Origin of the sequence: Veillonella sp., from assembly GCF_018364065.1 — a bacterium.
Classification (GTDB): domain Bacteria; phylum Bacillota; class Negativicutes; order Veillonellales; family Veillonellaceae; genus Veillonella_A.
Map to the genome: position 1 here is coordinate 346,030 of NZ_JAGZMO010000001.1, position 57,671 is coordinate 403,700.

At 43.8% G+C, this 57,671-nt stretch carries 41 protein-coding genes and 1 pseudogene (1 of these 42 running past the window's edge); 4 read left to right on the plus strand and 38 right to left on the minus strand.

The genetic code is table 11. The features are described 5' to 3' along the window. From KHZ77_RS01605 to KHZ77_RS01625, 5 genes are all read right to left on the minus strand, one after another. Positions 1–2,894: the 5' portion of a PolC-type DNA polymerase III gene (locus tag KHZ77_RS01605; RefSeq protein WP_295194993.1), read on the minus strand. Its footprint begins 937 nt before the window's first position; only the first 2,894 of its 3,831 coding nucleotides appear in the window; it begins with the start codon at positions 2,892–2,894; its stop codon lies beyond the left edge, outside the window. A gap of 65 nt (positions 2,895–2,959) precedes the next feature. Then, a complete protein-coding gene (locus KHZ77_RS01610; protein ID WP_295194995.1) occupies positions 2,960–4,354 on the minus strand; it encodes a VanW family protein in 1,395 nt (464 codons plus the stop codon). Positions 4,355–4,368: 14 nt separating this feature from the next. Beyond that, entirely contained in the window at positions 4,369–5,340 is a 972-nt protein-coding gene (gene holA, locus KHZ77_RS01615; protein WP_295194997.1) for a DNA polymerase III subunit delta, read from the minus strand. A gap of 9 nt (positions 5,341–5,349) precedes the next feature. Continuing rightward, positions 5,350–7,932 carry a ComEC/Rec2 family competence protein gene (locus KHZ77_RS01620; RefSeq protein WP_295194998.1) on the minus strand — a complete coding sequence of 861 codons (2,583 nt, stop codon included), beginning with the start codon at positions 7,930–7,932 and terminating at the stop codon, positions 5,350–5,352. An 18-nt stretch (positions 7,933–7,950) separates the two neighbouring features. Then, positions 7,951–8,634 (minus strand): helix-hairpin-helix domain-containing protein, encoded by a 684-nt coding sequence (locus tag KHZ77_RS01625; protein WP_295195000.1) that lies wholly within the window; start codon positions 8,632–8,634, stop codon positions 7,951–7,953. Between the two features lie 316 nt (positions 8,635–8,950). Between KHZ77_RS01625 and KHZ77_RS01630 the strand changes: the two genes are divergently transcribed. Continuing rightward, the gene (locus KHZ77_RS01630) at positions 8,951–10,180 is read left to right on the plus strand and encodes an aminopeptidase (protein ID WP_295195002.1); all 1,230 of its coding nucleotides are present in this window, start codon (positions 8,951–8,953) and stop codon (positions 10,178–10,180) included. A gap of 183 nt (positions 10,181–10,363) precedes the next feature. Here the strand turns inward: KHZ77_RS01630 and KHZ77_RS01635 are convergent, their stop codons facing one another. The 9 genes from KHZ77_RS01635 to pheA all read right to left on the minus strand — a co-directional run bounded on the left by KHZ77_RS01635 (position 10,364) and on the right by pheA (position 25,594). After that, entirely contained in the window at positions 10,364–10,843 is a 480-nt protein-coding gene (locus tag KHZ77_RS01635; protein ID WP_295195004.1) for a dCMP deaminase family protein, read from the minus strand. 95 nt (positions 10,844–10,938) lie between these two features. Further along, a complete protein-coding gene (locus tag KHZ77_RS01640; RefSeq protein ID WP_295195005.1) occupies positions 10,939–11,607 on the minus strand; it encodes a hypothetical protein in 669 nt (222 codons plus the stop codon). A 14-nt stretch (positions 11,608–11,621) separates the two neighbouring features. Then, a complete protein-coding gene (locus KHZ77_RS01645) occupies positions 11,622–13,406 on the minus strand; it encodes a dynamin family protein (RefSeq protein WP_295195007.1) in 1,785 nt (594 codons plus the stop codon). Positions 13,407–13,439: 33 nt separating this feature from the next. Then, complete coding sequence (locus KHZ77_RS01650; RefSeq protein WP_295195009.1) at positions 13,440–15,350, minus strand: dynamin family protein; 1,911 nt, start codon at positions 15,348–15,350, stop codon at positions 13,440–13,442. Between the two features lie 100 nt (positions 15,351–15,450). Next, positions 15,451–17,862 (minus strand): dynamin family protein, encoded by a 2,412-nt coding sequence (locus tag KHZ77_RS01655; RefSeq protein WP_295195010.1) that lies wholly within the window; start codon positions 17,860–17,862, stop codon positions 15,451–15,453. Between the two features lie 99 nt (positions 17,863–17,961). Beyond that, positions 17,962–19,533, minus strand: coding sequence for a tetratricopeptide repeat protein (locus tag KHZ77_RS01660; protein ID WP_295195012.1), 1,572 nt, complete (start codon positions 19,531–19,533; stop codon positions 17,962–17,964). 399 nt (positions 19,534–19,932) lie between these two features. Beyond that, positions 19,933–22,401 (minus strand): leucine--tRNA ligase, encoded by a 2,469-nt coding sequence (gene leuS / locus KHZ77_RS01665; RefSeq protein WP_295195014.1) that lies wholly within the window; start codon positions 22,399–22,401, stop codon positions 19,933–19,935. 192 nt (positions 22,402–22,593) lie between these two features. Then, a complete protein-coding gene (locus tag KHZ77_RS01670; RefSeq protein WP_295195015.1) occupies positions 22,594–24,711 on the minus strand; it encodes a glycosyl hydrolase family 18 protein in 2,118 nt (705 codons plus the stop codon). A gap of 19 nt (positions 24,712–24,730) precedes the next feature. Beyond that, complete coding sequence (gene pheA / locus KHZ77_RS01675; RefSeq protein WP_295195017.1) at positions 24,731–25,594, minus strand: prephenate dehydratase; 864 nt, start codon at positions 25,592–25,594, stop codon at positions 24,731–24,733. Positions 25,595–25,728: 134 nt separating this feature from the next. Here pheA and lgt point away from each other — a divergent pair. After that, positions 25,729–26,478: pseudogene (gene lgt / locus KHZ77_RS01680) on the plus strand (prolipoprotein diacylglyceryl transferase); the annotation flags it as partial. 558 nt (positions 26,479–27,036) lie between these two features. Then, entirely contained in the window at positions 27,037–27,669 is a 633-nt protein-coding gene (locus KHZ77_RS01685) for a flavodoxin family protein (RefSeq protein WP_295195019.1), read from the plus strand. Between the two features lie 190 nt (positions 27,670–27,859). On the opposite strand, the gene KHZ77_RS01690 is transcribed toward KHZ77_RS01685, so the two are convergent. From KHZ77_RS01690 to KHZ77_RS01700, 3 genes are all read right to left on the minus strand, one after another. After that, positions 27,860–28,417: a hypothetical protein gene (locus tag KHZ77_RS01690; protein ID WP_295195021.1), complete on the minus strand. Its 558-nt coding sequence runs from the start codon at positions 28,415–28,417 to the stop codon at positions 27,860–27,862. A gap of 165 nt (positions 28,418–28,582) precedes the next feature. Then, positions 28,583–29,272 carry a flavodoxin gene (locus KHZ77_RS01695; RefSeq protein ID WP_295195023.1) on the minus strand — a complete coding sequence of 230 codons (690 nt, stop codon included), beginning with the start codon at positions 29,270–29,272 and terminating at the stop codon, positions 28,583–28,585. 1 nt (position 29,273) lies between these two features. Then, on the minus strand, positions 29,274–30,605 hold the full coding sequence (locus KHZ77_RS01700; protein WP_295195024.1) for an MFS transporter: 1,332 nt from the start codon (positions 30,603–30,605) through the stop codon (positions 29,274–29,276). 320 nt (positions 30,606–30,925) lie between these two features. Between KHZ77_RS01700 and KHZ77_RS01705 the strand changes: the two genes are divergently transcribed. After that, the gene (locus tag KHZ77_RS01705) at positions 30,926–31,867 is read left to right on the plus strand and encodes a LysR family transcriptional regulator (RefSeq protein WP_295195027.1); all 942 of its coding nucleotides are present in this window, start codon (positions 30,926–30,928) and stop codon (positions 31,865–31,867) included. A 290-nt stretch (positions 31,868–32,157) separates the two neighbouring features. On the opposite strand, the gene hslU is transcribed toward KHZ77_RS01705, so the two are convergent. From hslU to KHZ77_RS01810, 21 genes are all read right to left on the minus strand, one after another. Continuing rightward, positions 32,158–33,573: an ATP-dependent protease ATPase subunit HslU gene (hslU, locus tag KHZ77_RS01710; RefSeq protein ID WP_295195029.1), complete on the minus strand. Its 1,416-nt coding sequence runs from the start codon at positions 33,571–33,573 to the stop codon at positions 32,158–32,160. 3 nt (positions 33,574–33,576) lie between these two features. Beyond that, positions 33,577–34,116 carry an ATP-dependent protease subunit HslV gene (hslV, locus tag KHZ77_RS01715; RefSeq protein WP_295195031.1) on the minus strand — a complete coding sequence of 180 codons (540 nt, stop codon included), beginning with the start codon at positions 34,114–34,116 and terminating at the stop codon, positions 33,577–33,579. Beyond that, positions 34,113–35,429, minus strand: a complete 1,317-nt coding sequence (gene trmFO / locus KHZ77_RS01720; protein ID WP_295195033.1) for a methylenetetrahydrofolate--tRNA-(uracil(54)-C(5))-methyltransferase (FADH(2)-oxidizing) TrmFO — start codon at positions 35,427–35,429, stop codon at positions 34,113–34,115. The genes hslV and trmFO overlap by 4 nt, the downstream gene beginning before the upstream one ends. 32 nt (positions 35,430–35,461) lie before the next feature. After that, positions 35,462–37,909, minus strand: a complete 2,448-nt coding sequence (gene topA / locus KHZ77_RS01725) for a type I DNA topoisomerase (protein ID WP_295195035.1) — start codon at positions 37,907–37,909, stop codon at positions 35,462–35,464. Continuing rightward, positions 37,899–39,125, minus strand: coding sequence for a DNA-processing protein DprA (dprA, locus tag KHZ77_RS01730; protein WP_295195037.1), 1,227 nt, complete (start codon positions 39,123–39,125; stop codon positions 37,899–37,901). Before dprA ends, topA begins: the two co-directional genes overlap by 11 nt. Positions 39,126–39,289: 164 nt before the next feature. Further along, the gene (locus tag KHZ77_RS01735) at positions 39,290–40,828 is read right to left on the minus strand and encodes a YifB family Mg chelatase-like AAA ATPase (RefSeq protein ID WP_295195039.1); all 1,539 of its coding nucleotides are present in this window, start codon (positions 40,826–40,828) and stop codon (positions 39,290–39,292) included. An 18-nt stretch (positions 40,829–40,846) separates the two neighbouring features. Then, the gene (locus KHZ77_RS01740; protein WP_295195040.1) at positions 40,847–41,248 is read right to left on the minus strand and encodes a YraN family protein; all 402 of its coding nucleotides are present in this window, start codon (positions 41,246–41,248) and stop codon (positions 40,847–40,849) included. A gap of 182 nt (positions 41,249–41,430) precedes the next feature. Next, positions 41,431–41,568 carry a hypothetical protein gene (locus tag KHZ77_RS01745; RefSeq protein ID WP_295195044.1) on the minus strand — a complete coding sequence of 46 codons (138 nt, stop codon included), beginning with the start codon at positions 41,566–41,568 and terminating at the stop codon, positions 41,431–41,433. Positions 41,569–41,736: 168 nt separating this feature from the next. Further along, complete coding sequence (locus KHZ77_RS01750; protein ID WP_295195046.1) at positions 41,737–42,525, minus strand: ribonuclease HII; 789 nt, start codon at positions 42,523–42,525, stop codon at positions 41,737–41,739. A gap of 2 nt (positions 42,526–42,527) precedes the next feature. After that, positions 42,528–43,508: a ribosome biogenesis GTPase YlqF gene (ylqF, locus tag KHZ77_RS01755; RefSeq protein WP_295195047.1), complete on the minus strand. Its 981-nt coding sequence runs from the start codon at positions 43,506–43,508 to the stop codon at positions 42,528–42,530. A 300-nt stretch (positions 43,509–43,808) separates the two neighbouring features. Beyond that, the gene (rplS, locus tag KHZ77_RS01760; protein ID WP_295195049.1) at positions 43,809–44,150 is read right to left on the minus strand and encodes a 50S ribosomal protein L19; all 342 of its coding nucleotides are present in this window, start codon (positions 44,148–44,150) and stop codon (positions 43,809–43,811) included. A 269-nt stretch (positions 44,151–44,419) separates the two neighbouring features. Continuing rightward, the gene (gene glyS / locus KHZ77_RS01765) at positions 44,420–46,471 is read right to left on the minus strand and encodes a glycine--tRNA ligase subunit beta (protein WP_295195051.1); all 2,052 of its coding nucleotides are present in this window, start codon (positions 46,469–46,471) and stop codon (positions 44,420–44,422) included. A 1-nt stretch (position 46,472) separates the two neighbouring features. Further along, a complete protein-coding gene (glyQ, locus tag KHZ77_RS01770; RefSeq protein ID WP_295195053.1) occupies positions 46,473–47,348 on the minus strand; it encodes a glycine--tRNA ligase subunit alpha in 876 nt (291 codons plus the stop codon). Positions 47,349–47,548: 200 nt separating this feature from the next. Continuing rightward, positions 47,549–48,265, minus strand: coding sequence for a DNA repair protein RecO C-terminal domain-containing protein (locus tag KHZ77_RS01775; RefSeq protein WP_295195054.1), 717 nt, complete (start codon positions 48,263–48,265; stop codon positions 47,549–47,551). Between the two features lie 30 nt (positions 48,266–48,295). Then, positions 48,296–49,642, minus strand: a complete 1,347-nt coding sequence (locus KHZ77_RS01780; protein ID WP_295195056.1) for a hemolysin family protein — start codon at positions 49,640–49,642, stop codon at positions 48,296–48,298. Positions 49,643–49,716: 74 nt separating this feature from the next. After that, positions 49,717–50,613, minus strand: a complete 897-nt coding sequence (era, locus tag KHZ77_RS01785) for a GTPase Era (RefSeq protein WP_295195059.1) — start codon at positions 50,611–50,613, stop codon at positions 49,717–49,719. Next, positions 50,606–51,079, minus strand: coding sequence for an rRNA maturation RNase YbeY (gene ybeY, locus KHZ77_RS01790; RefSeq protein ID WP_295195060.1), 474 nt, complete (start codon positions 51,077–51,079; stop codon positions 50,606–50,608). Before ybeY ends, era begins: the two co-directional genes overlap by 8 nt. Before the next feature lie 99 nt (positions 51,080–51,178). Further along, on the minus strand, positions 51,179–52,288 hold the full coding sequence (locus KHZ77_RS01795; protein ID WP_295195062.1) for a PhoH family protein: 1,110 nt from the start codon (positions 52,286–52,288) through the stop codon (positions 51,179–51,181). 78 nt (positions 52,289–52,366) lie between these two features. Further along, positions 52,367–53,329 (minus strand): TIGR01212 family radical SAM protein, encoded by a 963-nt coding sequence (locus tag KHZ77_RS01800; protein WP_295195064.1) that lies wholly within the window; start codon positions 53,327–53,329, stop codon positions 52,367–52,369. 35 nt (positions 53,330–53,364) lie between these two features. Next, the gene (locus KHZ77_RS01805) at positions 53,365–55,134 is read right to left on the minus strand and encodes a B12-binding domain-containing radical SAM protein (protein ID WP_295195066.1); all 1,770 of its coding nucleotides are present in this window, start codon (positions 55,132–55,134) and stop codon (positions 53,365–53,367) included. A gap of 252 nt (positions 55,135–55,386) precedes the next feature. Next, positions 55,387–57,594: a hypothetical protein gene (locus KHZ77_RS01810; RefSeq protein WP_295195068.1), complete on the minus strand. Its 2,208-nt coding sequence runs from the start codon at positions 57,592–57,594 to the stop codon at positions 55,387–55,389. Positions 57,595–57,671: the final 77 nt, after the last annotated feature.

A 57,671-nucleotide genomic window follows, 5' to 3' on the forward strand; every position in this document is an offset into this window, starting at 1 on the left:
TTATCCCCCATGAGCTGTTCCGGCGTAAGCCCAATGGCTTTCGTGGATGAGAACAGACTTAATGTATCAGGATCGTCAAACGGTATAGTTTGAATATCTACGCCCGTAATATCTTCGAGCATACGAATAATCGTCGGATCATCGTGCCCCAGAATATCTAGCTTTGTAATACGCCCTTCGAAGGAGTGATAATCGAAATGGGTCGTAATAATGCCGCTGTCCTTTTTATTGGCCGGATGTTGTACCGGCGTAAAGTGATGAATATCAATATTACGCGGACAAACCATGATACCGCCCGGATGCTGACCGGTGGTATTTTTTACTTTCGTAAAACCTTGTGCCAATTTCATGATGAAGGAGCGACGATATTGTTTGCCGTTAATTTCCGCATACTTGCGCACATAGCCCATGGCTGTTTTTTCCGCAATCGTACCGATTGTACCGGCGCGGAATACGTTGTCGCGGCCGAATAGTTCTTCCGTGTACTTATGGGCCTTCGGCTGGTAATCACCGGAGAAGTTCAAGTCAATATCCGGCACCTTATCCCCTTGGAAGCCCATGAAGATAGCGAACGGAATATCATGGCCGTTAGTCTTGAGAGGCGTACCGCATTCAGGACAGTTGGCTCGCGGTAAGTCGAAACCACCGGCGTACTCGCCTTTTTCAAAGAACTGACTATGCTTACATTTTGGACAAATGTAATGCGGCGGCAACGGATTTACTTCTGTAATATCCGCCATGGTCGCTACGAAGGAGGAACCTACAGACCCACGGGAACCTACGAGGTAACCGTCATCGAGGGATTTTTTTACCAGCTTATGGGCAATGTAGTACAACACGCCGTAGCCGTTCCCTATAATACGTTCCAGTTCGTATTCCAAACGATCCTTTACCACCTTAGGCAGCGGATCGCCATAAATTTCCTTCGCCTTTTTGTAGCACATATCAGACAGTGCTTCGTCCGCACCGTCAATCTGTGGCGAATACGTAATTTTATCGTCCGGCACCGGATACAAAGTATCGATGCTGTCATTAATCATGCGAGAGTTTGTAACTACAACTTCGTAGGCTTTTTCTTCACCTAAGTATGCAAACTCTTCCAGCATTTCATCCGTAGTTCGCAAATGAAGGTCCGGCTGATCTTTAGCATCCGTAAAGCCTGTAGCCGTAAGCAGGATTTCACGATAAATCTTGTCTTCCGGATTGAGGTAATGCACGTCACAGGTAGCTACAACCGGCTTATTCAGATGTTCACCCAATTCAACGATGGTCTTATTCATCTGAACAAGACTTTCCCTATCAGGCACGATGCCCTTATTTACAAGGAATTGGTTATTGCCGATTGGCTGAATTTCCAAATAATCGTAGAACGACGCAATCTCCAGTAATCGTTCCTTCGATTCGCCCTGCACGATAGCCTGCATCAATTCGCCCGCTTCACAGGCGGAACCGATGATAAGACCTTCACGATGTTCCTCAATGACCTGACGCGGTAAACGAGGACGACGGCTGAAGTAATTTAAGTGAGATAAGGTTACTAATTTGTACAAATTACGCAACCCTACAATGTTTTTCGCCAATAAAATGATATGGTAGCGCTTGCTGGACTCTTCGTTGTCGATTAAATACGCTTCTACACCGTAGATAACCTTAACGCCCAAATCCTTGGCCACTTTCTGCGCTTCAGGGAACGCCTGAATAACGCCGTGGTCCGTAATCGCTACAGCCGGATGGCCAAAAGCTTTTACTGTTTTAAGTAAGTCGGACACAGTAACCAGCGCATCCTTATCACTCATTTTCGTATGTAAATGAAGTTCCACGCGAGAGTCTTCACGATTTTCTTTTCGTGTGCTTTCTTTTTTGATTTCCTTAATGCTGCGCAATTTTAAAACGAAGTCCCGTTCAAACCGTTCATCCATTTCTACATCGCCGCACATTTGCACACATTTCATCTTGCTCAGCTTTTTCGCTAAGTCCTTACCTTCATCAATGGAATCAAGGAACTTGTTGAAACGGATACCTTCCGTGTCATCCACGATGCTCCCTGTTAAAATGGCGGAACCCGATTTAAGCTCACGCACATTTACTTCCAAAGGCATCCCTTCGAAAACCAGGTTACGGCCCCCTTCAGGTTGGGATGCAATGGTCACAACAGGATGCGTAATTTCCGGACCTAATAACATGCCCGGGTCGGTTACGTCTTTTTTACGACGTCGGCCCTTGCCATTACCGCCGCCACCATTGGCACCGCCCTTCCACTGCTTAGTCTCAGCTCCCGCTGAAGGCGTCGATTTAGCCGGTACATAGTCACAAATAACCGGCGTATCGTCGAATAAATCCAAGGAGGTATTATCAAACGGTGCAAACACATCATCCGAATCATCGCCGGACTCGTCGTAATCCATGAAGCGTGGCACACTGACAACGCTCACACCGCGGCCAGCCATAGTTTCACTATAGGATACGGAGTAATTAGCTTCTTCACTATCGTCCGTTTCATCGTCTTCAATGAAACCGTAGCTGTCGAAACTGTTATCCATACCTTCCGGATACTCCGAGTAATCAGGCATGAGCCCTTGCTTCTTACGCAAATATTCTATTTCTTCAATTAATTCACCCACGCCGCAACCACCGGCATAGTAATATTCTGCCAGTGTGTGGTCGTGAATCGGTTCATTCGCCCAAACATAAGAGCACATGGTGGATTCCATGAGAGGCACCGCATCAAAATTGACGTGCTTCTCCGCATACCATGCTTCCAGCTTGCGTTGCAGAGCCTGAAAGTTCTTGAATGACGAGTCTACCTGCTTAATCTTTATATTCTTTTTAGTAGATTCAATTAGAACAGCTGCCTTTTTCTTCTTCTTAGGCACTATGTGATATCGAATTGCCATTGTCTATTTGCTCCTACTTATTTACATCTCGTATTTCTATCTCTATTTACATCTCTATATGCTACTTAATTAGTCTTGTCGTTCTTATCCGCATCAGTGTTTTGTCCATTCCTGGACGTTTGATTCGAATCGGACTTTTGAGCCGGCGCATCTTTCGGTTTTACCACGACTGAGTCAACCGGATCATAAGTGGACGAGAAACTGTCACTGCTTACCTGTCCGTTTTTATGAACTACCTGCACATAAGTCATCATAGTGGAACCGTCATGTCCCTCTACCTGCACTTCTTCCTTAGTCGCCTTAGGATCAATGCGAACTTCCGTCTTATGCGGTAACACGCGGCTGTCCCCAACAGTTACGGATACAGACTTCGGTGCGTCATCTGCATGACCTAAAATGGTAATAACCAATGTATCACCTGCAGCATGGGCCATAATATACACCGGATGACTATAAGGATTTTTGAAAACAAAATCTAAGTAGCCATACGCAACCGTAGCGTCACGACCGGCCGGAATATAGCCTACCGGCGCAAAATGCGGCGTACGCTCTTCAATCGTCATACCGGATAATAAGGCCGTGTTGAACAATGTGGAACTTACCTGGCAAATACCGCCACCGATGCCCGGAACGAGCTTGCCGTCCATAAATACAGGCGCATCATCGTAGCCCGCTTCCGCCGTACGTTCCCCTACTATATTATTAAAGGAAAATACTTCGTTCGGTTTTAAAATTACATTGTTAATCTTATCCGTAGCCAACTGAATATTGTGGGTACGGCTCTGGTCGCCTGCATTATAGTATGTTTCATAGGTACCCAGCACAGTAGTAATGCCTGCCAAGTCCTCAGAAACAACTTTCGGCTTCGCCTGTTCATCTACAACTAATTCCAGTTGAGACACAGGCCCTTTATTTAACTGTTCCTGAAAATTCTTAATCGTTTTATCTACATCAAGGCGGCGTCCCAATGTTTCTTTGTGAAGAACCACATTGCCGTTTTCCACAGTTAAATACGCATCGTGACCGTCTTTCGCAAATTCCTTGTTATACTCTTGCAGCACATGCTCCAACATAGGAACATTCACATCGTAAACAATATTTTCTTTAACCGGATTTACTAAGGCTTGCCAACGGCTGTTTACATACTCCGCCACAGACGGTTCATAGCCGTAAGCCATAATATTCTCCATAGTTTTGGCAATATTCGGCTTAATACCCAAGTCCTTCATGGAATAGTATTTTACCTTGCCCTCTTTATTTTTAATGGCGATCTGCTGAGTATCTTTCGCAGTCTCCTCTTCAATAATCGTTTTAATTTCTTCCTGGCTGGCCTGTGAAATATTGCGGTCTCCCAAATACATGCCATAAATCGCATTTCCTGTAGGATATAAGAAGGCTCCTGCGGAAACACCTACTGCACCAATGACGGCGGCAACTAACAAGCTAACTTTCTTTTTCATAACTTCCCTCAAGCTTACTGTGCACAATAAGCCAAACACAAATCTTTAAAATATGAAATATCCCCTTCGCCACGTCGTGAACGACTCACACTTTCATAGAGTCCGCGCAACAACTTGGCCAATGCCACCGTTCGAACACGGCGACTTTGCTCGTAGGCCAATTTAATCGGATAGGCTTTCGTAGTTGACCCGAGCGATTTTAAATACTCCTGTACCTGACGTTCTGTCATGCCCTGTCCGGCACATTCATTCACCATGAGCTGCAGTCTCAACTGCCCCTCAATATATGACATGGCCCGATCTACTTCTTTATACTGCAAAATATAAGGAAATAAAGCCATTAATGTCTTCGCATTTCGATTAAACAGCGCCTCTTTGAACAAGAAAATATTCTTGGCGCTGAAATCACTGCCATTTTCCAATAGAAATTCCCGGGTAATAACCCCTTTCTTAGGGAGCAGCAAAAAGTAGCGGTCAAACTCAGTTCGCATAAACGCTACGGGCACGTCCTGCCACAACTCCAGCAGATGACGCATATATTCCGCGCCGTCCGGACTTAGTGAGTAACCGTTGGATTTACAATATTTCACAATCCATTGCAGCAGTGCGTCCCCTTTAAGCCGAACGCATTCTGTATTAGGTACAGTTTTAAGAAATTGACTATTTCCTTTCAACCGTTTATCGATAGTGTCGTGATAAATGACCAGCACCGGATTGTCTCCGTCGTAGTTCAACAGTACGTCGTAAACGCGCTGCCAATCGTCACTTACCTTTTTACCCGTCTTCGCGAAGATCTGTGGGTTAATTAAACAATATACGGTAGGCTCCGCAAACAGGGAATTCGCACTGAGCACTTCCGCCATTTGACCGGGGCCTACCTCATCATTCAACACTTGTTGCGGCCAATCCTTATATTTTTTTAAAAAGGCTATTTTTTTCTCTTCTATAAGCTGCGATTCATCGCCATATAGCAGTTCTACAGTCATAGCCCCTCCTTACAATAAAAAATCCGGGATTGATCGCTCTCCCGATTTATATACCTTTTCATCTGCCGGATCGATCTCCGTTCCCTGCTTATAGCCGGGAAAATACAATACCGCTTCTATAAAAGGCTCATCTTCTATTCGTTGCAACCAACCTTCGTCGGCTGTTCCTAAAATGGTGACTTTATCCTTATTTAATTTTAAAGTCTTTTTGCCTGTTTGTCTATGTTTGAATATATATGATTTATGAATACCGGCCACTTGTAAACCATCCGTCACAGATACGGCCACATCCTCGAAACTACGCTGTTCTCCCACTGCAAATACTTTATTTGAAATTTGATTCAATTCATAATTTGAATATTGAAGGCCTTTCAAGAGCGCTTCCACTTCGTCAGATTCATGAGGAATATTAATTTCACTATTAGAATTTCTGTTAACTTTACCGGTAGTTCTCCTATTAACTTGTTTATAAACTTCTTTATGAACTTCTCTATTAAACGCTCTATTAGCAAGCACAATATACTTCGGCTTCACCACGCCATAGTAATGGCAGCTGTTAATAATACACATGCGGCTGTAAGGCGACAACTCTTTACCGTCCAATTCCACATAGACCAGTGACTCCGGTGATGATAAAAACTGTTCCTTCATGACGATAAACGCCGCCCCCCGCGATAAGGGAATTGTATGGAGACGCAATGCGCCGTCAGGTTTTAAACTCACATTGGCCACACATAATAAAGCGAACAGCAAACTATATGCGCCTACCTCCCACATATAAGTGCGTACTCTTTTGATACGCATACAGAAATATAAACCATACAACACCATATTATATAGCCCCCAAAGTATTAGAGGCAACACGGCACTCCAATACACGAGGCCCGGCATGGTGGCAATGGATTCGTTCATAAACAAAGCAAGTTGCAGCAGCTTGCCAAGTCCGTGCCATAAAAAACTGACCAAGCCGGATATGCCCATGAACTGCAAAATAGCTGTTACTACAATAAGCCCCATGAGTGCCACTATAGCCAAGTCCAATAATGGTGCCACGACGACCGCCGCCAACAGTGACCCGATGCCCAGTAAATGGAAATAATATATCTGCAGTGGCCATATGATAAGTTGTGCGCTTACGCAAAGACTGATTGGTCCCATAATATAAGGCATATGTTTCGGCAAGCTCTGATACAAGCTTCGCGCAAAGAGCATAATTCCATAAGTGGCACCAAATGACAGCTGAAAGCTAATGTCCATGAGCTGTAGCGGATCATAGATGAGCAGCAAAAAGGCGCTTATATGCAATGCCTGTAAGCCTGCATACTCCTTTCGCTGTAAAATGCCTATGCCCATAAGAATCCCCATGAGAGCGGACCTGACAACCGGCGGATTATATCCGACCAAAGCGCAATAGACAATCACGACGCCGATAGCTCCGTTAGTAGCTCGCCGCTCCGTCATTTTAAATAAACGACCTATGAAAAATACAAATCCAAATAAACGAGCAATGTGAGAGCCTGACACGGATAATATATGTATTAACCCGGTCTTTGAAAATGCCGCCACAATGGACTCGTCCAATACTCCATAGCCTCCGCCTAAGAGCAAGCTTTCACTTAAATGACTCAACTCTTCCGGCAACTCGCGGTTTAGCATACTCTTTACAGACTGCTTCACAGGCCCCAGTAGATGTCCACTCAGAGATAAGAACCGTTCCTGTAAAGAACGCGGTCCAAACAATTCTTCCATATCTTCTGCCGTGATACTTCCTTTATATTCTCCGTCATGCATGGAGCCCACACGACCGGAACTTATGTAGCGTGCCTTCATATCCATGCGTCCCGCTTCCGGCATATGCGTAGCCGGTAAAACACTGCCGTGAACAAGCATATATGAACCTGCTCTGATGTTACCTATAGATTCAGGCTCAGTATTAGCGGTAGCGCTAATGTCAGAGCTGGAGTTAGAGTTTGAATTAGAGGCAATGCCAAAAATAGAGGTTCTGTCAGAATCAAACTCGGAGTTAGGTTTTGTTTTATCCACATAGATAGTAACCATCCCTTCAGAGCGAACCATATTATTCGTAGATGCCGCATCAGACATGAAGCCTTTTACATTCCCTGTAACCTTCCAGCTTTCTTCACCCTTTCTAACGGTCACTTCCGGATCTGTTGTGAGCTGTACAATAAAATGGCCCGGCGCCCGCACATAATTCGTATCCATTTCATAATAGGTCCAGATAACAGATTCAGTCCGTACATAACCGAATACAGCTATGACACCGCCTATGAGCACTACAATCAGCACGTAAAGAATCGATTGTGGTGCTTCCCGACGTGTAAATGTGTTCGCTGTGGCGGAAACAAACGCTTTACCCTTGTTGCACCAATGCGCACGCCCTATGACTACGAGAAGGAACCACGAAGATGCGAGAAAAAGTTGCATGGGTAATGAGTATTCATAGTAATTACCATAAGATATGCAAACGCCCACGGCAAAATTCCACCACCATAAAACAGCCCATTCACTATATGTAAGTACATAGCCTGTATTTTTAAATATGCTCAAGATCTGAATACTGATTTTGCGCATAGATCCTCCTGCTACATATCAAATCGTAATATGTGGTGCCAATTTCTTAAAGGTTGCGTCCCCAATGCCCTTCACCTTCTTTAAGTCTTCGATGGATGTGAAGGGTCCATTTGTGTTGCGATAATCCATAATCTTCTTAGCCGTTCCCGGTCCTATACCGCTCAGTGCAGTAAGTCCTTTTTCATCGGCTGTATTTATATTGACCTTCTTCTTTTGCAAAAGCACCTCCGGATTGCCGGAAAAGTTAAACCCTATATGTACGTGCGTTCCTATCTCCGCAGGCTCCGCCAAATTCAATGTGTCTACGGCCGCATAAGGCAAAAAACCGCCGCTAAGTTTTATGACGTCTCCCCAGGTGGCACCGTCCTGCACCTCATAAAGACCGGGCGATTCCACCGCTCCGGTAATGTATACTAATCGGTTCGTCGTATTTTCTTTATTACTTTTATTTTCTTTATTAATTTTATTTTCTATGCTGTTTTTACTTTCTGTGCTGTTTTTACTTTCTGTGCTGTTTTTACTTTCTGTGCTGTTTTTACTTTCTGTGCTGTTTTTACTTTCTGTACCTTGCTGAACTACCACCTTCGGCGAGCTGCCGGAAGCATTTAATTGCGCATCAGAATCTGCTATAATAGGTCTCAGCACGACTATATAAATAATCAATATCAATGACGCTGAAATCCAAAGTTTCTTGCCCTTCATGGTGTGCACCTGTGATCCTTTCTCAAATTTTAGGGGAGTAATTAGTTCCAGAGGGATAATTAGTTACAGAGGAATAATTAATTACAGAGGGATAATTAATTCCAAAGGTATAATTAACCTATAAACATACGAGCTAAACACATTATAGAGAAATATACACTTTACAATGTCTCTCCATAATAGAGTCTCCCCATACATTTCGAGAAAGTTTTTTTTAATCCTTGTAATTCACACCAATAGGGCGGATTCACTCTATTAGAGTTAGTCTGCAGCGAGCTGTTATTAGTTAATATTAACAATGAAAGGAGTATTTCTCATGGAAATACAACGTTTAAAACATTATGCCAACGCCTTATTAACTACGGGCGTTAACTTACAAAAAGATCAAACTTTAGTTATCTCTTCCGATGTGGAAACTCATAAGTTTGTGGAAGTTGTCACTGAAGCTGCATATGAACTGGGTGCCAAAGAAGTTGTAGTAAACTGGCGTTCCACTCCAATCAGCAAGCTGCGTCTTTTACACGGTGCCGACTCCGTATTGGAAAATCCCGCTCCATGGATCAGTGAGTACTATAAGACCTATGTGGAAGGAAAAGCGGCTTTTCTTTCCTTAATCAGCGCTAATCCGACAGCTATGAAAGGTGTTTCTTCGGAACGCATGGCTACGCAGTCCCGCGCTTTAAATAAGGTACTATCTTTCTATCACGATGCCATCATGGACTCTACGCTGACCTGGTGTGTAGCTTCTGTCGCCACTTTGCGTTGGGCCAACCTCTTAGGCTTTACAGGTACAGATGAAGAAAAAATTGACGCCTTATGGAGCCATCTCTTCAAACTTTGCCGAATTGAGGGCGTAAGCGATGAAGAATCGTTACCTAAACACTTGGAACGTTTAAAATTGCGCACCGCCGCATTGAACAAATATCAGTTTACTGAATTGCATTACACATGTCCTAACGGTACGGATTTAGTTGTAGGTCTGCCAAAGAATCACTTGTGGCAAGGCGGCAGCGAAGCTTCCAAATCGGGCATCATTTTCGACGCCAACATTCCTACGGAAGAAGTTTTCTCTGCGCCACAGTACAACCGTGTAAACGGAGTTGTATACAGCACTAAACCGCTCATTTACCAAGGCAACCACATTGAAGACTTCCACTTCACGTTTAAAGACGGCAAAATTGTGGACTACGACGCGAAGGAAGGTAAAGAGTACTTAACAAAACTTATCGAAACTGACGAAGGCTCTTCTTACCTGGGCGAATTGGCCTTGGTGGATCACTATTCCCCAATCAGCCAGTCGAACCGCATTTATTTTGAAACCTTGTACGATGAAAATGCATCCTGCCATCTGGCTATCGGTGCCGCCTATCCGACTTGCCTGCAAAACAGCGACGGCCTGAGCAAAGACGAACTGAAAGCGGCCGGCCTCAATAACTCTCACAGCCATGTAGACTTTATGATTGGCCATGAAAAGATGAACATCGTAGGCACTACTGCAGACGGTCAACAAGTAGTCGTTATGGAAAACGGTGCTTTAAAAATTTAACGGCTAACGCTGAAACTGACACTTAATGTGAGTACTAAATCAAAACGTAATACTCACAAAAGCTAATATCTTATATACAAAAAACGCTGTAGCGTCGGGATAATTCCCATGCTACAGCGTTTTTTATTTGTCCTATACACCTATTTTCATTTATCTTGTTTTGAGTTTTTATTCGCCCAAGTTTTACAGGTTAATTTCCAATTTACGACCTGTAGGCAAGTATTCGGTTAATTGTACGCCGGCTGTGCGAAGCATGCGTTTCGATGCTTTCACTTCTCGGGTGTCTTTATAAATGTCCTGCCAGTAAATGACTTCCTTGATGCCGCTTTGAATGATGGCCTTGGCACATTCGTTACAAGGGAACAAGGTTACATAAATCTTGCTGCCGTCCAGAGAACCGCCACGGTAGTTCAAAATGGCATTCAATTCACTGTGCACAATATAGAAGTACTTATTGTCCGCCTCTACGTTGCGGTCCCAAGAAAAATCATCATCGTTACAACCGCAAGGCATGCCGTTATAACCGATGGATAAAATTTTATTATCATCGCTGACAATGCAAGCCCCTACCTGAGTATTAGGGTCTTTTGAACGTTGCGCCGCCAAAATGGCCACACCCATAAAATATTCGTCCCAGCTGATATAATCTGTACGCTTTGCCATGCTGTGAGTCCTCCTTTAGCTTATTACTAACTAGTATTATACTGTAGTCCTGAACATTTGTTAAGCTGCGGAGAGAACTGTCAGTTACTAGTGAATTATACCTTAAAATCAGGCAATACAAGCTCGTGGCTGTATCGCAGCGGATCCTGTGTGCTCAGAATGTCATTCACATTCCCCGGGTTTACAGTGAAGTCTGCACCGTGGGAATCGAAAGGAAACTCCCCATGCCCCGAAGCATCAGAAAACTCCATATGCCCGGAGTGATCGGAAAAGTCCCCGTGTCCTGAGTCACCGGAAAAGCCCCCGGGTCCTGAATTGCCGAATACATCTGTATGGTCTGTATTAATCATTGAATCTGTACTGTTCGCATCAAAAGCGGAGTCCGAATTTGTATGATTCACCATGAGGTCTTCGCCGCCGAATATATTGTCGGACGTATGACCCAAATGGTTCATTTGGTTGTCATAGTAATCCGATTGTCCGTCAATACCGGCAATGCTGAACTTTTTCACCAAAGTGCCCTCGTACATTGTATGGCCGCCCATGGCATTAGGTACGCTGTGAGATACGAGTTGACCGTCTTCATACACATCCAAACCGCCGTCCACATTAGGCATGGTAAAATCGCCCACATGAGTTCCCAAATCGGTCAAGGTGTCTACAGCCATACCGTCATGCATAATGGTATTTAAGCCGGTTCCGTCAGGAATTGACGAGTACAAACCACTCCCGTGATGGGCATCAAAATTATCGAAAAAATCCATGTGCCTGTCCCCCTTTACGCCAACATTTCCATATACGATGTAATTAATTTCTTATCTGCATCCAATAAATCCATAGACTGCTGCATAGCTGACTGCTTGCCTTTTTTCCCTTCAATCTGTTCATCGATGGCACGTTTCAGTTTAAGCAGTGCATCTGCATACACGTCTTCGGTGGAAATCTGTACCGCCTTACATTGACGGGCAATATGGTTGCCCAAATCTTCTTCCAAGGCTGCAATCATCTTGGTGATTTCCGTCTTAACGGCCGGAATTACCTTTGCTTTCGCTTCTTTCAGTTTTTCCTGCATAATTTTATCGTTCAAGAATGGAACACCGAACATGCTGAGCAACGGCAATAAGCCGCCACCGGTTAAGGTCATGAGCAGCACCGCTCCCGTAGCCGCACCGGCTCCTATCTTATATTTTAGTTTAGACAAGTCGTCCGCTTCAAGCTCAATCTGCAATCCAATTTGCTGAAATTCGCCCGTTGCGTATCGGTTAGATCGTATTTGTTCATTAAAACTTCGCGATAAACCTTCCAGGACTTTTTTCTCCAGATTATTTACCAGTACTTTTAAGTTCGGCACATAGTTCGCCACCCAAGCATCAACCTGCTTCTTCAAGTACTTAGGCAGTTTAGTTTCCACAAAAACTTTAAAATCACTGTTCGTATAATCATTAATCAGGTCTTCGCTTTGTTCCATCAATTTTGATTCAAAGAGGGACAATGATTTCCGGAGCATGTGCTTAAAGCTCTCTTCCGACTGTGCCACATAAGCGGCAATCTTTTTCTGAGATTCTTCCTTCTGATTTATGAGCTGCTGCAGCTTACTGTTAAATGCCTCCAGCTCTTCCAACGATCCTTGCGTAAGCTGTTCATCCTTTTCAATGGACCGATGAACCTGTTGAAGAGTGTTGGCCAATAAGCGCTTGTAGTAAATCTCTTTTCGCTTTTCCACCACACTGGTTTCCAACATGCTTTGCAGGGCCTCTCTTACCTGCAAAATCCCGGACTCCTGAACAAGACGATCATTATTTCCTTCTTGCCCTTTGACGGCCATTAAGGCCGATAAAGGAAGAATAGTAAATTTCTTTAGCTTTGCATTGTCTTCGTTAACGGAAAAGGCCTGTTCAATACGTCGTCTCAGATCATCTAAAAAGTCTTCATCCTCTTCTTCATCCACAAAGTCGTATTTATTGACGATAAAGAGAATATCTGAAATGCCCAATGGCAAAATATGCTGCTCAATGAAGTCTTTCTCCGTTTTAGTTAGTGGCGTATTCGCATCCAACACGAAAATCACCGCATTAGCCATCGGTAAATAGGCATATGTTATGTCTGAACGGCTGTCGTCCAAGTCGGCCACGCCCGGTGTATCAACGAGACAAATTTTAGGTTTTAATAAACCAAGCGGATAGCCCACCTTGATATAATCGATCGATTGAACATAGTCTTTATCGGCACGGGCGGAAAATTCATTCATCGCTTCCATTGATAAATCACGGTTCTCCACTGTACGGTTTTTATAAACCACTTGCAATCGCGGTTCATCAGCGTACAGCAAATTCGTAATAACTGCTGTTTCCGGCAACACGTCCGTAGGCAAAATAGATTGCCCTAACAAGGCATTAACAAAAGTGGATTTACCACGCTTAAATTCACCCAGTACAACAACACGATAAAAGTCATTGTCCATGGAGCCTGACAGTACGTCCAGATCTTCCACAAAATTAGCATGTTTGCGAACATAACCGACTTCCTGAACAGACTGTATTATTTTTTTAATATCTTTAATCACAAGGAACACCCCTTTTACAAATCCGGTTACGGGTTACCGCAAAAATGCTACAGCCTTGATGCGGTGATTAATTTCATTTAACAGTGTTGTATTGTCGGTAAGCCATTGTGACTTAGCCGCCACCTGCACTTCATCACGGGTCCGTACGACCAATGCTTCTTCCAATTGCTTTTGCACAGTACTAAGCCGGCTGTCTACATCGTTATGCAACGCCTCTATTGCATCATGGCATACATTGTCATATAGCTTTAGTACCTTTTCTACAAAGGTCCGATTATTTTCTTTCAGCTTTGTTTCCAGGTCATTCCAAACAGCGTTTCTAACTTTTTCGTCTACCGCGCTATCTCTGGATGAAAAGAATCCATATATAGAACCTGCAATAATCGGAATGAAACTTCCCACAACGGCGCCCAATACAGTGGCCGCTACAATCCAGCCAAAGGAGTTATTATCATCCTTTTCTGCCGTTTCATGGACCAAATCTTTAAAATTTCCCGGTAATTTTGTCTGAAACTGTCTTGTCATACTGCGACTGTTAAGCAAGGATTGGGGCATAAAGGAACTTTCGAAATCAGTCCAAACATTCCGCAAATCGCCAAGAACTCGGTTGTGCTCTGTATTCACTATATCTTGAATAAAATCATGTAACTCCTCAAGAAACGCTCTCTGTTTTCGTCTGATAACGGTTTCTATGTGGCGAGCAAATGCCTGTTCCCCCACATTGCCTTCGTAAGCAAATACAGCATCGCGCACAGTATTAATCAAGACATCGCCAAAGAGCAGGGCCTTGTTTTTAAGTTGATTGTCATATTGTTCCAAATTAATACGCAGACGTTCTATCAAAGTATTGGTTACCTTTTGGTATTCACTCTTTCGATAAGACAACTTCTGAACCATCTCATTCAGCTCAACCGTGGACGAACTTAAGAATTCTCGGCGCTCCTGTAAGTCTTGCAACATGGTCAGAATGGACTGTTCTAACTTTCGAATATATAACTCGATGCGGGTCTGTCCCTTATCTACCGTTAAATATGTGCGCAACGACTCTTCCAACTCGTCAAATCCAGTCGTCGAAAAAGACTCGGGCACATTCATCATCTGCTTGCCGGACAACACTTCGCCACGAGCGTTTCGCCGGTATAAAAGGGCCTGGTAACTGGATACTAAATGAGGCCTTATCTCTGTAAGCGAGTCTCCCACAATCTGTTTCAAGTTGTCTGTAACAAATTGACGAACACGCTCTTCTTCGTCCGGTCCGGCCAATGTATCTTTACGATTAATAATATAGAAAATATCGCGAATCTGTTGTTTTAGAATTCGCTCTTTTAAAAATTCCACTTCCCCCGATGACAGTGCCTGATCCGCTGCGAGCAGCAAAATAACCGCATCAGCCTGATTGAGGTAATTATAAGTAATCTCAATGCGGCTTTCATTCAAATCATCGGTCCCCGGCGTATCAACCAGCTCCACAGAGTTCTTGCAAAAGTCCAGAGGATAACCGACCTGCACATAATCAATCTTGTTAATCTGCGCCTGTTCATCCAGGATTTGTTCACGCTCATCCTGTGGTGTATCTGACGAATAAGTGCTTGGCGCTTTGATACCGAAGAAGTTTTGCTCATCAATCGTCATCACATGACCGTCTTTAAAATGAACCGTAAACTGCGGTTCCGGCGAATAGGCGATTTTACTGATTACTGCCGTCGTCGGCTTCTTGCTGGTCGGCAAAATGCGCTGTCCCAACAAGGCATTTACGAAAGTAGACTTGCCACGAGAAAATTGCCCCACCACAACAACACTGAATGCATCGTTTAACATATGCTCCTTACACTGTTGCAGGCCATTTTGAACGTCTGCCGTTTGTAAGTTTTCGCTCAGACGAATCAATTCGTCGGTAGCATTAATCAATTCAATCTTTCGCTGATTAAAACTGTCAAAACTCATGGTGAAATAAAATCTCCTCTGTAAAGTATCTATTTATCTGTCTCTTCAAAATGTATCTTCAAAGATTTATATGGGCCTTCAAGAGCCTATGGGACTTACATCATCTGACAAAGTTAATAAAATCCATTATTTTATGGGCTTCTTCAATCCCGTCATCGATTGCTTTCTGCGTATACATTTCAGCCAATTTCAAGTTCTGCGTGTAACCGCCGCCCCCTCTGGCATAACACTCGCCCAATTCATAACAGGCACGGCCAAACCCTGCATTAGCGGATTTTTCAAGCCAATAACGGGCTTTATCTAAATCAAGTTTAATCGGCTTACAGTCGCTATAAAACAATGTGGCAATAATATACTGCGTACCCGGATCATTCACTTCATCAATGCAATATCTGTAAATTCCCTCTACATATTGTGGATAGTCCATCCAATTATCTATGTTTTTATAGTACAGAAATAACGCATCTTTAGCGTCTTTATAGTTTTCTCCATAGGCCAAGGTGTTGAGTTCCTGCAAGCCCTGAGCTTCTCGCCCATTATGTAAGCAAATTTCCGCATAAAATGTACGGGCTCTTTGATTATGGTCCTTAAACCTTAGGCACAACGATTCCAGCTTACGCAGATTATAAGGAATCTTGCCGTCCATGCCGTAATTATATACATAGAGCAATTCATCTTCAACGCTGCCTACACGTAACTTAATGAGTTCCTCCGCACTTTCAAGATAATCACTTTCCGTTATAAAATCGTCATTATCCGCATCTTTAAACGCTCTTATTATATATAGGAGAATTGTCTCATTATGTATTCCATTTAGTTTGGCCCTCCATTGCACATATTCCCGTTTATTGTGATCAGAGAGAGCTATTAAGGCGAGCATCATGATGGCAAACGGACAGTTTTGAGAGGCCCCTAACCGATAATAGTCGGTTGGATTCTTTCTTTCCGCTTCCCCAAGAAGGTCTACATTGTCGAGGACGCCTAAAAATACGGACGAGCCATAGTGACCGGACTCTTTTTCTTCTATCAGTGCCTTATATAAATTGCTGTCGCTTATATGCTGCATTTTCCCCGTACGTGCATATAGTATAAATAGCCATAAACGCGCCTGTAAAAGTGTATCCTGCAGTAGCGGGGATAATGTATGAGCATGTACAGACCCCAGCGATTCCAGCCAATATAAAGCCTTTCTTACGTCCGGCAAGTAATAGATGTCATGATTGGCGGGCTGCTGATCTTCAGCGACTGTTAAAAATTCCAGTATATTCCAGAAGTTAAAGGAAATCGTTTTAAAGCAATTGAACAAAATAAGTTTGGCTATTACATTGCCTTCCGAAGCGGCAAATTCCAAATACAATTGTCCCTGATGTCTGTTTTGATGGTATCGATAGCCACACAACTGTAAAATACCGACTAAGGCAAAGGCCGAGTCACTTTCTAACAGTAAACGTTCTTCACAGTAGTCCATCACCGATGCGAGCATTTGCAAATACATGCTTCTAAATTGATATATGTCATCGCCCGCTTCCGGTTCGTAATACGTCAATCCATTGGGCCTGTATGCATCCATATCGCTTGTATGAATGGCAGGCTCCGCTAGTGAGGACATATGAAAACGATCATAAAAGTCTTCCATCATAAGCAACGTAAGTGCCATACAATCAAGAAGTGTGTCCATTCGATAGGTTATAACCTGGTCGATTACAGCAGTGCGTATGTATTCTTCAACCTGATGCAGCCCGCTCTCTTTTAACAAGTTGTCATTATTCGTCTGTTTAGCCATCAGCGCCTGTTTGGCGGATACACCGAATACAGCGGCCGCATTGGACTTTAACTTGCGTCTTACATCGTCCAACACATCATCGACACTGTCTTCTTCTTCGTCTACCATGTCGATTTTATTGACGAGCACAACCGGGTTCTCACGAGTTTTTATATCCTTAATATAGGCCATTTCCTTACTGGTTAACGGTGTGTCTGCGGAAATAACCCAAAGCACTACGTCCGCCTGTTTAAAAAACGCACTCGTAATATCCGCATGATACTCATAGACCGCCTCTAAGCCCGGACTGTCAATAATATTTATTTCTTTTAAAAATTCAAAAGGCAATGCATATTCCACATAGTCTATTTTGGCATGCATAGAGTTCCATGCAGTCTCCTGCGACGTAAGCACTCCATACTGCTCCGTCGTAAAAGATCTTACATGGCCATCCTTAAAATGCACATTAACAGCGCCATTGGAGCCGTAAACAAATTTACTGATTACCGCTGTAGTAGGCAGCGCACCTACGGCGGCCAACTCCTGCCCGAATAATGCATTGATCAATGAAGATTTGCCCGTTGAAAAGGCGCCCGCAATCATAACTTGAAGCGGAGCCATGAGTTTCTCTTCCACTGCCCGAAACGTTTCCTTTGAATGTGCCGAGCCTATGAAAGACAGATGATACTCATCAGCCTTGCGCGCCAGAGATTCTAAAAAGTAGTTCACCGACTGCAGTGTACTACTCAATATATGTTGTAAACTCTCGTTGGAAGTCATTTATACACCCTGTCCGATTCCTATATACCTGTACCTTATATTTCTTGAAACTGGTTTTTGTAACTGCCCCTATCGCAGTCCAAGTTCTTTAATCTTCTCACTTGCATTACTGTGTCCGGCTTCCTCCGCCTGCTCTAAGTACTTCAAAGCCATCTGATAATCAGGCTGAATTACGAGGTTCTCATCAGCATATACACAGCCAAGCGCATACGCTCCATCCGCATATCCTGCATTTGCACATGAAGCAAAATATTGATGCCCCAATGTCCAACATTTTTCCAACCCATAACCGCCACATGTATAAATAAACCCTAAGTAATACTGATACATGAAATCCTTATGGGCAATCGGCTTTAACAATTCCTCCGCTTTTATAAAATCCGGTTTGACACGTCCATCCAAACCGTCCACATAAATCCGAATTAATAAAGTAGTTGCGTCAGAGCTGCCCGCCTTATGAGCTGCGTGTGCCCAAAATATAGCCTTATCAATGTCGAAATATTCTGTGTACGCATAAATTTGAGCCAGTGCTGACATGGCTTCAGACTCGCCCTGATAGGCCGCCTGTAAAAGCCAATATTGAGCCTGCTCAAAATCCTGATGCGCTTCATCAAACGCATATATTTCACCGGCAGACAGACAAGATAGACTATATCCCATACGTGCAGATTCTAAAAACAAAGAGAGAGCACGCCCTGAATCTGGAGATACACCCTTTCCATTTTTCAGCACCAGTGCAAATAACCATGTGTTGAAGAGTATGTGCTCCCGAAATGAAGAATTATACAACTCTGTTATCAATGTATAGGATCTATGATATGACGCCTCCGTTTGTTCATTAAGGGAGGCCATAATAATCCCTAATTTGGCTAATGCCACCATATATTGTCCATGTAATGACTCTACATCAACATCAGAGAAGTCACGAATGGACGTAAAGTCTACAGCTCCTTCACCTGAAAATGTGCGAAAGTTTCCCTTGTCATCGCTATAAAACCGAAGAAACTCTTCGCTCAAGGTCCGTACTTCCTCAAAGTTTTCCTGCTTAAGTTGATAAACAATAAACTCGAAAAGAACATGAGGTACATTCAAGTTCTTACTCTTATTAAAATACTCATGAATATTTTTTTCTTTCGACGGTGAGTCATTTTCCCAAGTTTCAAAACATCCTTTAACAAAGGTTATTGCTTCATATATTGTATTTAGTGAACCGGTTTGAACCATGGACAGGGCAGATAATTTTTCCGTACTTTTATTAAAAATAGATTTCATCTGCACCACAATCGTACGAATGCGAATGAGCTGACGGTTAATATGCATGTAGTTGTCATATGTTAATGACTGATCAAGAATCCCATCAGTTTCAAATTGATTATATTGGCAACTATCTTCTTGCAAGCTGTCATATAATTCATTCAGTATCCCTACCAGAGAGCCTAAATATATGAGGTACTTCTGCTGCGCCTCCTGCGAATCAGTTCCTGTTTTTCCCTGTGAACCTTGTCCTTGTATCATGCTGAGAAGCGCCTCACAGTACTTCGCAGCAATTTCTTTTTCAATACGCTTTATCTCCAGTGCTTCTAAACTTTCCTGAATCCCGTCAAGACACTGTGATAAACTATTATACCTCTGTTGAATCATAAGAGCTCCCTATATGAATCAGTAACCTTATTCAATCAAATTTGTAGACTTTCAACGGGAACTGTTTATCCCTATACAGCTTTATCCCGCTACTTGCATATACAACGAAAATCTACACAGTTACTAAAAAGTATAGATGAGTATAAGATGATTTGTCAACAAAGCAGAATATGTAAAATCTCAGTAAAATAAGTATATATAAGCAAAAAATAACAGTATATAAGTAGATTATTAGCTCATCTATAAATTACACTATAATTCAAACATTAAGCTAAACTGTAAATCAAAAAGGACCCAGCATTCATGCTGAGTCCTCTTTTACATGTCATATTTAAACTATTTTACACTTTAAAAATCACTTCAAAGCCTAGTCTGTCATTTTATGATCACTATATTTTATTATTTTACAACGATATTCACAATTTTGTTTGGAATGATGATTACTTTAACAACATTCTTGCCGGCTGTGAATTCCTGTACACGTGGCAATGCCAATGCTTGTGCTTCCAATTCAGCTTTATCCATATTTACAGGGATAACGGCTTTATCGCGAAGCTTACCATTTACCTGAATGGCGATTTCCACTTCATCCACTACGAGAGCTTTTTCTTCATAGGTAGGCCAAGCTTCTGTATGGATGCTGGTGTCATGGCCTAATTCGTGCCACAATTCTTCAGTAATGTGTGGTGTGAATGGAGCCAATAAGAGAAGTAATTTTTCAATCACTTCTTCTGCCAACGCAGCTTGAATGCTGTCATGGCTGTCGCGGAACTGATACATAGCATTTACTAATTCCATGATGCTGGAAATAGCTGTGTTGAAGTTGAACTTGCCGTCCAAGTCTTCTGTTACTTTCTTGATTACGCGATGAAGTTCGCGGCGAAGTGCTGTTTCGTCTTTGGACAATTCATTGGTATGACCTTCTTTAGCCCATTCTTCGAATGCGCGAACGATACGCCATACACGGCCAAGGAAGCGATAAGAACCTTCCACGCCTTCGTCACTCCAGTCAAGATCGCGTTCTACCGGTGCAGCGAATAAAATGAACAGACGCGCTGTATCGGCACCGTAAGTAGCTACGATTTCTTCAGGAGATACTACATTGCCCTTGGATTTGGACATCTTGCTGCCTTCTTTGAGCACCATGCCCTGCGTCAACAAACCTTTGAATGGTTCATCGTAGCTGATAAGGCCTAAATCGTGAACTACTTTTACGAAGAAACGGGAATATAACAAGTGAAGAATGGCATGTTCAATACCGCCGATATATTGGTCTACATTCATCCAGTAGTCCGCAATCTGTTTATTGAACGCTTCTTTATCATTGCGTGCATCTGTGTAACGTAAGAAGTACCAGGAAGAGTCGATAAATGTATCCATTGTATCGATTTCACGACGTGCTTCACCGCCACAGCATGGACATTTTGCTTTTAAGAATTCTTCAGACGTAGCCAATGGAGAAATAGCGCCGCCATCGAATACTACATCTTCCGGTAAACGAACCGGTAATTCTTCTTCAGGAACAAGTTGTTCACCGCATTTATCGCAGTATACAACAGGGATTGGCACACCCCAGTAGCGCTGACGGGAAATGAGCCAGTCGCGAAGACGGTAGTTAACCATCTTACGGCCCATGCCGCGTTCTTCCAAGTTTTTAATAATAGCTTCGCGCGCTTCTGCAGATGTCATACCTGTGTATTCGCCGGAGTTAATTAACACGCCGTCTTCATGGGCTTCGTTATTCCATTCGTCGAAAGTCCAAGTATGTTCTTCGTTCTGCACAACCGGTAAAATCGGTAAATTGTATTTGCGGGCGAACTTGTTATCGCGTTCGTCATGAGCGGCGGAACCCATTACGGCACCTGTACCGTAATCAACTAATACATAGTTGGCAATCCAAATAGGAATGTCCTTGCCGGTCATTGGATGTTTTGCGTAAGCCCCTGTGAAAAGACCTTCTTTTTCCACGTCGGTGGACGTACGGTCAATTTCATTCAAGTTGCGTACTTTTTCAATGAACGCATCCAATTCAGCCTTATTAGGCTTGTTGGCGATTAATTCCTGTACATATGGATGTTCAGGCGCCAATACGATGTAGGAAACGCCGTAAATTGTATCAATACGTGTAGTGTACACTTCGATGTTTTTATTGATTTCAGGGATTTCAAATGCGAACTGAGCCCCTTCACTGCGGCCAATCCAGTTTTTCTGCATTGTCTTAACACGTTCAGGCCAGTGGTCAAGACTGTCAAGATCAGCCAATAAGCGATCTGCGTATTCAGTAATCTTCAAGAACCATTGTTTAAGGTCTTTCTTCACTACTTTATTGTCGCAGCGCCAGCATAAGCCGTCGATAACCTGTTCGTTAGCCAATACAGTATGACAGTGGTCACACCAGTTTACTTTGGCTTCTTTTTTGTAAGCTAAGCCTTTTTTATAGAACTGTTGGAAGAACCATTGTGTCCAGCGGTAGTAATCTTCTTTACAGGTTGCCACTTCGCGGTCCCAGTCATAAGAAAGACCAAGTGCCTGTTGCTGACGTTTCATGTTTTCAATATTTTCAAACGTCCATTTGCTTGGTGCAATGCCGTGCTTAATCGCCGCATTTTCTGCCGGCATACCGAACGCATCCCATCCCATTGGATGAAGTACGTTGAAGCCTCTCATTTTTTTGAAACGGGCAACTACGTCACCGATAGAATAGTTACGTACGTGACCCATATGTAAATTCCCGGATGGGTACGGGAACATTTCTAATACATAGTATTTTTCTTTACTTTCGTCATAGTCTGTTTTAAAAGTGTTGTGTTCACGCCAATAGGCCTGCCACTTCTTTTCGATATCCTGTGCTACATATTTCTCTTGCATACCACAGCCTCCTCATGCTCTGTTCTTCCTCAGATTTTGTCAAATCTAATTCATAAGTCTTACTCTCAATTATATTACTAATACACAAGAATCGTCAAACATCTAAACATTTACAGACAGAGTTTCAATTTACTCTGCCTGTAAGTTTATTAATTGCTATCTAATTATTATCTACTTCTTATTAGTAATTACTTACTTTTTATTCTTAGTTTTATCTTTTCCGGACTTTTCAGTCTTCTTGTCTGTATCCGCTACAGGTTCGCGGTATGTGGTGTACACAAAGTTTCTGAATGTGTCGGTTTCAAAGCCTTTGCGCCATGCGCCGAAACCGCCCAGATGTAGTTCATCAACAAGGCTCAGTTTAAGCGCCATAGACTGTTCGTCCTCAAACCAAACTTCCGATATAGTGGATGACTTGTTAGCCAGCGAATTGGCTACACCCTTAGAGCCGGACTTGCCGTCGTCTGCCTTGGCATTATCGGATTTTGCCGCATCAGCTTTCACATTTGTCGCACTTGCTGTGCCGGTAGTTCCAAACGGCGAAGCATCAGTCTTAACAGTCGCTGTTTCATCGTCGGTTTCCTTAGTGACAGGAATTATTGTACTGGTCACCTGATTCATAGCCGCTTCTTCAGCCACTGCTCTGCCGCCGGATGTTTGTGATGTCGTTCCGTTAGTGCCGGATGCGGTGGTACCCCAAGGCGTACTGCTTCCCGCCGCTGAGCTGTTCTGCAATGCAGCTGCACCCGTTGTAGCAGCATTTGCTCCTGTTGTGCCTGATGCAGAGGCCACTACGGTCGTTTTATTTTTATGGCTGTTCTTGTAAGCCAATAATTCGTCGCCCAGCTCATCATTTCCATAGGCAACATAGTGTAACTTCAAATCTTTATTCCACACCACGCTGTCTTCGTAGTCGGATTTAATCGATTCCGCCTCTTCCATCGGCAAGGTACGGCTCTTCGTATTGCTGATAGTCACATCGCCCTTACCATTCACTGCAATGCGGCTCGTCCAAATACGCATGTAATAAGGCACGCCTAAAATAATCTTCTGTGAAGGTACTTCTTTTTTCAACGCTTCCACATTGCGGCGTACCCACGGATAGGACGCAACCGGACCGGCCTGTGTACTGGAAGCCCATGTTTCATCATACGCCATGAGCACCACATAATCTACGGCTTCGCTCAACGCTTTACGATCATATACCAAAGACCAGTTCGGGCTGTCCGAATAGCCCGTCACATCAATGGACGTTTTAATATTATATGAATGTAACAAGTCACTTAAATACGTAACAAACTTCGTCAGCTGCTTCTTATCTTTTAAATGTACATTTTCAAAGTCGAAGTTATATCCTTCATAGCCATAGGCCAAGCCGTACAATACTAAATCTCGGCCAATGGCCTTCCAGGAGTTTTCATCTTCCAGGATTTTACTTGTAAAGTCCGGATTGAATGTATTGGTAATCAGCGGCCAAACCTGGTAGCCATTGTCCTTGTACTGGATGGCATAGTCAAAGTTCAAGCGATTCTTTACGACTACCCCATTCTTACTCAGGTCAAATAAAGTAGGTGCCACAACAGATGTGCCCTGTTGCGCGATTTTCTGTGCATAAGGAGTTCCTGAATTTGGCAACGGATCAAACACCAATGTTACGGAGTTTGTAATCTCTTTTTTATCCGGTTTTTCCACAGCCCCCACTTGAGACTGCAATACAATGCCGTCATTGCGCTCAGTATAGGTAACCCCGAGAATCCCTGACGTAGTCTGAATGTCCACGTATGGAATGCCGTTTCGCATGCTTACAGGCACTTTAATCTTGCTCGTTCCCTGACGTACATCGCCGCTGTAAAGCATATCGCCGCCTACACGTGGCAAAGGCAAGGTGATATACGTATCGCCTTTTTCAACGGACATAGGATTTAGGTTCAAGCTCTTGTACAAATCCAATGGAATCCACAATGAGTTCTTGTCTTTAAATGCCACTTCATCGGCCGGTTCTTCCGTGCCGTAAAGGCTCTTTATAATAATAGGGCGAATCCCGCTTGCTGTCGTCGTTGTTCCTGCTGTAGTTGTTACGCTCGCAGTCGTTGCTTTGGCCGTTGCTCTCGCTGTAGTCGTTGTGACCGCTGTAGTCGTTGCACCCGCTGTGGTCGTTGCACCCGCAGTAGTTGTTGCACCCGCAGTCACTCCTGTCGACGTAACCGCACTGTCTCCTTCTTTTGTAACAGTAATGGAAGCGCCCAATCCTGTAAGTGGTACGGAGGTCACAAGAGCCGCCAATACCAGCGATGTTAACATTCGCTTCATTTCTATAAAACTTCCTTTCCTATTCGATGATAATCGTATGATAAACGCCGAAAAGCTGAATGTCCGTGGCCACTGTTTCCAATTCGGCCAACGCATCCTTAACGGCTTCTCCATTGCTTTCAATTTGCAAATCAAAAAAGAACTTATATTCCCCCAAACGACCTTTAGTGGGCCGTGATTCAATTTTCACCAAGTTGATGCGGCATTTCGCAAAAATCCCCAAGCATTCCCACAAGGATCCCGGGCGCAAACCGTCTAATTCACATTGAAGCGACAGCTTTCTGCCTTTGCTTTGCTCCGACAGTTCAAGAACCGGCGTTTCATTATGGCGCACCAAAACAAAGCGCGTCAGATTATAGGTGTTTTCCTGCGCTTCGTCAGATAATCTGGTCAGTCCATAAGTTTGTCCCAAGGCGATGCCGCCGATTACGGCGTTAGACACATCACCCGCCTCAGACACCAGAGCGCCCCCTTCAGCGGTAGAACCGGTATAGTGAATCTCCGCCTCTTTCATATGTTCCATAATAAACGGCTTGCACTGTCTGATGGCCTGCGGATGGGAATACACATTTTTAATTTCACTCAAATCAGTGTTCCCCATGCCCCACACGTAATGACGAATGGGCATAACGATTTCGCCACAAATTTCAATATGGCGATGCTCTGTCAGGTAATCCATCGTCGTAAGAACTGTGCCGCCTAGCGAATTCTCAATCGGCACAAATGCATAATCTGTTTTATCCTGCATGGTCAACTCGATGGCTTCATCAATTGTGTGGGCCTCCAGCAGTTCTACCTGCCAGCCCTCATGCTCTATATAGCGCCCCAGCGCTTCCTCTGTAAATGTTCCCTTCGGCCCCAAAAAGGCTATGCGTTGTACCATGAGCTCTCTCCCTTATATGTTTCCTTATTCTCTCCAAAAACATTGTTTTCTTAACTTTTTTATTATAGCACACCGGACTTTTCATTGTCATAAAATGGCCGCTCTTATATAATGTTCTATATAAGGAGGTATCTATGCATCAGTATTTATTTTATATTGGGGATTTTCCCGTAAGAGCCTACGGTCTTCTATTATCCTTAGGCATCATCAGTGCCGCCATTGTGGCGTACTATTTCTTTAAACGCGACGGACGCGGTTGGCACAATCATGTAGTGGATTTTGCCATTCTAGTGGGCATTGCCGGTATTATCGGCGCCCGTCTTTGGGATGTATTCTTCTTTGACTGGGATTATTACCACAATCATATTTTAGAAATACCATTTGTTTGGCAAGGAGGCATGGCCATTCAGGGCGGTGTCGTTTTAGGTACTTTGGCAGGTATTTGGTATACGAAAAAACACCGCATCGATACTTGGGCCTTTGGCGACGTGTTCGCACCGGCCTTGATTCTCGGCCAGTCTGTCGGCCGTATGGCCAACTTAATGAACGGTGATGCGTTCGGTCATCCTACGGGCGGCAACTTCGGTATCTTGTATCCGGAAACAACCTTGGCGTATAAAACATACGGCGCTCAGCCATTATGGCCTGCTGAAATTTGGGAAGGACAAATCGATATTCTTATCTTCGTGGTTCTTCTTCTCTTCGGCTCCTTCCGCCATAAAAAAGGCCAGGTTTTCGTACTGTACGCGATTCTATACTCCGCCGCACGTTTCTTCCTGGAATTCCTTCGCGGTGACTATGTAAACCTTACATTAGGTTTAAAGTCTGCACAAATGACAAGTCTCACCGTTATGGTCGTAGGTATTCTTATCTTCATTTACTTGCAGGTAAAAGGGTCTTATGACGAGCATCTCTTCCCTGAAGAAGCGGCAGCAAGTAACGGTACTGCCAAAGGTGGCGCTAAGTCGAATAGCGGTAAAGGCCGGGCCAACAGTTCGAATGCAAAGTCCGCATCCAGCTCTGCGAACCGTTCCACATCCAATACCGGCGCTGCTTCAGCAAGCGGTTCCACTAATAGTGCCTCAACGGCTAGTTCCACAGAAACTGCTTTAAGTAATGACGCTGCAGCAAATCCATCAACAGGTAATGAGCCTGCAGGTACATCGGCGACGGCAGCCAAACCAGCCAATCAGCCGGACAAACAGATTACGATCCACTTGTCCGACACGAAAGCCACTATAACTGCCACCCGTACTAATACAAGTGCAAATACGGCGGCGCAAACAAGCGCCAAAGCGACAGCGCGTACCGGTGCTGCCAAAGGTAATGCAACAGCTAATCAACAGGGCTCTACGCCAAAGAAAAAGCGGAGACGTAAATAACACATTAGGGAGTGTTACATAGATTTAGTAAGTTTCATAGGTATGAAGGGGGATTTTATCATGAGTAAGGTTTTACTGATTAACGGTAGTCCAAATCAGCACGGTTGTACGTATACTGCGCTGGAAGAAGTGAGCCAAACACTGAATAAGAACGGTGTGGCCACTGAAATTTATTGGATTGGCAAGAAGTCCATACCGGGCTGTATTAACTGCCAACATTGCTTCAAAACGGGCAAATGTGTATTCAATACTGACGGCGTGAATGAAATTGCCGCCCGTCTTGACGAATTTGACGGTCTTATCTTAGGATCGCCTACGTATTACGCCGCTCCATCCGGACAGCTCTGCTCCTTTGCGGATAGATTGTTCTTCTCCACTATGGGCGCGGCTAAAATGGCCGGAAAGGTGGCCGCAGGCGTTGTATCCTGTCGCCGTGGTGGCGCCAGTGCCGCATTTGACCGTCTGAACAAATACTTCATGATGAACAATATGATCGTTATCGGATCCCAATATTGGAATCAGGTACACGGTTTCACGCCGGACGATGTACGTCAGGATAAAGAAGGCTTGCAAACCATGCGCACCCTCGGTCAGAACATGGCCTGGATTTTACAGAGCATCGAGGCCGGTAAAAAAGCCGGCGTGGCTGCCCCTGTATATGAAGAACCTGAACTGACCCACTTCATCCGTTAATAGATTTGATCAGTCCTTAATTTTAATCAATTTATATGTGAAAAGGTCGTAAGGAATATTTCCTTGCGACCTCTTTTTTTACTTTGTTATTTTGTTTTTTTACTTTGTTATTTTGTGTTTTTGCTTGTTTACTTATTAGCTTGATGTATTTTTTGTCTTTATAGTTGTTGTAGTTGTCAGCATATACATCTTATTTGATGAACCGATACCACAAGTATATAAGAATTGCTATACAGGTATATGCATCAAAGAGAGTGATAAACGGCGTTATGGCCGACAATCTGGTAATCATATGCACATGGAACCAGATGAGCAAAATCCCCACCACTGCCAAACGATGAAGCCAGCTGCGCATGGTCCCCGCTTTTAAAGAAACCATGGCGAGCAAGGCGATGAATACTACAATGCCACCGCCAATGCCGGTGTAAACAATACTTTCATGCATGGAAAATGACAAGCTGTAATGCAAGAGCGCAAGCAATAAGCTTACAGGCCCCAAATCCTTATGCAAAGCGAATGACGACTTAGGCGCCACTTTCCGGAGCACCATGTCCAATAAAGGCCATCGACTCATGAACAACACCGCCACAAGCCATGCTGTATAGGCTATTAAAGCCACACTGTCACTAAAGAGATTCATAGGCGAATCAACCAACTGTTGACTCAGTATTAAAATAAGTGGCGACGCCAGCACAGCGCTTAGTACCAGCGAAATACCTGCCGCTTTAATTTGTGTCCATCCTGTCATCGCTCACCCTCCAATCATTATGCGAACTGAATCACGTGACTATTTACTAAACGAGTTAATTATTTTAAACAACTCTTTCAATCGACTTTTTAAACGACTACTTTAAAGAACCGCTTTAAACGACTGCCTGAAACGACTGCCTGAAACAACTCTTTTTATCAACTTTTAAAATCCAAGCTGGTTCAACCAATTCGTTACGGCCGTTTTAGTTTCATCACTGCCGGCCTGACGTCCGCGAATGGCAATGCCGTCAAGCACACGGGCATTCGGATATTGCTTGATTAACTGTTCCTTCGTATTGCCCATACCGGAACCTTCATGGGTAGTAAACGGAATAACGGTTTTGCCGTTCAAATCAACGCCGTCAAGGAATGTGCGAACGACCATAGGATATTCGCCCCACCAGATTGGTCCGCCTACAAATACCACATCATACTGACTTACATCAGGCAATGGATTTTTAATCTTAGGCCGTACGTTGTTAGCCTGTTCTTCTTTGGCTACATCTGTAGTAGCTCTGTATTCATCAGGATAGTCTTTTTCAGGTACGATTTCATACATATCCGCCCCGGTTGCTTCCTGTATTAAATTAGCTACACGATGTGTATTCCCGATGGCCGGTGTATCGCCGCCATTAAGACCGCGAGTACGGGAGAAAAATACAACTAATACTTTTTTACCTTTCAAACTCGTATCACCGGGCTTTGTAGCTGTACTGCCATTGGAAGCGCTAACGGTTGCCGCCGGTTGTGCCGACGGATTGTCCAATTTTAAAGGAATAATATTATTCATTATAAGGACTACAACAACCAACAGAGCCGCAGCAACTATGCCGATAATCCGTTTAAACTTCATGTTAATCCCTCCCTAAAATAAAGAATTTGATAATAACAATGGAAATCAAAGTGTATGCTGCCATCATCAATAATCCTTCACTATACGATGCATGAACCCCCACAATGAGCGACAATCCGATAGGACCGCCCAACTGATGCATGGTATTGGTAATGCCGCTGGCTGCGCCGGCCAAATCTTTCGGCGTATCTGAAATCCCTGCCGTAGTAACCGTAGTAACAACCATGGCCTGTCCCATGCCCAATGGAATCATAGGTAATGCTATAGCAAGTATATACCCGTGACTGATATCTGTAAATGCCGTTGCCACCATCCCGATAAGAATAAATATGGATCCGGCCATCATAATAGAGCTTTGACTCCACCGTCTCGAAATGCGTGTAATTTGCAACGCCATTAAAAACTGGGAAATCGTCATTGGCAAGAACGCCAACCCTGCACCAAACGGTGTAATATCATAGGTGCGTTGCAGCATTTGAGGAATAAGGAACCAGTATGGCAACATAGTCATCATGAAAAGTAAACGCGTTACATAGGCACCGAAACGTACCTTGTGGGCAAATAAAGTGAGTGGCATTATTGGAAAAGAAATGGACTTATCACGTACATAGAATGCGATGAGCAGGACAAAGCCGGCAATGGCGAACCAAAGTCTGTCACTGTCAGCAGTCATGCTGTAGATCAAGGAGCTGATACCGATAACGGAAAGAAAACTGCCCAAATAATCAATCTTGCTTTTTACAGTTTCACCTTTGGAAATATAACGCCATGTTAAAAAGGCCAATAACAATGCAATCGGTACATTGATTAAAAAGCCGACGCGCCAGGAGAACAGACTTGTGAGCCCCCCGCCAATCAATAAACCGATACTGGCGCCCAGGCCGGCAGTCATACCGTAATAGGCAATAGCCCGGTTACGCATTTCGCCGCTGTATGCATCCATAATTATAGCTAAGCTGGTTGGGGCAATAATGGCACTGCCCATACCTTGCACTGCACGTGCTCCAATAAGCATGGCCGCGCTTTCAGAAAACCCGATAACCAAAGAGCTCGCTGCAAAAATAAAAAGACCCAGCTGAAATATCTGCTTGCGTCCTAATAAATCCGATAAGCGGCCGGCCAGTAATAAAAATCCGCCAAATGTAAGAGTATACGCATTGGATACCCAGGCTAAATGAGCCGGTTCCAAATTTAATGACTGTCCTATCTGTAACGAACTGGTAAATACGATGGAGTTATCCATCAAAATAATAAAATACGACAACAATGTAATAATCAGCGTCATACCGAACTTACTATTGTTTGTATTTGGAACTTTCACTACGTCTTCCACTGTATGCCATCCTTTCTATAGATGACTTATCATAAGCATACAACTTGAAGCTTACTCTAAGTCAACACATCCTCATAAAGTTTCTTTATATTCTATACATCAAATGCAATCATATTTAATGAAAATCAAGTTTGTTGCATTAAATTCATAACACAACGTCTAATAGCATAATATAGAATTTTTTAGAAATAGTACAATATGAGCTTTTTATTGTGGTATAATTAAAATGCATAGTGAAACTTTTTCTTGTTCACAAAAAATTATATAGCGATAACTAAACGATGGGCTTATTTATATATCTTCATTTTTAGGAGGAATCTATGATTGATTTGCGTTTATTGGAACAATTGATTGCCTTCAATGATTACGGCACCTTATCGAATGCGGCGGAAAAGCTGTTGATCTCTCAACCTGCACTGACACGCAGTATGCAGCGCCTGGAAGAAGAATTGGGTGTTCAACTTTTTATACGTACAAAAAATAAAATGACCTTAACAGAAACGGGATATTACACTGTTTCGCAGGCCAGACAATTACTAAAGCACAGTGAAGTGTTTAAAACTAATATTCATCATTTTGCCAGTCAGCAGACAGTCCTGTATGTAGGCGCCTCTGCACCGGGTCCTATTTATGAAGTAGAAGAACGGCTCAATTTCCTCATAGAGCAAGAGCGTCTTATTTGCAACTTGGACTCAGAAGAGCAACTGTTGAAAGATTTGATGGCCGGAACCTATCAACTGGTTATTACAAGAACGCCTTTAAACATAACGCATGACAATATGTATAAGGATACTATAATCAGTCAGCCTTTCTTTATTGAAGAATTATTTCTCTCCGTACCTGACACGCATCCGCTAAGTAAAAAAGAAGTTATCGAAGCGTCTGATCTTGACGGTCTCACCATGCTGCTCCGCTCCCGTAAACGCTTAGGGATTTGGTGTGAGTTTGTAGACAATCTTAAAAATACCCATTTCATTGAACAGGTGGATGATAAGGCCTTTGATGAACTAATCAATGCCTCCAATTTACCGAGCTTCGCCAGTACCATCAGTAATTTATACTTTATTAACATACCGCACCGTGTCATACTTCCAATCAACATGCCGAATGCGTCAATTCCGTTCTATGTGAACTCCTTGAAGAAACACCGCCATTTTCTGGACAAAATCATTAGCTTGGAAGATCCGGCCAAGCGCTTAAAAAACTTTGAACATCCTGAACAGGAACTGCGGCCGGACTCTTCCTTTAAGACGATTAAGTAAAGGCATGAAACGTATCTTCAACGCAAAGCAATAAAAGTATCCCTACCTTATACACGCAAAGGCAAGTCTTAAATTATATAAATAGAATAATTCTTAAAATACAAGTACACAAACAAAAGCAATCCTCAAAGATTGAATCGTCTAAACGATCAGTCTTAAGGATTGCTTTTTATTTGGAATTATTAAATTGTATGTAAGAAACTTCGTAATTACATTACCTTGTTAAGATTAAACATATCTCTTATAAAATAGTATTTAACCCACAGCGTTTAAAGTGTTTAGCTTGTGTCTTACAAAATGTAATTGGACAAGTCTACGTCTTTAACGATATTGCCTAAGCGTTCTTCAACCATTTCAGCGGTAATTTCCACGTCTACCGGTTCGCTTGGCGGTGCGTTAAAGGAAATATCCTGTAACAATTTTTCTAAAATTGTATGGAGACGACGAGCGCCGATATCTTCTGTTTCGTTGTTTACGCGATACGCCAATTCCGCCATCTTGTCGATAGCCGCTTCTTTGAAGTGAATGGTCACATTATCTGCTTTGAGAAGCATGTGATATTGCTTCAACAAGGCCTGTTGCGGCGTAGTCAAGATTTCCTTGAAGTCTTCCTGGGTCAAGCTGTTAAGTTCCACGCGAATTGGGAAACGGCCTTGCAATTCAGGAATCAAGTCGGACGGTTTGGACACATGGAACGCACCGGCGGCGATGAACAAAATATGTTCCGTTTTAATAGGACCGTATTTTGTATTTATCGTCGCACCTTCCACGATTGGTAAAATGTCGCGCTGCACCCCTTCACGAGAAACGTCAGGGCCGGAACGACCGTTGCTGCCGGCGATTTTATCGAACTCGTCGATAAACACGATGCCTTCCTGTTCAGCCAACTGAATCGCCTGATCATTTACTGCATCCATATCAAGAAGCTTTTGACCTTCTTCCTGAATAAAGATTTTACGCGCCTGACCTACTGTGGTATGGCGTTTTTTCTTTTTCTTCGGAAGAATAGATCCCAACATATCGGTAATGTCGGTTCCCATATTGTCAGGGCTGCCAGTTAAAGGCATAGCAAACGCTTTTGTCTGCTCTTCCACTTCGATTTCAATGTCGCGGCTGTCCATGAGACCGTTCTTTAAACGTTCGTAGAACTGAGCGCGTTTTTCGGACATTTCTTCAGCTTCTTTTTCCTTCTTCGCAGATTCTTCATCATCTTCTTTTTCTTCCGCCGGAGCACTGAAGAGCATTTCCAACGGATTCGTCATTTTGCGAGAAGTTTCGTTTTCCTTTTTAGGCCATAAAATCTGAAGCAATCTCTGATTGGCCAACTCTTCCGCTTTGGCCTCCTGGGATTCCATCATCTCTTCCTTTACCATGCGCACCGCATTTTCCACGAGGTCGCGGATCATTTGGTCCACATCGCGGCCTACATAACCGACTTCAGTAAACTTGGTAGCTTCCACTTTTACGAATGGTGCATGAACAAGCTTTGCCATACGGCGGGCCAATTCAGTTTTACCTACGCCTGTAGGACCGATAAGCAAAATATTTTTTGGAATATATTCTTCCCGCACATCATCAGGAAGCTGTTTTGCACGCCAACGGTTACGAAGAGCGATGGCGATCATCTTTTTCGCTTCCTTCTGACCTACTACATATTTATCTAACTCCGCCACAATCTGTCGTGGCGTAAAATTATTCATACTCATTAATTAAATTTCCTCCACAATGACATTATGATTGGTGTATACGCAAATGTCAGCCGCAATGTGCAACGCTTTTTCAGCGATTTCACGTGCAGTTAAGTCCGTATTGGCCGCTAAGGCACGAGCTGCAGCCAATGCATAGTTGCCACCGGAACCGATTGCGCAAATACCGTCATCCGGCTCGATAACTTCACCATTACCGGATACGAGCAAGATAGTCTGGCCGTCAGCTACGAGGAGAAGAGCTTCCAAGTTGCGGAGCATTTTGTCGCTGCGCCACTCTTTAGCCAATTCTACCGCACTGCGCACCAACTGGCCATTATACTGGTTCAATTTTGCCTCGAACTTGTCGAACAAAGTGAACGCATCGGCCACTGATCCGGCGAAACCGGAAATAACTTTACCATTATATAGACGGCGTACTTTTTGCGCCGTATTTTTCATTACTACGCTTTGTCCCATCGTCACCTGACCATCGCCGGCAATAGCGATTTTACCGTCTCGCTTTACGGCACATATGGTGGTGGCATGAAATTCAGTTTTCATAGAGAGTATTCCTCCTTAATTTTGTCCAGTTCTTCTAAAGCGCGCTGTGCAATAAGAGCGTTCTTCTCTTTTTTCTTGCGCACTTTTGCAGGCCATGGTTCCATGATGCCGAAGTTAATGTTCATCGGCTGGAAGTCACTGCCTTCATAAGCACTGATATATTGACTGAGTCCGCCTAAGGCAGTCGTTTTTGGGAAGTGAATCGGATCCTGATTCTGCACCTGACGGGCTACCTGCAAGGCGGCCATCAAGCCCGATGCGGCCGATTCCAAATATCCTTCCACACCTGTCATCTGACCGGCAAAGTATAGGCGCTCATCCGCTTTCAACTGGAAGCGGTCATTCAATAATGTGGGAGAGTTAATGTACGTATTGCGGTGCATAACGCCATAGCGTACAAACTCCGCATTTTCCAATCCCGGAATCATAGAGAATACCCGTTTCTGTTCGCCCCATTTTAAATGAGTCTGGAAACCTACCAGATTAAACATGGTGGCTTCTTTATTTTCTTTGCGAAGCTGAACCACCGCATAAGATTCGGTGCCAACTCGTTTGTCGATAAGTCCCACCGGTTTCAACGGACCGAAACGCAAGGTGTCGATGCCTCGGGAGGCCATGATTTCTACAGGCATACAGCCTTCAAAATACATTTCCTTTTCAAACTCTTTCGGCTTCACCACATCGGCTGTAGTAAGAGCATCCCAGAATGCCTTGTACTCTTCTTCAGTCATTGGGCAGTTCAAATAATCCGCATCACCCTTATCGTAGCGGGATGCAGCAAATACTTTGTCATAGTTCAATGATTCAGCCGTCACAATCGGTGCTGCCGCATCATAAAAGTAAAAGTCAGATGTACCGGTCAGCTCTTTCACCTTGTGAGCCAATGCTTCGGACATGAGCGGACCTGCCGCCACAATCACAATGCCTTCCGCAGGAATGTCGGTCACCTCTTCGTTGATTACTTCTACAAGGGGATGGTTTTTCAACGTTTCTGTAACCATATCACTGAATAAATGGCGGTCTACCGCCAAAGCTCCGCCGGCAGGAACTGCTGTCTTATCGGCACACTGCATAATCAGTGAGTCCAGACGGCGCATTTCCTCTTTCAGCAGGCCTACGGCATTTTCAATATTGCCGGCGCGCAATGAGTTACTGCACACGAGCTCTGCAAACTTATCTGTATGATGGGCCGGCGACTGCTTCACCGGGCGCATTTCATAAAGTTTTACCGGGATACCGCGCTTGGCTAACTGCCATGCCGCTTCCGAACCGGCTAAGCCGGCACCAATAATTGTAATTGGATTTATATTCAAAATCGTACTCCTTCATTAAAAACAAGCCGGTCCTATTCGTCAGTTTCAGTTGCCTCAGCCGCTTTCGTTGTTTTTTTAGACTTGGTCGCTTTTGTTGCTTTCGTAGTTTTTGCTACTTTAGCGACCTTTGTTGTCTTAGTCGTCTTAGTGGTTTTAGCAACTTCAGTGGCTGTTTCAGCTGTATCAGCAATGTTTTCAGCAACTGTTTCAACTGCGTCCGCATCGGCCTTTTTCTTGCGCGGTTTGCGCTTAGGCTGCGTAGGACAATTCTCATTGGAACAGAACTTCTTAGTTGTTCCGTTTTTATATGTTTTTTCTGTCATAATGCTGCCGCATGTACTACAGAATTCGTTAATTGGTTTATTCCAAAGTGTAAAATCACAGGCCGGATATTTATCACAGCCATAGAAAATGCGACCACGCTTGGACTTGCGTTCCACAATGGTGCCTTCGCCACACTTAGGGCAGGTAATACCGGTGCTCACCGTAATCGGTTTCGTATTCTTACATTCCGGGAAATTGGAACATGCAAGGAAACGACCGAAACGGCCGAATTTATACACCATCGGACTACCGCACAGATCGCAGATTTCATCGCTTTCCGTATCGGCGATTTTCACTTTATCTACTTCGTTCGCTTCTTCCAGTTCTTCGGAGAATACGTCATAGAATGTAGTGAGTACATCCTGGTACTTTTCTTTCCCTGTAGCAATTTGGTCTAAATCTTCTTCTAAATGGGCTGTGAAGTCCACATTGATGATTTTTTCAAAGTGAGCAATAAGGAAATCTACCACTACAAAGCCAAGCTCTGTAGGAATAAAATGCTTATCATTGCGTTCCACATAGTTGCGGGAAATGATAGTATCAATAATCGGTGCATATGTACTAGGACGACCGATGCCCTGTTCTTCCAATGTCTTAATCAGACTAGCTTCGGAATAACGGGCCGGTGGCTGTGTAAAATGCTGTTCCGGTTCGATGACGTCATTGGTAACAGTTTCGCCTTCCGCCATACTCGGAATAAGATGTACTTCGCCATCTTTCTTGCTATCTTCGTACACTTCCGTAAAGCCCTTAAAAATAACTTTACTGCCGGACGCACGCAATGTATAATCATCGCATTTTAGTATAGCCGTTACAATTTCGGATTGTTGCGGTGCCATTTGGCTCGCCATAAAGCGATTCCAAATCAATGTATACAGCTTTAATTCATCACGGCTCAAGAACTGTGCCACCATATTAGGCGGTAATTCAAGAGATGTTGGACGAATCGCTTCGTGCGCATCCTGGCTGCTTTCCTTAGTGCCATACACATTCGGTTTTTTTGGATAATATTCTTTGCCGTAGTGATGCTCAATATACGATTTAGCCGCGCTCTGCATTTCAGCCGCAATACGTGTGGAGTCTGTACGCATGTACGTAATCAAACCTACATGGCCATATCCGCCTATTTCAAGACCTTCATATAAATGCTGGGCGATCATCATCGTACGCTTCGCACCGAAGCCCAACTTACGCACACCTTCCTGTTGTAAGGTAGATGTAGTAAATGGAGCCGGAGCACGACGTGAACGTTTTCGCGTATCAACGCTGATAACTTCAGCCGGATTGCCTTCCAGCGCCTCTTTAATAGCTAATGCTTCCGCCTCATTGGCGATGGCAATTTTTTCCTCCCCTTTATGGGTCAGTTCCGCCGTAAAGCTTTCCTTACCTGCCGTCTGATATTGACCGGTAATAGACCAGTATTCTTCAGGAATAAAAGCCTGAATTTCCCGTTCCCGCTCACAAATAAGGCGAACGGCTACGGATTGTACGCGGCCCGCGCTGAGACCTTTACAAACTTTTTTCCAAAGCAAAGGACTTAATTTATAACCCACCAGGCGGTCCAACATACGGCGCGCCTGCTGTGCATCCACCATGTTCTGATCGATAGTACGCGGGCTGTTAATCGCCTCTGCAACGGCATGCTTTGTAATTTCGTTAAATGTAATACGGCATTTTGAACCGCCGTCCACATTTAAAATATATGCTAAATGCCACGAAATGGCTTCACCTTCGCGGTCCGGGTCAGTGGCCAGTAAAATAGCGCGCGATTTATCGGCTTCATCCTGCAATTCCTGAATCAGCTTCTTGCGCGTTGTCAGGTTTGAATACTTTGGAATAAAGCCGCTCTCTACGTCAATACCGAGCTGACTCTTCGGTAAGTCGCGCAGATGCCCCATGCTGGCTTTAACTATATAGTCCGGTCCTAAAAACTTTTCTATCGTTTTAGATTTCGCCGGTGATTCCACAATAACCAATGTTTTACCATCCGGATTATATGTGCGCGGCGTGGTGTTCAATGTTTCACCAACAGCCTGCATAACCGGCTTCTCCCCGGCTTTGCTGCTGACAGCTACTTTACCGGTTACATGGCGCTCTTCTTTTTTTACATTTGTTTTATCTTTTTCACCAATAACAATGGATCGTTTAATGGACAAACTGATTCCTCCCAAGATCTAAGATAATATACCCCTTAGTTGGAGTTCGCTCAATGCATCGCCTCAGTTCCAGGTTCAGTAGCCCCAGATGAAGCGCCCCCTCTGAAAGGTTCGTAAGCACCGCCAAGCGTTCCAGGGATGTTTCCCGTTCATTGCTCAGGGCCTCCAAAATCTTACGCTCCTCCACATTAAAGCTTATCATAGGTGTGCTATTATGGCTACTATCTTTTTTAACAGGCCCGAAATCATAGGCGCCGGAGGTGTTTGAGCCCTCAGGGGACTCATCAAATAAATTGCACATTACATGGCTCTTACCATGCCGCCCCCATCCATAGGCTTCAAGTATTTGCTCCGCTCTTGTGAGCAATGTGGCGCCCTGACTGACAAGCCAGTGATTGCCTTCAAAATCAGGAATGAGCACATTGCCCGGAATGGTATACACATCCCGTCCCTCATTTATAGCCAAATCTGCCGTTATTAAGGAGCCGCTGCGCGATTTTGCCTCTACCACGATTACCGCCTTGGCCAAACCGCTGATAATCCGATTGCGCATAGGAAAATGATAGGGCTTAGGTCCTACGCCGGGACCGTATTCGGACAACAATAAGCCTCCATCTTCCACGATTCGCCGAAATAAGAGCACATTGCTTTTCGGATAGGCCTGTTCCAGCCCGCATCCCATAACAGCAATAGTAGCACCGTTAGCGGCCAATACACCTTCATGGGAATACGAGTCAATCCCTTTAGCACCACCGCTTATGATAACTACACCGGCAGCCCCTAATTTAGAGGCCAGCACATTTGCCACATTGCGACCGTATACACTGCACTGCCGGGCACCTACCATGGCCACGGCCTCGCGCCGTTTTAAAAGATTCACATTGCCACGATAAAAAAGTACCATAGGAGGATTGAAGATTTCTCTCAGCCCCTCCGGATACAATTCATCATCATAGCCGATAACACCTATCTGCCAACGGTCCAACTGCCCTTTCAGCCGCTCCAAATCAAATGAGACAACACCATCTTTTAAAGCGCCCTGTACGCGATCCGATAATTGTAACTTCGACCAGTCTACACGATTTTTTGCAATTAAAGACCAGGCCTTTTTAGGGGATCCCAATACTTCTAATACATGCTTTAGCGTTACACTCCCCACTCCTGGCAAGCACCCGAAAGCCGCTAAATAGAGCGCATCACCTTTTATTTCACTCATACACTATCTCTACTCCTACATATCTTATTAGTTCATTAAATACATAACTTCAACTTTTCCCGACTATCCTATCTATTACTTATGCCTTCATCTACTGAATCTACAAACATTACCGGTTGTAGATTCTATCTATTCTATTTTATATTCACGCGCCTCAAACAAAATTAACTCGTACGATAGGTCAAAGCCTCTGCCAACTGAGCGCCATCTACTTTTTCCAAACCCTGTAAATCGCTGATTGTACGGGCCACTCGCAGGATTCTGTCATAGCTGCGAATGCTGATGTGTAAATTGCGAAACGCATGTTCCAGCAATTTTTCACCTTCCGTAGTAAGACCTGCCGATTTTATTAATTGACTATGGCTTAACTCACTATTGAGGCTCACATTTTCAAAATCATATTGTTTTATACGAAAAAGCTGACGCTCCCTCGCTTCCATCACGCGTTGCCGTATTACTTCGGAGCCCTCCCCTTTCGCCTTCGTAACCAACTCTTCATAAGACGGCCGTGCCACATGGATCGTCATGTCCAATCGGTCCAACAAAGGTCCTGACAACCGCTTCGTATAATTTTCTATCTGCCAGTCCGAGCAGGTACAATGATGACCTTCGCCACCTTCACGCCAGCCGCACGGACAGGGATTCATGGCCATGAGCAATATAAACTTACAAGGATAGGAAAAATTGCCTCGTGCCCGACTAATATGAATTACACCTTCCTCCAAAGGCTGACGCAGAACCTCTAATACATTTCGTTGAAATTCAGGCGCTTCATCTAAAAACAGCACACCGCCATGACTCAGCGTAAGTTCGCCCGGCTTTGGAATGGCACCACCACCGGTCATGCCCGCCAAAGTTATGGTATGATGGGGACTTCTAAAAGGGCGCTCGGTCATAAGCCCTCGGCCGTTCAACATGCCGGCCACACTATAAATACGGCTAATTTCGAGTTGCTCCTGTTCCGATAAAGTTGGCAAGATAGAGGGCATACACCGTGCCAACATGGTTTTTCCGGCTCCCGGTGAGCCGCTTAGGAGCACATGATGACCGCCGGCCGCCGCTATTTCCAATGCTTTCTTTGCCATCTGTTGCCCTTGAACAGTGGCAAAATCCTCCGATGCTTGCGTTTTACCCTCAACTTCAATATTCTTTTGTTCCGCTGTGACAAGTGCCTCAGGTTGAGACAACATATGCGTCAGTTCCTGAAGATAAGAGCTGACAATAACAGCTCCCTTGAAGCCGCAGCACATTTCTTCGCCACATTCCGTAGCGGTAACAATCGCGTCCATATTTGACTCACGGGCCTTTAAAGCCATAGCTAAGGCTCCACGTACCGGATGGATTCGGCCTTCTAAAGATAATTCGCCAATAAATACGGTACGTAATAAGTCCTTCTGCACTAAGGAACCTTTTATAACAAGCTGTCTTGATGCGGCCAATATGCCCATGGCAATGGCCAAATCAAGTCCGGAGCCGTCCTTTTTCACATCTGCAGGCGCTAAGTTTACTACAATACGTTGCAAAGGAAATTCAAAGCCTGCATTGCGAATGGCGGCACGCACCCGCTCCTTCGCTTCACGAACCGCCGCGGTAGGAAGTCCTACAATCTCAAAACACGGCAATCCTCTGGCAATATCCACCTCTACCTCAACGGGAATCCCTTCAAGCCCCACAATAACCATTCCACACGTTTTTGCGTACATAATCGACCTCTTTGCGAATCACATAAAACATCCTTCTAAATGCCGCACGCGACTGATTTGCTTCTCCACATACACTTCGATTACATCAAAGCGAATGTCATACGTATAAGCACCCGCGATTTGTTGTAAATACCAATTCAAACTACCTTTAATATGTTGTTGCTTCTGCCTCGAAACAGCTTCGCAAGGCAATCCATAAGACTTGGTCCGGCGCGTCTTCACTTCCACAACAGCCAAAACATTATCCTTTTTCGCCACAATATCTATTTCACCGAACTTAGTGCGTAGATTAGTTTTCAAGATTGTATAATTATTAAATTCCAAGAAATCTCGTCCTATTTTTTCACCATATCGCCCTAATTCAAGATGTGACATTCCCTCCACATCGTACGGTTTGTTATATTTAATATATGTCTTCATGCTTCCACCCCTCAGTTAAGGTAAAGGATAGCAATATTACATAAAAATGTAAACTCCGGTCATATGAGCTTCGAGAGGAAGTATAACTTAAAGTCATTGTCACATCTTGACATTTCTATCTCTTTATGCTTGATTATCTCTTAATTCGGTTTCGTATTATTATTCACGAAAATTAAATTTTATTAATTTTGGCCATATGTCTTTGCCCCTATAGCCCTATTGTTCTCCATGCCCCATTTTTCTTCTTTTCTTCCTTTCTTCCTTTCTTTCTTTTCTTTCTTTTCTTTCTTTCTTTTCTCTCTTTCCCCTTTTAGCCCCATATCCCTTTTACCTCCATATCTCTATTTACCTCCATAGTCCCGTCATAAATTAATTACTATTTAGAAACGATTACTTTTTAGAGATGCAAAAAGCATGACTCGTACAAAATCGTACGGTCATGCTCTTAAAATTTTATATTTTTTGTTTTATATTTTATGTATAACGCCCTACTTAAATCCTACCATTGTTTTTATCGGTTCAAAGCTCTTGCGATGTAATGGTGTTACACCCTGGTTTTCCAAGGCTTCACGATGTAATGGCGTAAAATACCCCTTGTGAACGGCAAAGCCATAACCCGGGTATTCGTCTTCTAAGGACTCCATGTAGCGGTCACGAGTTACTTTCGCAATGATTGACGCCGCTGCAATGGATGCACTCTTGGAATCGCCCTTAATGAGGGATTCTACAGGTACCGTCAAATCCGGCAACGGCATGGCATCCACCAATACTGCTTCCGCCTGTACTTTTAATGTGCTGATAGCTTCGTACATAGCCTGACGAGTGGCCTGGTAAATGTTTAATTTGTCGATTATCTCAGGTCCGTAAGAAATACAGCTTACAGCTACTGCCTCCGCCATGATTTGATCATACAGGCTGTCACGCTTTTGAGGCGACAACTTCTTAGAATCATTTAAGCCGCTTAGGAACAAATTGGGCGGTAATATAACGGCTGCCACAGTAACAGGACCTGCAATCGGTCCACGCCCCACTTCGTCGACGCCGGCCACATGATACAAGCCTTCTTCGTAAAAACTATTTTCATACGTATACAGATTGTCGATGCGCTGTTTTTCCAACAGCACCTTTTTCTGCCGCATTACATAGGCTTGGGCCAATTTACGTACGGAAGAACGAGAATCTTCCTGAGCCCACAGCAAATAATCGAACTCTACGGAGCCGTCAAGCAATTCTTTAATTTGACCTACTTTTAACTTGCGAAATTCCTCTTGTGTCATGACTACTCCTCAGTACTTGTATGTGCCTGTGCTTCTGTATTCTCCGGAGCATTCTCCTGAGCGCTGTCCCGTTCTTCATCGGATGCGTCTTCGCTTTGCAGCGCTTCTTCCTGCACGGAATCCAATGTTAAGAAACCTAATTTAGAGCTGCGATAATCTGTTAAAATGATGCGACGAGCCTTTTCCAAATCAACTACACCGCCGCTTACTAAACATCCTCGACGACGGCCGATAGTTTCCAATAAAGATTCTGTGTCAGCCAATTCTTCATCAGTCAATTTATAACGGGTCTGTAAAATCTGAGGATCCGCCTCTTTAATTTGACGAAGTAACTGCTTCATAACGGACTCTAAATCATACACATCGTCAGAAATGGCGCCTGTCATAGCCAAACGGGCCGCTGCACGCTGGTCTTCCAACTTAGGCCAGAGTACACCCGGCGTATCAAGAAGCTCAAGGTTCTTGCCGATTTTAACCCATTGCTGACCGCGTGTATGACCCGGTTTATCTGCCGTACGAGTTGCTGCGGCACCGGCTAATTTATTGATCAAGGTGGACTTCCCTACGTTAGGAATCCCTAAAATGATGGTGCGTACAGAACGGCTGCGAATGCCCTTCTTTAACCATTTGTCGATGATTGGACGAGCCAATTCTTCCACCACTTTTACAAGCTGTTTATTCCCCTTGCCTGTTTTCGAGTCAATGGCCAATACTTTCACGCCTTGAGCGGTGAAATACTCGATCCACTCCTTGGTGACTTTCTTATCTGCCAAGTCGGCCTTGTTGAGCACGATAACATGCGGTTTCTGACCTACCAGCTCACTGATAACAGGATTGGCACTGCTTCGAGGAATACGCGCATCTAACAGTTCGATGACCACGTCTACCTTTTTTATATATTCCTTAATCATTTTAGTGGCTTTCGCCATGTGCCCCGGGAACCAGTGCACTACAGGGAAAATATCTTGTTTCATATCTGCCATGTGTACGCCTCCTTACTTATATATTCATCAGTTTTAATTGCCTTGTTAGTATACAAATCTATTATACAATACTTTCTGCCATTCATTGAAAGCTATATATAATAGTCGTATATTTTTCAAGTAAATCCGTAAAATCTCATCGTTTTAAAGTCATATGAACGAAAAAACCTATGCGGATTTTATATACTACTCACACCATTGGAGTGAGTCAATCGGTAAAAATTTAATACAGTTAATTTGTATGGTAACTTTTTGAGAAAAAAATAAAGGACTGCCATAGGCAGCCCTCTATTTGAAAGATTAGCGTTTTTCGCGAATACGCGCAGCTTTACCAGTGAGATTACGTAAGTAGTACAATTTTGCACGACGAACAACACCACGACGCATAACTTCAATTTTAGCTAAACGTGGGCTGTGTACTGGGAAAGTACGTTCAACGCCAACACCGGAAGCGATACGACGAACAGTGAAAGTTTCACGAACGCTACCGCCTTGACGGTTGATTACCAAACCTTCGAAGATCTGGATACGTTCACGGGAACCTTCCACAACCTTTACGTGTACACGAACTGTGTCTCCGGCGCGGAATGCAGGAATGTCTGCACGAAGTTGTTCTTGCTCAATTACGTTAATAATGTTCACTTTATTTTCCTCCTTATTGTAGACATTCTTACCCATACTTCATAGGCAGCGGACTATCTCAAATTAACAGAACAATCATACCATAAAGAACAAACTCTTGACAAGGACTTTTTTTGAACTTGTCAAGAGTTTTTGATTTATCTTCAGTTTTTAACCATTTTAAGCAAATAATTTTTACTTTTTACCATCTTATAACAATTACTTTAAATTTTCAATCCTTATAAGAAAGTTTAAAAATTATAACTGCCAAATTTACTACTCACAGTTAATTATTTCAAAGCACTTACATCGCCGATAGCGTACATTACTTCATAAGCCAAGCGAACTAACTGTAAACGGTTTGCTTTCACTGCTTCGTTGTCTACCATAATCATAACGGCGTCGAAGAATGCGCTGATAGCCGGTACCAATGTTTCAGGCAATGCTACAACAGCTGCATAATCGCCTGCTTCATAAGCGGCTTGAGATGCTTCATAGGCTTTAACAGCCACATCATATAATGCCTGTTCTTCCTTAGCTTCGAAAAGCGCTGTATCTACAGCTGTATAAGACAAGTCTTTTACCAAGTTGTACATACGTGTGAAGGCCTGAACCAATTCTACGTTTTCATCAACACGATGGTTCATGATAGCCGTTACCAAACCGTCTGCCGCTGCAACTGTAGTCGTTTCTTTGGAAAGAACCAAATCGATAACAGCATGAGGAATTTGACGATCAAGGTAAATATTTTTAAGGCGAAGTACGAAGAAATGAGCCAATTGTTCCACGATTTCATCGTGTTTGCTTTCTTCAACGCCCAACAAGCTCAAATCTGCACGCCAAATGGTTTCCAAGGACACATTGAAGCCGCTCTGGCTTAAAATGTTAAGCACACCGATAGTTTGACGGCGCAATGCATATGGATCCTGGGAGCCTGTAGGAATCAATCCGCGGCTGAATGTAGCCACGATATTGTCTACTTTATCGATAATACTCAAGATTTTGCCGGCCGGAGTTTGTGGTAAAATGTCGCCTGCAAAGCGTGGTAAATATTGTTCGAAAATAGCTTCCGCCACTTCAGTGGATTCACCGTCCAATAAGGCATATTCTTTACCGATAATCCCTTGAAGTTCAGTGAACTCAGTTACCATACCGGTCGTTAAGTCAGTCTTAGCCAACACGGTAGCGCGTTCCAGTTCAGCCATTTCATCTTCTTCAAGACCGCACATGTCGCCGAGCATCGTGCCCAATTCCAAGAGGCGGTTTGTTTTGTCAGCCAAGTTGCCCAAGCCTTCCTGGAATACGATCTTAGTTAAACGGTCAGTTCTGTCAGCCAATGCCAATTTGCGGTCTTCGTTGAAGAAGAACTTCGCATCGTCAAGACGAGCGCGCAATACGCGTTCGTTACCGGCAGCGACTACGTCAAGGCTCTGAGCGTCACCGTTGCGTACAGTAAGGAACATTGGCAATAATTTGCCGTCCTTATCTGTAAGCGGGAAATAACGCTGATGGTCTTTCATCGGCGTAATAACAGCCGCATCAGGCAAGTTCAAGTACGATGTATCAAATGTACCACAGAGCGCTGTCGGATATTCAACCAAGTACAATACTTCGTCCAATAAATCTTCATCCCACATAATAGTGGCGTTCTTTTCAGCAGCAATAGCTTCCAATTGTTCCACAATCATTTTACGGCGTTTTTCAGGTTCAACGATAACGAAGTTATCTTCCAAAGCCTGCACATAATCAGCCGGATGCTGTACTAAAATGCCGCGATTTCCCAAGAAACGATGACCGCGACTGAATGTGGAGGAACGAACACCGGCAAATTCTACAGGAATCAAAGCTGTATCTAAAAGTGCTAAAATCCAGCGTACAGGACGGATGAATTTATCATCCAAGTTGCCCCAGTGCATAGATTTAGGGAAGCTCAAGTCGTGAATTAATTCAGGCAATACGGTGGTGAAAATATCCATCGCATCTACACCTTCAGTAGTGGTGTCAGCGTAAATGTAGCCGTCTTCCACAACTAAGTCTTTCACATCAATCCCTTTGCCGCGAGCAAAGCCCTGCGCTGCTTTTGTAGGGTTGCCGTCAGCGTCAAATGCGATAGACGAGGAAGGACCTTTATGACGTTCACTCAATGTATCAGATTTGTCATTTACACCGTCGATCATCAAAGTAACACGGCGAGGTGTACCCATTGTGCGGATTGTTTTATATCCCAAATGATGTTCTTTTAATTTAGCTTCTGTTAAGGAGTTAAGTTGCGATAAAATGCCGGGCATGGCACCTGCCGGAATTTCTTCAGCGCCGATTTCAAACAATAGATCTTTGGCCATCTTATTTATCTCCTTTCAACATTGGGAAGCCGAGCGATTCCCGTTTATCTAAATACGCCTGTGCACAAATACGAGCCAAGTTACGTACGCGACCGATGAAAGCCGTACGTTCGCTAATACTGATAGCACCGCGTGAGTCTAACAAGTTAAATGTGTGGGAGCATTTCAACACATAGTCATAGGCAGGTAAAATATAGCCTTCTTCGCAAATTCGTTTTGCTTCTTTTTCGTACATGTCGAATAAAGTGAAGAGCATATCTGTATCAGCCAATTCGAAGCTGTAAGCGGACTGTTCCACTTCATTTAAGTGCCAAACGTCACCGTAAGTAACGTTTTCATTCCATTTCAAGTCATATACGTTTTCAACGCCCTGAATGTACATGGCCAAACGTTCAAGACCGTACGTAATTTCAACGGATACCGGTTTTACATCGATACTGCCCACTTGCTGGAAGTACGTAAACTGTGTAACTTCCATGCCGTCGAGCCAAACTTCCCAGCCAAGACCCCAGGCGCCCAATGTAGGAGATTCCCAGTTATCTTCAACGAAGCGAATGTCATGGTCATTACCATGAATACCCAACACTTCAAGACTTTTTAAATATAATTCCTGAATATTATCAGGAGACGGTTTAATAATAACCTGAAATTGATGATGTTGATATAGACGATTAGGATTATCCCCGTAACGTCCGTCAGCAGGACGACGAGAAGGCTCTACATAACATACGGACCACGGTTCAGGACCGATTGCTCGTAAAAATGTGGCAGGGTTCATTGTACCTGCACCTTTCTCCATATCATATGGCTGTTCCAAAATACAGCCTTGTTCTGCCCAGAATTTTTGCAGATTTAAAATAATTTCTTGAAATGTCATGTCCGCTCCTCCTAAAACTCTATTTTTATTAGGACTCTAACCTCTGTTACCATACCAATTCACACATATATTGTCAACCCAAAATACAAGGGCTCAGTTCATGATTAAATTGATTAATACCATACACAATGTTTGTTATCATACTCACGTCAAAGTGAATATGCATTATCATCCTCACGACGCTAATATGTACAGTATAATCACAACGCTTTGCCGTTCATGGTGTGCAAAAAGGTCAGGGAACTCAGTTCTTCCCCCAATTGCATGGTGGCATAAGCAAATAAACTTCGCTCCAATTCGAGCCATACAGGTTTCTGCAATTGCAGCGCCGCCTGCTGCTCCGTCGTGCTCCAGGAATAGGCCAAAATCTGACCTAACCCTTCAATGGCACCGCGTGACAGGCTGAAACCTGTACTGCCGCGAAACTCGCGTAAAAATCGGTCCAATCCGTTTTCCCGGCCATAATCGGCGGCGGACGGCACAAAGCCGGCCTTGCTCATGAGCTGCCACCCTAAAATGATAACCGCCAGGGGCACCGATTTTGTGCGCACCAATTGGGAGAACCGATATACCAGACTGAACAGCGACGGATCCCGCTCTTCCATGGGAAACAGTTTACTGATTAATTCCCCTGCAAATGCGGCGTAGCATATACTGTTCAAGTCCGTTTCAATACTGCGAATAATATATTTGCCGTCAATTTGCTGCAGATTATAATATTCACCTTGCTGTTCCACCGTAATAATCACCGCACTGAAAGGTTGTAAATACCCGGTGCTGCGCATGCCCTGAAGGCGCTTATGAGGCACTGAACAGCGAATGATGCCCTTCTGCCGCGTCAAGAACGTAATGACCGAATAGGTCTTCAACTTTCTGCGCCACAGTACAATGGCTTCATAATTCACACCTAAGGCCATAGTCAGCACTCCTTCATAAGGCCTTGCGGCCTACTTATTTTCAGTCACTTCAGACTCGTTGTTTTCTCGTACAATCGGCGTCGCCTTCAAGCGAGCAATACGATAGCCTTGCATTTCCGTAACGGTAAATGTGTAATCAGCCACTTCCGCCGTATCACCTACAACCGGCGTACGTTCCAAGAGACCGAAGATGAAACCGCCGATAGTATCTTCTTCCGGATCGTCGAAATCAACGTGCATAGCGTATTTTACTTCATCTACCAGCACTTTGCCGTCAAATTCAAAGGAACCGTCCTGATTAGCCACGATAGCCGGCGTATCATTTTCGTGTTCGTCCTTAATGTCGCCTACAAGCTCTTCAATAATATCTTCCAAGCACACAAGACCAACCATACCGCCGTATTCATCTACAACAACGGCCTGGTAAATGCGGCGTGTACGCATATATTGAAGCAATACAGACAGCTTCATTACTTCCGGAATGAGCAAAATATCGCGACGAACAAGGCGCAAGTCCTTACGTGCCTTATCGCCCTGTTCCATTAAGTCCTTAATGTGAACCAAACCGATTACATGGTCCTTATCTTCCATACAAAGAGGATAACGGGTATGGCTCGTTTCGGAAATGTTCTTCATAGTCGTTTCGAAATCATCTTCCACATAGATGCAGTCTACATCCTGACGTGGAATCATAACTTCTTTCGCCATACGTTCCACGAAGTCGAATACATTGTCGATGAGCTCCCCTTCCACATGGTCCAGCTGCCCTTCCAAATGACTGCGGTTGACCATCATGCGGATTTCTTCCTCTGTATGTACCAAGTCAAGCTCGTTTTTGTAAGGCGCTCCAACACCGCGAAGCAATAACTCGCTGGCGTGTTGTGCAATCCACACAAACGGCGTACCGATATAACCGAGAATGCATACGACTTTTGCCGTCCAGCGCACGTAGCGAAGCGGGAACGACAAGCCTAAGGCTTTCGGAATAATTTCACCGAACACCAAAATGATAAGGGCAATGCAGGCAATAACAACGATGTCCAGCAAAATGGCCATCGCTTCATTGTGAATGCCCAGCACTTCATTCCAATGTTGAATGTACGGCGTAACCAGCGCCGTGCCTACACTGGATAAAAGAACAATAAAAAACAAAATTAAAAATTGTGATGTATTAACAAATCGCTCCGGTCTTTGATACAAAGTCTTTAAAAATGCTTTCGCATCCTCACTTAAGTCCTCTACTTCGTCCAAATGCTCTTCGCTCAGACGGGCAAAGGAGAACTTTGCCAACACCAACACATTGATAATAAGCATACAAATGATGCCTAATATCCCCAATAAAAAACCGGCCTCCAGCGGAGTATCGATATGAATCATTCCTTTCTCTTACTAGGTGCTCTCATGCATATTTAGATGATTCGCAACATGAAACGCACAACCTTGCTTTTAAATTATTCGTAGCCGAATTCGGACAGCATACCTGATTTATTGCGCCAATCCTTTTTAACTTTCACCCATAAATCAAGGTATACTTTCGTGGCCAGAAGACGTTCGATATCGCTGCGCGCTTCACCGCCAAGCTCACGAAGCATACTTCCTTTTTTACCGATTATTATACCCTTTTGAGAGTCCCGTTCGCAATAGATAGTCGCACGAATATACGTAGTTCCGTCATCGCGCTGCTTCATTTCATCCACATCGACGGCGATGGCATGAGGAATCTCTTCTCTCGTTTTAAGAAGAATCTTTTCACGCACAATATCCGCAATGATGAGGCGTTCCGGCTGATCCGTAATCATATCATCCGGGAAGTATTGAGGACCTTCAGGCAATACTTCTTCCAACACAGTTAATACTTCGGAAATATTGTCTTTTTCCCGTGCGGAAATTGGAATAATGCCTTCGAACGGATAGAGGTTTTTGTACTCCACAATCGTTTCCAACACTTCTTCCTTAGTTAAGGTGTCAATCTTGTTAATAACCAGGAAAACAGGCACGTTTACGTTTTTCAACTGTTCGATAATAAAATTATCGCCCGGTCCGCGTTTTTCATTAGCAGCTACCAAAAAGAGAACCGCTTCTACTTCCTTCAGTGAATCTACCGCCGCTTTTACCATGAATTCACCCAGCTTGTGCTTAGGCTTATGAATCCCCGGCGTATCCATGAAAACGATCTGCTTCTTCTCGTCCATGTAAATACACACGATTCGGTTTCGTGTAGTTTGCGCCTTATCGGACACGATAACAATCTTATCGCCGATGAGCGCGTTGATTAATGTAGATTTACCCACATTCGGGCGACCTACTACGGCTACAAAGCCGGATTTAAAATGAGCATCTTTATTCATTATATGGTGCATCCTCCCGCACATACCCTAAATTTCCAAGTACAAATTCTTCTTCCTGACGCATTTCCTTCTTATCTTCATCGGTCATGTGATCATAGCCGAGAATGTGCAAGCATCCGTGAACGGTCAAATAAGCCAACTCCCGTTCAAAAGGATGTCCATATTCCTCAGCCTGTTCCGCCGTGCGTTCCAGGGAAATAATCAAATCACCTATCAAGTGAGACTCCAGGTCTCCGTTATCTTCCCCTTCATTCAAGGCGAAGGACAACACGTCTGTAGGACGGTCAATATTGCGATAGGTCTTATTTAACTGATGGATGTACGGATTGTCGCAAAGAAGCACGCTGAGCTCTTCGTCATTGCCAATACCGTAAACACGGCTCACTTCGGCACATACGCGATTAACAATCTCTTCGTAGGCCGGCACCGGTTCCATCGTTTCTATATAACTTATGGTCACTTCCATAACTATATCTCCTCTATACTGATCTGAATTCAATTTCAGATTCTAACTATCTGTTCTTCATAAGTCGTCCCCTATAAAGGCCATACATTCAGAAGCACGTTACGCTTCCGGATTATCCTTATGAGACTCATCAGTGGATGCATCAGTCTCTACTGCCTCAGCAACCTCAACTGCCTCAACCGCTTGATTTTCCTGCGCTTCCAATTTACGCTGTTTATCCGCTAGGCGCTTCTGCTTCTTCGCTTCCTGCATTTCCATGCGGTTCTGGTACGCTTCATAAGCGCGAATAATCTTACTTACCAAGTCATGACGAACTACGTCTTCATCAGTGAAGTGCACCATTTCGATCCCCGGCACGCGAGACAGTACTTTTTCCGCCTCCGTCAAACCGGACTGCATACGGGACGGCAAGTCAATCTGCGTTTTATCGCCGTTAATTACCATCTTGGACTGATTGCCTAAACGGGTCAGGAACATCTTCATCTGTTCCGGCGTCGTATTCTGCGCTTCATCAAGGATGACAAAGGCATTTTCCAAGGTGCGCCCGCGCATATACGCCAATGGGGCAATTTCAATGATGCCGCGCATCATAAAGCGTTCCACCTGTTCCAGGCCGAACATATCGTTTAACGCATCATAGAGCGGACGCAAATACGGATCCACCTTCTCTTTTAAATCACCCGGCAAGTAACCCAGTTTTTCACCGGCTTCAACGGCAGGACGAGTCAAAATGATGCGTTCCACATCACGGTTTTTCAGATAAAATGCAGCTAGTGCAACGGCAAGGAATGTTTTTCCCGTACCGGCCGGACCGATACCGAAGGTGATTGTGTTTTTGCGGATTGCATCCACATAGCGTTTCTGCCCTTCCGTTTTCGGCGTAATCATTTTGCCTTTTACCGTAATATTTACCGTATCTTCGAACATGGTATGTAATAAATCGGCCTTCTGATTTTTTACCATCTTCACAGCAATACGCACCTGCTGCTCTGTAATGGCCCGGCTTTCTTTATATAGAAACACCAGTTCTTCCATAACGCGCCAGAACTGATTGACAATGTCATCATCACCGGAAATCTGCAATGTATCGCCGCGGCTCACAACGTGACATGGCAATTCTTCAATAATCAACTGTAAATGACGCTCCTGCACGCCTAAAATCGGACCTGCCATTTCATAACGTGGGAAAGTAAATGTGCGTTCACTCATCGTATTCTGTACCTCTCCTTTTCATTAACGGTAACATTGAAATACTACTGACTACTTAAACTGAAAACCAATTGACTACTATAAAAACTTGCGCACAGCGCGGCCATTTAAGTAATTACACAAATCACCCTGCCGTACGTCCAGTTCTTCCATGCGACGATCAATTTCTTCCTGAATGCGCCACCAGCCCATGGACCAGTTAGTGAACAAGGTGTTCGTTTCCGGTGCACGGCCTACAAGGCGCTGCAGTACAATGCGATCATCTAAATTACGTAAAAATGCAATCACCCGGTCAATGTATTCGTCGGCGCTGATTAAGCTGAATTCACCGGCTTCATACCATTTGGCCATCAACGTATTCTTCACTATATATAGCGCATGAAGTTTCACCTGGTCCACGCCGAGAGCCGATAAAATGCGAGCTCCTTCCACCGTATCTTCCATGGTATCCCACGGCAGATTTAAAATCATGTGCGCACAGGTGCTGATGCCATATTTTTTCGTGCGAAGCACCGCATCAATAAACTCGGCCAGTCCATGACCGCGGTTAATCTTCTCCAATGTATGATAATTTACGGACTGTAAGCCGTATTCTAAATAAATATCAACGTTAAATCGTTCCCGAATATCCTGTAACACTTCCAAATAGGGATCGCTGATACAATCAGGTCGTGTAGCAATAGCCAACCCTACCGTGCTGTCGATGCAACCCGCTTCCATATACGCTTTGAACTGGTCCACCGGCAAATAAGTATTACTGAAATTCTGATAATAGGGAATATATTTATAGGCCTTGTATTTCGGAGCAATGTGCGCAATATTCGCTGTCAATTGCTCCTGAACGGTCATAGTAGCCGGCAGATTTTCATAGCCCGCTCCAATTTCACCGCAGAATACACAACCGCCTACGCCGGCCGAACCGTCCCTGTTCGGACAAGTTAACGGCAACGCTACCGGCAGTTTATAGACCTTTTCACCATAGGTTTCCTTTAAAAACTTTGAATACACCCGATACCGTTTCGGTTTCGTCGTATCACTCATATACTGATTCTTCCTTTCGATGCATGATTCATTCTTTAAACAGGCCGTACAAACGGAGCCTGTCGTTCTTTTACATCAATTATTAAAGTGACCGTATCATGACCGGCCGCTTCCAGATTCACCCGTTCGGCTGCTGTAATTGCACCAAGTATGTAAGCTGTTTCCAAATGAACAACGTGTTCGCAGTAATCCTGGCGAATGCGGCGCCATTCCACGAAGCGATAATGTGGAATATATTGGCTAACCACCGCTTCATCACGCCAAAACGCTTCGCCGGCCTGCAGCAATTCTTTCGTCTGCTTCGGCAGGCCCAGCTCATCGCCGCGCACTTTCCCTTTATAACTCACCAAACAGTCGTACTGTAACAACTCCTGGCTCGTTACATCGTTCAAGTCGCCAAAGAAGCTATATAAAAAGGCCATCTGATCTTTGTCATTTAATTTGCGCTGATGCAGGTTTTGCCCTAGCCAGGCCTTCGTCATGGCCTCGAAATAATGGAACGGACTTTCTTTTTCATTGATAAGGCGCTGCCCCAAATAATCGAACACTGTGCGCAACCGTTCACTATTATAAAAGCGCTCGAACACATCTTCCAGATGCTTCAAGAAGCGAATTTGTTCATACGGCATTACATGAGACGCCAGCACTTCGTAGGGTGCCTTCGAGTCGTACACATAATTAAATTCCGAACTGCGCTCCAAACCGGAGCCTTGCAGTAATTTTAAAAAGCCCAATTGCAATGCATGTGGCTGTAAAGCGAACACATCATTGAAGGACTGACCGAATCGCTCATAATGCTCATGAGGGAGCCCGATAATCAAGTCCATGTGCACGTGAGTGCGCCCGGCCCGAATAACCGGCTCAATAACTTCACAAATATGGGGCCAGTTATTATACCGCTTAATCGCTTTTAACGTATCCGGGTTCGTACTTTGCACGCCCACTTCAATCTGCATGCGCCCTTTCGGCGAATTACTCAACAATTCCACCTCTTTCGGTCCCATGAGAACCGGCTCCATTTCCAAGTGGAAATTTGTTGCTGTATCGGCGGCGCTGATCCATTCCATAATGGGAATGTGATGATGAGCGGCACAGTTAAATGTACGGTCCACGAATTTTATCTGCTTCACCTTGTGATCAATAAACCATTGCAACTCTTCAAGAGTTCGTTCCAATGGAAAAAAGCGGACCGTGTTCGCATTACCTGATAGGCAATATTGACAAGAAAACGGACAACCGCGCGATGATTCGTAATACATAATCTTATGTTCCAAATCATCCATATCCCCTTCCTCGTAGGGGAAAGGAATCGTGCTCAGATCCTTTACTTCCGCAACAGTTTCCGAACCTTCAATCGTATCGGTCATACGGTTGCGCCCCAGCAGGCCTTCCACAGAAGGCTCAAACGGCGAACGTCCTGCTTGAAGACGTTCCACAAAGTTGGTAAACACTTCTTCCCCTTCGCCTTGCACAATATAGTCAATGTAAGGGTGCCGTTCCAAAATGCGTCGTGCCGTATAACTCACTTCCGGACCGCCCAACACAATGGTAAGCTCCGGTTTAATCGATTTTAACAGCGACGCCACATGCAGGGTCATGTCAATATTCCAAATATAACAGGCAAAGCCGATCACATCCGCTTCGTGCTCCGTAATATCGCTTATTATATCTAAAACAGGCATATTGATAGTGTATTCCACTATCTCATATGCCTGTCCGCGCGTACGCCCGTAAGCCCTTAAGTATCTAAGGGCTAAGGACGAATGTATAAACTTTGAGTTTAATGTACTTAAAACTATATTCATTGATTAATTATTTCCTCTTCATATGATCACAGCCATAACTGTCTCTGTTAGTTAAGCATGACTTACATGCACTAGTACACATATTATAACATATGTTATGAGGAAATTGTATGAATAAACCTGTAGGTTACTCGGTTTTTACTAGAAAATTACATGCTTTTTGAATAGCGTACAACAAAATTTTCTGTAGCGAAAAATACTATGGCAAGCGTTTCTATGTTACACATATATCAGCAATATAATGTATGGCATTTATGGCCGGCAATACATTCGGCTATAAATATAGTCTAGGATGTATTTATTCCCGTTTATTTCGTCATCCATATTAAACAATAAGTTTCGCGCCTTAAGCATAAGCTTACGATCAATTCCTTTCGCATCGTGTACTGCGTCATTGCGAATTTTTACAAATTTATCCAACTTATCTAACGCTGCTTTATCAGCTTTTAATCGTTCTTCAAGAAGTAAAACCAGCTTGCCCAATGTGCTCTTATCGTTTTCACCAATTTCTCTATGAAGATATAAATATTTCTTCAACACATTTTCAAGGCATTTGCCATAGGACATGAGCAAAAAAGAAAAGTCCATATATTCGCTATCTTTATGGTTGTTAAATAGAAATTCTCCCAGCTGCAATTGGTTGATAGATTCATCATCAAGGCAATCATAGCGCTTTTTCAATTTAAGTCGCAATTTTTCTTTTTGCTTCTCCTTGTTCCTATCTTTCTTTATCTCCGCATCCTGCAGATCTTGAAGGGCTTTAAAAAGGAGTTTTTCGTAATCGTCCCATCCCGCTACAGCATCAATAGGAGCGCCTATCTGTTGGGCAAATTTTGTCAGTACATTTTTTATCCCTAAGAGCGTATTATCTTTCGCCACAATTTGCTCATGCAAATTATCAAGCTCATTTTGCAGCTTCTTATTAATCTCGGCCTGCTCTTTATTAATTCTGGCCTGTTCTCTATTTATTCTGTCTTTTTCTTCGTTTTCTTTTTGTGATTTATTTAACTGTTCTCTTAGCGATTTCTTTTCCGCTTCAGACGCCCTGCGCGCTTCATCATTCCGTCGATTCTTTTCTTCCGCAATTGAAAGCTGCCGGCTTTTTTTCTCACTTTCATCCTTATACGCTTGAATCTCTTTATTCTTTTTATCCAGTTCCTTTGCTTGCCGCTCCTCAGCTTTCTTAAGTTCCGCTTCCATACGTTCCTGATTGTGCTTAGCCTGTACTTTGACAGTATCCATTTTTACTTCAAAAGCAGCCACAATATTTTCAAGCTCTTCTTTTGAGACAGAAGATTGTTTAAATTGCTCAAACTCTTCGTTCAATTCTTTAAGAGCAATTTTTTCCTTTAAATCAGCCTTCTCTTTGTTGTCCTTTTTTACGCGTTCCCATTCGTCCCGGTCGATAACCAGCTTATTACCTTGAATGATAACTTTTGCTTCACTGAAGGTAGTATCCACATGAATCTTTTGAGCCAATGCGGCATCACTGGTCCACTGCGCTAAAGATTCCTCAGGCGGCATAAACGATTTGCCTTGTCTGAGAGCTATATCAGAGAAAATATTACTCAATAGATCGGCAGACAGTTTTTTTCTGTCTTTAGTTATTCTCCAAGAGCCCCACGCAAAAGATGCTAAAAAGCCGACCGGTCCCAAAAACACGCTCATCGCACCGGCTGCTGATGTATAAGCGGCAAAGGGCAACGTTATCTGCAACATAGTAGTAAACACGGTATGCATTAATGTAGAAAGGGCCATATAGGTGCCAAATCCACCCAAATTTCCCAATGCAAACGGCCCCATACTGGCCATAACGCGGCGCACAGTTTTACCTGATAGTTCATTCAAATTAAAGGTTTCTTTTAACGCCTGTCTTTGATGTTCCGGTAAGTCCTTCAAGACTTTATCCATAGCCTCTTCCGTTGCTTTTTGCTCGCGGGAAGATTGTTTTTTGGCCATTTTTTGCATGCGAACCATGTTTTCATTGCCCACGGCTTCCACAATCATGTCCGCTCGTCGTCTATAAGGTAAATCCATATCAAACTTTTTGTATTCGCTGATAAAGTCTATGAGATGTTTCTCCCATTTTTCTGCAAGATACGCATCACTTTGCAGTCGTAACTTTATATGATGCGTCCCTTGGCGCACTGAGTCTGCCACCAAATCATCAAGCCCTGATGTTATAGTAAGTCCTGTAATCCGCTTCGTTATTTCATTAATCATCATAGAAATTAATGTTTCTTTCGGATAATGACGTAATGACACAACTTCTTTTGCCAGCTTCTCTTCAACTGACTCTACAGCCCTTTTATTTTTCGAAAATTTATTAAAAATTGAATTGCTGAGTTTTGTCGTTTGGGTAGCTAACAAATTCTCTAACTTATATACCCGTAAAACACCTATGGTTTGTGCCAGTTCATTCTCATTAAAATCGTATAGTTTATTAATAATAAAAGCCATGCGCTCTCCCTAACTAAACACCGAATTACCTGTATACAAAAAAACTAATTATTCGTAAATGAGCTATTCGCGCATTC

Excerpts from the sequence above, each read along its gene's own strand:
- KHZ77_RS01805 (WP_295195066.1), bottom strand. The coding sequence starts at position 55,134 with ATGAATATAGTTTTAAGTACATTAAACTCAAAGTTTATACATTCGTCC.
- KHZ77_RS01620 (WP_295194998.1), bottom strand. The coding sequence starts at position 7,932 with ATGCGCAAAATCAGTATTCAGATCTTGAGCATATTTAAAAATACAGGC.
- glyQ (WP_295195053.1), bottom strand. The coding sequence starts at position 47,348 with ATGACATTTCAAGAAATTATTTTAAATCTGCAAAAATTCTGGGCAGAA.
- KHZ77_RS01690 (WP_295195021.1), bottom strand. The coding sequence starts at position 28,417 with ATGACAGGATGGACACAAATTAAAGCGGCAGGTATTTCGCTGGTACTA.
- KHZ77_RS01635 (WP_295195004.1), bottom strand. The coding sequence starts at position 10,843 with ATGGCAAAGCGTACAGATTATATCAGCTGGGACGAATATTTTATGGGT.
- KHZ77_RS01795 (WP_295195062.1), bottom strand. The coding sequence starts at position 52,288 with ATGAGTGAACGCACATTTACTTTCCCACGTTATGAAATGGCAGGTCCG.
- KHZ77_RS01695 (WP_295195023.1), bottom strand. The coding sequence starts at position 29,272 with ATGAAGTTTAAACGGATTATCGGCATAGTTGCTGCGGCTCTGTTGGTT.
- KHZ77_RS01780 (WP_295195056.1), bottom strand. The coding sequence starts at position 49,642 with ATGATTCATATCGATACTCCGCTGGAGGCCGGTTTTTTATTGGGGATA.
- KHZ77_RS01660 (WP_295195012.1), bottom strand. The coding sequence starts at position 19,533 with ATGATTCAACAGAGGTATAATAGTTTATCACAGTGTCTTGACGGGATT.
- KHZ77_RS01750 (WP_295195046.1), bottom strand. The coding sequence starts at position 42,525 with ATGACACAAGAGGAATTTCGCAAGTTAAAAGTAGGTCAAATTAAAGAA.
- ybeY (WP_295195060.1), bottom strand. The coding sequence starts at position 51,079 with ATGGAAGTGACCATAAGTTATATAGAAACGATGGAACCGGTGCCGGCC.
- KHZ77_RS01640 (WP_295195005.1), bottom strand. The coding sequence starts at position 11,607 with ATGGATTTTTTCGATAATTTTGATGCCCATCACGGGAGTGGTTTGTAC.
- KHZ77_RS01810 (WP_295195068.1), bottom strand. The coding sequence starts at position 57,594 with ATGGCTTTTATTATTAATAAACTATACGATTTTAATGAGAATGAACTG.
- dprA (WP_295195037.1), bottom strand. The coding sequence starts at position 39,125 with ATGAGTGAAATAAAAGGTGATGCGCTCTATTTAGCGGCTTTCGGGTGC.
- KHZ77_RS01670 (WP_295195015.1), bottom strand. The coding sequence starts at position 24,711 with ATGAAGCGAATGTTAACATCGCTGGTATTGGCGGCTCTTGTGACCTCC.
- ylqF (WP_295195047.1), bottom strand. The coding sequence starts at position 43,508 with ATGGCAGATATGAAACAAGATATTTTCCCTGTAGTGCACTGGTTCCCG.
- KHZ77_RS01610 (WP_295194995.1), bottom strand. The coding sequence starts at position 4,354 with ATGAAAAAGAAAGTTAGCTTGTTAGTTGCCGCCGTCATTGGTGCAGTA.
- KHZ77_RS01650 (WP_295195009.1), bottom strand. The coding sequence starts at position 15,350 with ATGAGTTTTGACAGTTTTAATCAGCGAAAGATTGAATTGATTAATGCT.
- KHZ77_RS01630 (WP_295195002.1), top strand. The coding sequence starts at position 8,951 with ATGGAAATACAACGTTTAAAACATTATGCCAACGCCTTATTAACTACG.
- KHZ77_RS01740 (WP_295195040.1), bottom strand. The coding sequence starts at position 41,248 with ATGAAGACATATATTAAATATAACAAACCGTACGATGTGGAGGGAATG.
- KHZ77_RS01735 (WP_295195039.1), bottom strand. The coding sequence starts at position 40,828 with ATGTACGCAAAAACGTGTGGAATGGTTATTGTGGGGCTTGAAGGGATT.
- KHZ77_RS01745 (WP_295195044.1), bottom strand. The coding sequence starts at position 41,568 with ATGGGGCTAAAAGGGGAAAGAGAGAAAAGAAAGAAAGAAAAGAAAGAA.
- hslV (WP_295195031.1), bottom strand. The coding sequence starts at position 34,116 with ATGAAAACTGAATTTCATGCCACCACCATATGTGCCGTAAAGCGAGAC.
- KHZ77_RS01775 (WP_295195054.1), bottom strand. The coding sequence starts at position 48,265 with ATGGCCTTAGGTGTGAATTATGAAGCCATTGTACTGTGGCGCAGAAAG.
- holA (WP_295194997.1), bottom strand. The coding sequence starts at position 5,340 with ATGACTGTAGAACTGCTATATGGCGATGAATCGCAGCTTATAGAAGAG.
- hslU (WP_295195029.1), bottom strand. The coding sequence starts at position 33,573 with ATGAGTATGAATAATTTTACGCCACGACAGATTGTGGCGGAGTTAGAT.
- leuS (WP_295195014.1), bottom strand. The coding sequence starts at position 22,401 with ATGCAAGAGAAATATGTAGCACAGGATATCGAAAAGAAGTGGCAGGCC.
- KHZ77_RS01800 (WP_295195064.1), bottom strand. The coding sequence starts at position 53,329 with ATGAGTGATACGACGAAACCGAAACGGTATCGGGTGTATTCAAAGTTT.
- KHZ77_RS01625 (WP_295195000.1), bottom strand. The coding sequence starts at position 8,634 with ATGAAGGGCAAGAAACTTTGGATTTCAGCGTCATTGATATTGATTATT.
- KHZ77_RS01705 (WP_295195027.1), top strand. The coding sequence starts at position 30,926 with ATGATTGATTTGCGTTTATTGGAACAATTGATTGCCTTCAATGATTAC.
- glyS (WP_295195051.1), bottom strand. The coding sequence starts at position 46,471 with ATGGCCAAAGATCTATTGTTTGAAATCGGCGCTGAAGAAATTCCGGCA.
- pheA (WP_295195017.1), bottom strand. The coding sequence starts at position 25,594 with ATGGTACAACGCATAGCCTTTTTGGGGCCGAAGGGAACATTTACAGAG.
- era (WP_295195059.1), bottom strand. The coding sequence starts at position 50,613 with ATGAATAAAGATGCTCATTTTAAATCCGGCTTTGTAGCCGTAGTAGGT.
- KHZ77_RS01685 (WP_295195019.1), top strand. The coding sequence starts at position 27,037 with ATGAGTAAGGTTTTACTGATTAACGGTAGTCCAAATCAGCACGGTTGT.